The 56,016-nt window shown below is 60.1% G+C and carries 56 protein-coding genes and 3 pseudogenes (2 of these 59 running past the window's edge); 34 read left to right on the top strand and 25 right to left on the bottom strand.

Annotated features, from left to right (window positions below):
- The 5 genes and pseudogenes from fliF to ABQ278_RS15910 form a co-directional block, all read left to right on the top strand.
- On the top strand, positions 1-1,136 hold the 3' portion of the coding sequence (fliF, locus tag ABQ278_RS15930; protein WP_349320462.1) for a flagellar basal-body MS-ring/collar protein FliF. The gene continues 562 nt to the left of window position 1, outside the view; the window shows 1,136 of its 1,698 coding nt (coding positions 563-1,698); the start codon falls outside the window, past its left edge; the stop codon is at positions 1,134-1,136.
- Positions 1,137-2,163, top strand: a pseudogene (fliG, locus tag ABQ278_RS15925) (flagellar motor switch protein FliG).
- Positions 2,164-2,277: 114 nt separating this feature from the next.
- A complete protein-coding gene (locus tag ABQ278_RS15920) occupies positions 2,278-2,928 on the top strand; it encodes a flagellar assembly protein FliH (protein WP_349320461.1) in 651 nt (216 codons plus the stop codon).
- 57 nt (positions 2,929-2,985) lie between these two features.
- Positions 2,986-3,318 carry a flagellar motor switch protein FliN gene (fliN, locus tag ABQ278_RS15915; protein ID WP_349320460.1) on the top strand — a complete coding sequence of 111 codons (333 nt, stop codon included), beginning with the start codon at positions 2,986-2,988 and terminating at the stop codon, positions 3,316-3,318.
- A 4-nt stretch (positions 3,319-3,322) separates the two neighbouring features.
- The gene (locus ABQ278_RS15910) at positions 3,323-4,693 is read left to right on the top strand and encodes a sigma-54 dependent transcriptional regulator (RefSeq protein ID WP_349320459.1); all 1,371 of its coding nucleotides are present in this window, start codon (positions 3,323-3,325) and stop codon (positions 4,691-4,693) included.
- A gap of 43 nt (positions 4,694-4,736) precedes the next feature.
- Here ABQ278_RS15910 and ABQ278_RS15905 read toward each other — a convergent pair whose 3' ends face one another.
- The 3 genes from ABQ278_RS15905 to ABQ278_RS15895 are packed head-to-tail and all read right to left on the bottom strand — an operon-like array spanning position 4,737 to position 7,035.
- A complete protein-coding gene (locus ABQ278_RS15905; RefSeq protein WP_349320458.1) occupies positions 4,737-5,360 on the bottom strand; it encodes a hypothetical protein in 624 nt (207 codons plus the stop codon).
- On the bottom strand, positions 5,357-5,734 hold the full coding sequence (locus ABQ278_RS15900) for a DUF2809 domain-containing protein (RefSeq protein ID WP_349320457.1): 378 nt from the start codon (positions 5,732-5,734) through the stop codon (positions 5,357-5,359). The genes ABQ278_RS15905 and ABQ278_RS15900 overlap by 4 nt, the downstream gene beginning before the upstream one ends.
- The gene (locus ABQ278_RS15895) at positions 5,734-7,035 is read right to left on the bottom strand and encodes an amidohydrolase family protein (protein WP_349320456.1); all 1,302 of its coding nucleotides are present in this window, start codon (positions 7,033-7,035) and stop codon (positions 5,734-5,736) included. The genes ABQ278_RS15900 and ABQ278_RS15895 overlap by 1 nt, the downstream gene beginning before the upstream one ends.
- Before the next feature lie 102 nt (positions 7,036-7,137).
- Here ABQ278_RS15895 and ABQ278_RS15890 point away from each other — a divergent pair, with 102 nt between their 5' ends.
- The gene (locus ABQ278_RS15890; protein ID WP_349322182.1) at positions 7,138-7,473 is read left to right on the top strand and encodes a DUF4031 domain-containing protein; all 336 of its coding nucleotides are present in this window, start codon (positions 7,138-7,140) and stop codon (positions 7,471-7,473) included.
- Position 7,474: 1 nt separating this feature from the next.
- Positions 7,475-7,771 carry a DUF1330 domain-containing protein gene (locus ABQ278_RS15885; protein ID WP_349320455.1) on the top strand — a complete coding sequence of 99 codons (297 nt, stop codon included), beginning with the start codon at positions 7,475-7,477 and terminating at the stop codon, positions 7,769-7,771.
- A 66-nt stretch (positions 7,772-7,837) separates the two neighbouring features.
- Here ABQ278_RS15885 and ABQ278_RS15880 read toward each other — a convergent pair whose 3' ends face one another.
- A complete protein-coding gene (locus tag ABQ278_RS15880; protein ID WP_349320454.1) occupies positions 7,838-8,341 on the bottom strand; it encodes a methylated-DNA--[protein]-cysteine S-methyltransferase in 504 nt (167 codons plus the stop codon).
- A gap of 285 nt (positions 8,342-8,626) precedes the next feature.
- Between ABQ278_RS15880 and flhA the strand changes: the two genes are divergently transcribed.
- Complete coding sequence (gene flhA / locus ABQ278_RS15875; protein WP_349320453.1) at positions 8,627-10,717, top strand: flagellar biosynthesis protein FlhA; 2,091 nt, start codon at positions 8,627-8,629, stop codon at positions 10,715-10,717.
- Positions 10,718-10,835: 118 nt separating this feature from the next.
- A complete protein-coding gene (locus ABQ278_RS15870; RefSeq protein WP_349320452.1) occupies positions 10,836-11,351 on the top strand; it encodes a DUF4282 domain-containing protein in 516 nt (171 codons plus the stop codon).
- Between the two features lie 179 nt (positions 11,352-11,530).
- Here the strand turns inward: ABQ278_RS15870 and ABQ278_RS15865 are convergent, their stop codons facing one another.
- The 3 genes from ABQ278_RS15865 to fliI all read right to left on the bottom strand — a co-directional run bounded on the left by ABQ278_RS15865 (position 11,531) and on the right by fliI (position 14,448).
- Positions 11,531-12,583, bottom strand: a complete 1,053-nt coding sequence (locus ABQ278_RS15865; protein WP_349320451.1) for an endo-1,4-beta-xylanase — start codon at positions 12,581-12,583, stop codon at positions 11,531-11,533.
- 2 nt (positions 12,584-12,585) lie between these two features.
- A complete protein-coding gene (locus ABQ278_RS15860; RefSeq protein WP_026172561.1) occupies positions 12,586-12,999 on the bottom strand; it encodes a flagellar export protein FliJ in 414 nt (137 codons plus the stop codon).
- 117 nt (positions 13,000-13,116) lie between these two features.
- Positions 13,117-14,448 (bottom strand): flagellar protein export ATPase FliI, encoded by a 1,332-nt coding sequence (fliI, locus tag ABQ278_RS15855; protein WP_349320450.1) that lies wholly within the window; start codon positions 14,446-14,448, stop codon positions 13,117-13,119.
- 239 nt (positions 14,449-14,687) lie between these two features.
- Between fliI and ABQ278_RS15850 the strand changes: the two genes are divergently transcribed.
- The 9 genes from ABQ278_RS15850 to ABQ278_RS15810 all read left to right on the top strand — a co-directional run bounded on the left by ABQ278_RS15850 (position 14,688) and on the right by ABQ278_RS15810 (position 21,330).
- Positions 14,688-16,643 carry a DNA/RNA helicase domain-containing protein gene (locus tag ABQ278_RS15850; protein ID WP_349320449.1) on the top strand — a complete coding sequence of 652 codons (1,956 nt, stop codon included), beginning with the start codon at positions 14,688-14,690 and terminating at the stop codon, positions 16,641-16,643.
- A gap of 41 nt (positions 16,644-16,684) precedes the next feature.
- Positions 16,685-16,936, top strand: coding sequence for a type II toxin-antitoxin system ParD family antitoxin (locus ABQ278_RS15845; protein ID WP_349320448.1), 252 nt, complete (start codon positions 16,685-16,687; stop codon positions 16,934-16,936).
- Entirely contained in the window at positions 16,923-17,204 is a 282-nt protein-coding gene (locus ABQ278_RS15840; protein WP_349320447.1) for a type II toxin-antitoxin system RelE/ParE family toxin, read from the top strand. Before ABQ278_RS15845 ends, ABQ278_RS15840 begins: the two co-directional genes overlap by 14 nt.
- Before the next feature lie 101 nt (positions 17,205-17,305).
- Complete coding sequence (locus ABQ278_RS15835) at positions 17,306-17,614, top strand: hypothetical protein (RefSeq protein ID WP_349320446.1); 309 nt, start codon at positions 17,306-17,308, stop codon at positions 17,612-17,614.
- A gap of 344 nt (positions 17,615-17,958) precedes the next feature.
- The gene (gene ctrA / locus ABQ278_RS15830) at positions 17,959-18,660 is read left to right on the top strand and encodes a response regulator transcription factor CtrA (RefSeq protein WP_023447480.1); all 702 of its coding nucleotides are present in this window, start codon (positions 17,959-17,961) and stop codon (positions 18,658-18,660) included.
- Positions 18,661-18,876: 216 nt separating this feature from the next.
- Positions 18,877-19,410 (top strand): arsenate reductase ArsC, encoded by a 534-nt coding sequence (locus tag ABQ278_RS15825; RefSeq protein WP_349320445.1) that lies wholly within the window; start codon positions 18,877-18,879, stop codon positions 19,408-19,410.
- 339 nt (positions 19,411-19,749) lie between these two features.
- The gene (locus ABQ278_RS15820) at positions 19,750-20,094 is read left to right on the top strand and encodes a helix-turn-helix transcriptional regulator (RefSeq protein ID WP_349320444.1); all 345 of its coding nucleotides are present in this window, start codon (positions 19,750-19,752) and stop codon (positions 20,092-20,094) included.
- Between the two features lie 2 nt (positions 20,095-20,096).
- Positions 20,097-20,444, top strand: coding sequence for an arsenate reductase (glutaredoxin) (gene arsC, locus ABQ278_RS15815; RefSeq protein ID WP_349320443.1), 348 nt, complete (start codon positions 20,097-20,099; stop codon positions 20,442-20,444).
- A gap of 226 nt (positions 20,445-20,670) precedes the next feature.
- The gene (locus ABQ278_RS15810; RefSeq protein ID WP_349320442.1) at positions 20,671-21,330 is read left to right on the top strand and encodes a DUF4142 domain-containing protein; all 660 of its coding nucleotides are present in this window, start codon (positions 20,671-20,673) and stop codon (positions 21,328-21,330) included.
- Positions 21,331-21,432: 102 nt separating this feature from the next.
- Here the strand turns inward: ABQ278_RS15810 and ABQ278_RS15805 are convergent, their stop codons facing one another.
- From ABQ278_RS15805 to ABQ278_RS15765, 9 genes are all read right to left on the bottom strand, one after another.
- Positions 21,433-22,419, bottom strand: a complete 987-nt coding sequence (locus ABQ278_RS15805; protein ID WP_349320441.1) for an aldo/keto reductase — start codon at positions 22,417-22,419, stop codon at positions 21,433-21,435.
- A gap of 82 nt (positions 22,420-22,501) precedes the next feature.
- Positions 22,502-22,930 carry a hypothetical protein gene (locus ABQ278_RS15800; RefSeq protein ID WP_349320440.1) on the bottom strand — a complete coding sequence of 143 codons (429 nt, stop codon included), beginning with the start codon at positions 22,928-22,930 and terminating at the stop codon, positions 22,502-22,504.
- Between the two features lie 157 nt (positions 22,931-23,087).
- Positions 23,088-23,930, bottom strand: coding sequence for a protein-glutamate O-methyltransferase CheR (locus tag ABQ278_RS15795; RefSeq protein ID WP_349320439.1), 843 nt, complete (start codon positions 23,928-23,930; stop codon positions 23,088-23,090).
- A complete protein-coding gene (locus ABQ278_RS15790; RefSeq protein ID WP_349320438.1) occupies positions 23,927-25,135 on the bottom strand; it encodes a chemotaxis response regulator protein-glutamate methylesterase in 1,209 nt (402 codons plus the stop codon). Before ABQ278_RS15790 ends, ABQ278_RS15795 begins: the two co-directional genes overlap by 4 nt.
- A gap of 141 nt (positions 25,136-25,276) precedes the next feature.
- Positions 25,277-25,642, bottom strand: a complete 366-nt coding sequence (locus ABQ278_RS15785; RefSeq protein WP_349320437.1) for a response regulator — start codon at positions 25,640-25,642, stop codon at positions 25,277-25,279.
- Between the two features lie 27 nt (positions 25,643-25,669).
- Complete coding sequence (locus tag ABQ278_RS15780) at positions 25,670-26,113, bottom strand: chemotaxis protein CheW (protein ID WP_018082013.1); 444 nt, start codon at positions 26,111-26,113, stop codon at positions 25,670-25,672.
- Complete coding sequence (locus ABQ278_RS15775) at positions 26,110-28,656, bottom strand: chemotaxis protein CheA (protein WP_349320436.1); 2,547 nt, start codon at positions 28,654-28,656, stop codon at positions 26,110-26,112. Before ABQ278_RS15775 ends, ABQ278_RS15780 begins: the two co-directional genes overlap by 4 nt.
- 342 nt (positions 28,657-28,998) lie before the next feature.
- On the bottom strand, positions 28,999-31,014 hold the full coding sequence (locus ABQ278_RS15770; RefSeq protein WP_349320435.1) for an AsmA family protein: 2,016 nt from the start codon (positions 31,012-31,014) through the stop codon (positions 28,999-29,001).
- A 253-nt stretch (positions 31,015-31,267) separates the two neighbouring features.
- Positions 31,268-32,005 (bottom strand): histidine phosphotransferase ChpT, encoded by a 738-nt coding sequence (locus ABQ278_RS15765; RefSeq protein WP_349320434.1) that lies wholly within the window; start codon positions 32,003-32,005, stop codon positions 31,268-31,270.
- A gap of 208 nt (positions 32,006-32,213) precedes the next feature.
- On the opposite strand from ABQ278_RS15765, the pseudogene cysK reads away from it, so the two are divergent.
- The 5 genes and pseudogenes from cysK (at position 32,214) to ABQ278_RS15740 (ending at position 37,023) form a co-directional block, all read left to right on the top strand.
- Positions 32,214-33,186 (top strand): annotated as a pseudogene (gene cysK, locus ABQ278_RS15760) (cysteine synthase A).
- 184 nt (positions 33,187-33,370) lie between these two features.
- Positions 33,371-34,690 carry a DUF2336 domain-containing protein gene (locus ABQ278_RS15755; RefSeq protein ID WP_349320433.1) on the top strand — a complete coding sequence of 440 codons (1,320 nt, stop codon included), beginning with the start codon at positions 33,371-33,373 and terminating at the stop codon, positions 34,688-34,690.
- 257 nt (positions 34,691-34,947) lie between these two features.
- Positions 34,948-35,379 (top strand): MucR family transcriptional regulator, encoded by a 432-nt coding sequence (locus ABQ278_RS15750; protein ID WP_349320432.1) that lies wholly within the window; start codon positions 34,948-34,950, stop codon positions 35,377-35,379.
- A 459-nt stretch (positions 35,380-35,838) separates the two neighbouring features.
- Positions 35,839-36,345 (top strand): PAS domain-containing protein, encoded by a 507-nt coding sequence (locus tag ABQ278_RS15745; protein ID WP_349320431.1) that lies wholly within the window; start codon positions 35,839-35,841, stop codon positions 36,343-36,345.
- A 246-nt stretch (positions 36,346-36,591) separates the two neighbouring features.
- Positions 36,592-37,023: a helix-turn-helix domain-containing protein gene (locus ABQ278_RS15740; RefSeq protein WP_349320430.1), complete on the top strand. Its 432-nt coding sequence runs from the start codon at positions 36,592-36,594 to the stop codon at positions 37,021-37,023.
- Positions 37,024-37,121: 98 nt separating this feature from the next.
- Here the strand turns inward: ABQ278_RS15740 and ABQ278_RS15735 are convergent, their stop codons facing one another.
- The gene (locus ABQ278_RS15735) at positions 37,122-38,939 is read right to left on the bottom strand and encodes a HAMP domain-containing sensor histidine kinase (RefSeq protein WP_349320429.1); all 1,818 of its coding nucleotides are present in this window, start codon (positions 38,937-38,939) and stop codon (positions 37,122-37,124) included.
- Positions 38,940-39,187: 248 nt separating this feature from the next.
- Between ABQ278_RS15735 and ABQ278_RS15730 the strand changes: the two genes are divergently transcribed.
- Together ABQ278_RS15730 and ABQ278_RS15725 are read left to right on the top strand one after the other, a co-directional pair.
- On the top strand, positions 39,188-39,973 hold the full coding sequence (locus ABQ278_RS15730; protein WP_349320428.1) for a HAMP domain-containing sensor histidine kinase: 786 nt from the start codon (positions 39,188-39,190) through the stop codon (positions 39,971-39,973).
- Between the two features lie 88 nt (positions 39,974-40,061).
- A complete protein-coding gene (locus ABQ278_RS15725) occupies positions 40,062-40,532 on the top strand; it encodes a hypothetical protein (RefSeq protein WP_349320427.1) in 471 nt (156 codons plus the stop codon).
- Between the two features lie 269 nt (positions 40,533-40,801).
- Here ABQ278_RS15725 and ABQ278_RS15720 read toward each other — a convergent pair whose 3' ends face one another.
- On the bottom strand, positions 40,802-40,972 hold the full coding sequence (locus ABQ278_RS15720; RefSeq protein WP_349320426.1) for a hypothetical protein: 171 nt from the start codon (positions 40,970-40,972) through the stop codon (positions 40,802-40,804).
- Between the two features lie 184 nt (positions 40,973-41,156).
- Here ABQ278_RS15720 and ABQ278_RS15715 point away from each other — a divergent pair, with 184 nt between their 5' ends.
- Positions 41,157-41,558 carry a GFA family protein gene (locus ABQ278_RS15715; protein ID WP_349320425.1) on the top strand — a complete coding sequence of 134 codons (402 nt, stop codon included), beginning with the start codon at positions 41,157-41,159 and terminating at the stop codon, positions 41,556-41,558.
- A 13-nt stretch (positions 41,559-41,571) separates the two neighbouring features.
- On the opposite strand, the gene ABQ278_RS15710 is transcribed toward ABQ278_RS15715, so the two are convergent.
- Complete coding sequence (locus ABQ278_RS15710) at positions 41,572-41,919, bottom strand: VOC family protein (protein ID WP_349320424.1); 348 nt, start codon at positions 41,917-41,919, stop codon at positions 41,572-41,574.
- A gap of 224 nt (positions 41,920-42,143) precedes the next feature.
- Here ABQ278_RS15710 and ABQ278_RS15705 point away from each other — a divergent pair, with 224 nt between their 5' ends.
- Positions 42,144-42,554 carry a SufE family protein gene (locus ABQ278_RS15705; RefSeq protein WP_349320423.1) on the top strand — a complete coding sequence of 137 codons (411 nt, stop codon included), beginning with the start codon at positions 42,144-42,146 and terminating at the stop codon, positions 42,552-42,554.
- A gap of 6 nt (positions 42,555-42,560) precedes the next feature.
- Here ABQ278_RS15705 and ABQ278_RS15700 read toward each other — a convergent pair whose 3' ends face one another.
- Positions 42,561-43,523, bottom strand: a complete 963-nt coding sequence (locus ABQ278_RS15700) for a hypothetical protein (RefSeq protein ID WP_349320422.1) — start codon at positions 43,521-43,523, stop codon at positions 42,561-42,563.
- A gap of 117 nt (positions 43,524-43,640) precedes the next feature.
- On the opposite strand from ABQ278_RS15700, the gene ABQ278_RS15695 reads away from it, so the two are divergent.
- Positions 43,641-43,967: a DUF1491 family protein gene (locus ABQ278_RS15695; RefSeq protein ID WP_349320421.1), complete on the top strand. Its 327-nt coding sequence runs from the start codon at positions 43,641-43,643 to the stop codon at positions 43,965-43,967.
- Between the two features lie 157 nt (positions 43,968-44,124).
- Here the strand turns inward: ABQ278_RS15695 and ABQ278_RS15690 are convergent, their stop codons facing one another.
- Complete coding sequence (locus tag ABQ278_RS15690) at positions 44,125-45,426, bottom strand: IS701 family transposase (RefSeq protein ID WP_349319961.1); 1,302 nt, start codon at positions 45,424-45,426, stop codon at positions 44,125-44,127.
- 86 nt (positions 45,427-45,512) lie between these two features.
- Positions 45,513-46,593 (bottom strand): annotated as a pseudogene (locus ABQ278_RS15685) (IS630 family transposase).
- Positions 46,594-46,825: 232 nt separating this feature from the next.
- Here ABQ278_RS15685 and ABQ278_RS15680 point away from each other — a divergent pair.
- Complete coding sequence (locus tag ABQ278_RS15680; RefSeq protein WP_349320420.1) at positions 46,826-49,669, top strand: beta-L-arabinofuranosidase domain-containing protein; 2,844 nt, start codon at positions 46,826-46,828, stop codon at positions 49,667-49,669.
- Between the two features lie 28 nt (positions 49,670-49,697).
- Here ABQ278_RS15680 and ABQ278_RS15675 read toward each other — a convergent pair whose 3' ends face one another.
- Entirely contained in the window at positions 49,698-50,657 is a 960-nt protein-coding gene (locus ABQ278_RS15675) for a cation diffusion facilitator family transporter (RefSeq protein WP_349320419.1), read from the bottom strand.
- Between the two features lie 307 nt (positions 50,658-50,964).
- On the opposite strand from ABQ278_RS15675, the gene ABQ278_RS15670 reads away from it, so the two are divergent.
- From ABQ278_RS15670 to ABQ278_RS15650, 5 genes are all read left to right on the top strand, one after another.
- The gene (locus ABQ278_RS15670; protein ID WP_349320418.1) at positions 50,965-51,258 is read left to right on the top strand and encodes a hypothetical protein; all 294 of its coding nucleotides are present in this window, start codon (positions 50,965-50,967) and stop codon (positions 51,256-51,258) included.
- Positions 51,259-51,266: 8 nt separating this feature from the next.
- Entirely contained in the window at positions 51,267-52,097 is an 831-nt protein-coding gene (locus ABQ278_RS15665; RefSeq protein ID WP_349320417.1) for a hypothetical protein, read from the top strand.
- Positions 52,098-52,119: 22 nt separating this feature from the next.
- Entirely contained in the window at positions 52,120-53,415 is a 1,296-nt protein-coding gene (locus ABQ278_RS15660; protein ID WP_349320416.1) for an SGNH/GDSL hydrolase family protein, read from the top strand.
- A 155-nt stretch (positions 53,416-53,570) separates the two neighbouring features.
- Positions 53,571-54,035 carry a response regulator gene (locus tag ABQ278_RS15655; RefSeq protein ID WP_349320415.1) on the top strand — a complete coding sequence of 155 codons (465 nt, stop codon included), beginning with the start codon at positions 53,571-53,573 and terminating at the stop codon, positions 54,033-54,035.
- Positions 54,036-54,095: 60 nt separating this feature from the next.
- Complete coding sequence (locus ABQ278_RS15650) at positions 54,096-54,860, top strand: hypothetical protein (RefSeq protein ID WP_349320414.1); 765 nt, start codon at positions 54,096-54,098, stop codon at positions 54,858-54,860.
- 147 nt (positions 54,861-55,007) lie between these two features.
- Here ABQ278_RS15650 and ABQ278_RS15645 read toward each other — a convergent pair whose 3' ends face one another.
- Both ABQ278_RS15645 and ABQ278_RS15640 read right to left on the bottom strand, forming a co-directional pair.
- Positions 55,008-55,376, bottom strand: coding sequence for a hypothetical protein (locus ABQ278_RS15645; RefSeq protein ID WP_349320413.1), 369 nt, complete (start codon positions 55,374-55,376; stop codon positions 55,008-55,010).
- A gap of 129 nt (positions 55,377-55,505) precedes the next feature.
- Positions 55,506-56,016, bottom strand: partial view of an MFS transporter gene (locus tag ABQ278_RS15640; RefSeq protein WP_349320412.1) — the 3' end only. The gene runs 659 nt beyond the window's last position; the window shows 511 of its 1,170 coding nt (coding positions 660-1,170); the start codon falls outside the window, past its right edge — the gene reads right to left on this strand; it ends in the stop codon at positions 55,506-55,508.

Here is a 56,016-nt window from a genome sequence, read left to right as displayed (position 1 = left end):
GTGCCATCCGTAATCTGGTGGCCAGCGCCGTGCCCAATCTGAAGCCTGACAGCGTTACCCTGGTCGATGACCGCAACCACCTGCTGGCGGCGGGTGGTGAGGGCGAAGACAGCCTGAACGGCATGGGCTCGGCGCGCAAGAGCGAGGTCGAGGATACCCTGCGCAAGCGCATCACCGATATCGTCGAAGGCGTTGTGGGGCAAGGTGCCGCCCGCGTCACCGTCACCGCCGCTCTCGATCAGACCTCGACAACGAAAGAGCAGGTCGAATACAATCCGGACGGCCAGGTCGTGCGCTCCAGCCGCACCGACGAAGGTAATGAGCAAACGTCCGATCCCAATTCGGCCGGCGCCACGACGGCGACCGCCAACATACCCAACGGCACCCAGCAGGCGCCGTCTATCAGCACCGCCGGCAATTCGAGCAAGACGACCTCGGAAATCACCAATTTTGAAATCTCGACGACCAAGACGACCTCGGTCACCGCCCCCGGCGAGGTCAAGAAACTGGCCGTGGCCGTGGTGGTCGATGGCGTGCTGACGCCCTCCAAGGACGGCAAGGCGCCGCCGGCCTATGCGCCGCGTTCGGCCGAGGACATGCAGAAGATCGAGACCCTGGTCAAGGCGGCTATGGGTTACGATGAGCCGCGCGGCGATCAGGTACAGGTGGCCAATATTCGCTTCAATCATGGCACGCTCGATGTCGCCGGCACCGAGGCCAAGGCGTCGATGTTCGATTTTGACAAGAACGACATCATGCGCGCTGCCGAAGTCGGCGTGCTCCTGCTCGTGGCGCTCCTCGTCATCTTCCTCGTGGCGCGTCCACTGGTCAAGTTCATCAACGGCACGCCCAACTATCTGGTGGCGGCCAATGGCGGCATGGTGACCGGTCCGGGCGGCGTGGCCATAGCCGGCGCCGGGGCTATGCCCGGTGTGGCGGGGCCGGATGGTAATTTCCCGCAGATCGCCGGCGGCGGTGGTGGCATGGTGCCATCGGTGGCCGAGACGTCGGGTATCGATATCGCCCGCATCGAGGGCCAGGTGAAGGCGTCCTCGGTCAAAAAGGTGTCTGAATTTGTCGATCGCCACCCCGAAGAGTTGGTGTCGATCCTGCGTAGCTGGTTGCACGATAGCTAAATGGCCAAGGGTAAAAACATCATCGACGATCCGAAGCGCCTCAGCGGGGTAGAAAAAGCCGCTGTGGTGCTGCTGGCCCTGGGCGAGGATCACCTCCAGCTCTGGCAGGCGCTGGATGAGGAAGAGATCAAGGAAATTTCCCAGGCCATGTCGGCGCTCGGCACGGTCTCGTCGAACGTGGTGGAAGACCTGCTGGTTGAGTTTGTGTCCGGTATGAGTAATTCCGGCACCATCATGGGCTCGTTCGAGCAGACCCAGCGCCTGCTCGGCAATTTCCTGCCGGCCGACAAGGTCGAGGCCCTGATGGAAGAAATCCGCGGCCCCGCCGGCCGCACCATGTGGGACAAGCTCGGTAACGTCAACGAGGCGGTGCTGGCCAACTACCTGAAGAATGAATACCCGCAGACCGTCGCCGTCGTCCTGTCCAAGATCAAGGCCGATCACGCCGCGCGTGTGCTGTCGTCCCTGCCGGAAGATTTCGCGCTCGAATGCGTGCAGCGCATGTTGCGTATGGAGCCGGTTCAGCGCGAAATCCTCGACAAGATCGAGCAGACCCTGCGCGTCGAATTCATGTCGAACCTGGCGCGCACCTCCAAGCGCGAACTCGCACGAACTGATGGCCGAAATCTTCAACAATTTCGACCGCCAGACCGAGAGCCGCTTTGTGGCGGCGCTGGAAGAGCGCAACCGCGAATCCGCCGAACGCATCCGCGCCCTGATGTTCGTCTTCGAGGACTTGAACAAGCTCGATCCGGGCGGGGTCCAGACCCTGCTGCGCGCGGTCGAAAAGGATCAACTGGCGCTGGCGCTCAAGGGCTCTTCGGACGCCCTGCGCGATATGTTCATGTCCAATATGTCGGAACGCGCCGCCAAGATCATGCGTGACGATATGGATTCGATGGGGCCGGTGCGCCTCAAGGATGTCGATACGGCGCAGATGGCCATGGTGCAGGTCGCCAAGGATCTGGCCGCCAAGGGCGAAATCATGCTGGCCGGTCAAGGAGGCGATGATGAGCTTATTTATTAAGGGTTTTGGTAAGCAAGATACCCCACCACCAGGCGCTTCGCTCATGGTCCGCACGACGCGCGTCAGCGCTAGATGCGGTGGTGGGGTTTCTTACTTGCTTTCAGGAGCCTGCGCATGACCCAAACCGTTCACAAGCGCTTCGAGTTCGGCACCGTCTTTGGCGACGCTGGCAACATCGTCTCCAGACCCGCGCCGGCAGCCAAAAAGTTCTTCACCCCCGAAGAGGTCGAGGAGGTCCGCAAGGCCGCCCATGCCGCCGGTGAGAACTCAGCCATGGCGCGCGCCCAGATGGCGCAGTCCGCCGCCCTGCAAACCCTGGCCGACGCCGCGCAGCAAGGGCTCGGCGCCCTGACCAACTCGATCCACGCCAACAAGGAAGCCGGGGTCAAACTGGCGCTGGTCTGCGCGCAGAAGATCGCCGCCGAGGCGCTGGAGCTTTTCCCGCAGGCCCCCTTGATGGCCGCGCTCGATGCGCTCGGTCAGGAAATCGAACAGACGACGCGGCTGGTGCTCCACGTCAGCAACCCGAGCGACGAGCTCAAAGCCGCCGCTCAGGAAGCCGCCATGATGGCCGGCTTCACCGGCGCCATTCAGTTCCGCGACAACCCGTCGATGCCCACGGGCGCCTTCGAGGTGGTGTGGAGCGATGGCCGCGCCGACTACAATCCGCAGCACGTTTTTGATGTGCTCGAACAAGCCCTGGCCGAGGCGATGGACGCCGAGGTCTTCCACAATTCCCGCGCCCGTGACCATGACGGGCATTAGACAGACGCTTCGCGCCCCACAATTTTTGCGTCAAGACGCAGGTAAGGAGGCCAACAGATGGCCGAGCATGATTTAGGTTTGGAAGATTTCGGCGAGAATATGCCGGCGCATACGGCCGAGGACGAGGGCGATAAGTCCGCCGCCGATCTCGCCCCCGTATTTGATGTCCCGGTCAATATATCGGCGGTGCTGGGCAAGAGCTACATGTCGGTGTCGCAGTTGCTGAAAATGGGGCAGGGCAGCGTGCTCGAACTCGACCGTAAGGTTGGGGAAGCCATTGATATTTATGTGAACAACCGCCTTGTCGCGCGCGGCGAAGTGGTGGTGGTCGATGATCGTCTGGGTGTGACCATGACGGAAATCATCAAGTCCGAAGACGCAGGGAACTAGTCAGATGAGATTACTCGTTGTTGGAAAATTGAGCGGGCAGCTCTCGGTCGCGGTCAAGATGGCGATGGAAACCGGCGCCAAGGTGGCGCATGTCGAGACCTGCACCGCCGCCACCGCAGCACTTCTGAAAGGCCAGGGCGCCGATCTTTTGATGGTGGATTACGAACTCGATATCAAATCGCTGATCGAGGCCAACGAGCGCGAGCATATCTTCGTCACGGTCGTCGCCTGCGGCGTCAATCCCGATCCACGCAAGGCCGCCTTCGCCATCAATCAGGGTGCCAAGGAATTCATCCCCCTGCCGCCCGATGCCGAGCTGATCGCCGCCGTCCTGGCTGCTGTTTCCGATGACTCGCGCCCGCTCGTCACGGTCGATCCGTCGATGCAGGCGGTGCTGAAACTGGCCGATCAGGTGGCGGCCTCCGATGCCTCCATCCTGATCACCGGTGAGAGCGGCGTCGGTAAGGAAGTGATGGCGCGCTACCTTCACGAAAAATCGAAGCGCGCGCAAAAGCCGTTCATTTCGGTCAACTGCGCCGCCATCCCCGATAACCTGCTCGAATCCGAACTGTTCGGCCATGAGAAGGGCGCTTTCACCGGCGCTATGGCGCGCCGCATCGGCAAGTTTGAAGAGGCCGATGGCGGCACGCTGCTGCTCGATGAAATCTCGGAAATGGACACCCGCCTGCAAGCCAAGCTGCTGCGCGCCCTGCAGGAACGCGTCATCGATCGCGTCGGCGGCGCGCGCCCCGTGCCGGTCAATATCCGCGTGCTGGCCACCTCCAACCGCAATCTGGTTCAGGCTGTCAAGGAAGGCGCCTTCCGCGAGGATCTGCTCTATCGCCTCAACGTCATCAACCTGGCCCTGCCGCCCTTGCGCGAACGCCCGGCTGATATTCTGGCGCTGTCCGAGCACTTCGCCAAGAAATACTCCGAGGCCAACGCCATCGCGCTGAAGCCGATCTCGCTTGAAGCCAAGCGCCGCTTGCAGGCCCATCCGTGGCCGGGCAATGTGCGTGAGCTGGAAAATGCCATGCACCGCGCCGTGCTGCTATCGTCGGGGGCTGAAATCGACGCCGAAGCCATTCGTTTGCCCGATGGCCAGCCGCTCAATCCGGTGGCCCCGATCGGTTCGGACTATGTCGGGCGCATCTCGCTGGCGGCGGAATTGGCCGCGCGCACCTTTGTTGGCTCCACGGTCGCCGAGGTCGAGCAAAAGCTGATCCTCGATACGCTGAGCCATTGCTTTGGCAACCGCACGCACGCCGCCAATATCCTTGGCATCTCGATCCGCACCCTGCGCAACAAGCTAAAAGAATATGGCGACGCCGGCGTGATGGTCCCCGCCCCGCAGAGCGGGGCGTCGGCGGCGTAAGCCAATTGATCCTCCCCTGCGAAACAGGGGAGGGTGGAGGTCCTTATCCTTTAGTCCTGCGACGCCTGATATAAAGAATAGTCGCCAAGACCACACCTGTAATGACAAGCACGATAGCCAGCGCCATAAACATCAGCCATTTTATCGCGTTGGTTTTACTGATGCGCGTGGTGGAATTGATGACAAGCTTCGGGTGTGCACGAGACAGGACCGAGCCATCCTTTAAAGACGTCCACGTCAGACGATAGTGTCTGCCTGGCTGGAGCGACACAGAAGCCACTACGCGCATATAGGTGTCATTACCGCCGTAACTTCCGCCGGCTCCTGTGCCGGCTGGCGTGAGCAAATCCGAGACATCGAGGCGATCGGCTGAAAGTTTGAGGTTAAGGTCAACCGGAAAGACTTCCTCGCACGGGCCTGCTGTAAACCGGCTTGGGTCGGTGGTGCAAGGAAACAGTCGCTTGGCTTGCTTCTGGTCCATTTCCACGGCGACGTCATATTGAGTATCATAGGCGGCCGTGAAATCGACGGTGTGAGTTAGCCCCTGAATCAATTCCACGGGTATCTCGACGGCGACCATGGGCGGTGGATTATAGGCCACAAAAGCCGCAATCGCCGCGGCGGCCCATAAAGCGATTGGTGCTATATAACGCGGAAAGAACGTCACGAGGTTGTCCGTTGTTTGCGCAAGCTTTCAACCAGCAAGGCCGCTACAGCCCCCGCCACATAGGCCGCCAGATCCTTCATATCGAAATAGCCGCCAAGGATAAAACCGGCGATGCGGTTGCCGCGCAGGCCAAGCCGGTCGATCAGATGGAACATCTGGCCGAATTCGATGGCGAAGGCGAACACCAGCGCGCCGGACAGAGCCTGAAACACCGACATCGGCGTCACCGCGCGCAAACTTAAGTAAACCAGAACGACCGCGAGGCTGTCGCCGATATAGGGACGGATCACCGCGTCATGCACATACAGCGCGATGCCGATTTCGGTGACGAAAACGACCAGCGCTGCCAGCGCGTAAGGAAGACGCAAGTGCACTATGGCCCCACCGTCGCCGCGCCGGCCTGACGATAGACCACGCCGCCCTTCATGACGAAATCGACCTGCGCAAACTGCGCCGGATCGGCCAGCGGATCGCCTTTGCTGGCGACGATATCGGCATAGCGCCCGGTTTGGATCGTGCCGATATCGGGGCTGCCGATCAGGTCGGCGGCGTTGCGCGTGGCGGCGAAAAGGGCATCGACCGGCTTCATGCCTTCGCCGATCATCAGGCCGAATTCCATACTGTGATCGCCCTCGCCGAGGTCGGTGCCGTAGGCGATCTTCACGCCCGATTTCAGGGCGCGTGGAAAGTTCTGCTTGGGCAACAGATCGTTGGCCAGTTCCTTTTCCGCCGTGCCCGGCGTCAGCAGTTCCGGATGATCGTGCGCCACGCGGTAGAACACCTCGAACACGGTCAGGGTCGGCACGAGATATGTGCCATGCGCCTTCATCTTGGCAAAGGTCTGGTCGGTGGCGAAGGAGCCGTGCTCGACCGAATCCACCCCGGCATCGACGGCGGCTTCAATGGCGCCGGCCGGATAGATGTGGGCCGCCACCTTCATGCCCAGTGCGTGCGCCGTGGTGACCACGGTGCGCATTTCATCATCGGTCATCAGTTGCTGGCGCGGATCGTCACCGGTCGAGGCGATGCCGCCCGACGGCATGATCTTGATGAGGTCGGCGCCGCGGCGCTTGTGTTCGCGCACGCGGATGCGCGCTTGATCGACCGTATCTACGATGCCATTATCCCAGCCGGGATGGCTGAGCGCCGGATCAAGCCCGCTGCGACCATCGCCATGACCGGCGGTGGGGCCGAGCGGTTCCAGGGCCACCCACAGGCGCGGACCGGAAATCTTGCCGGCGTCGATGGCGTTCCGCACCGCCACCGTGTCATCGCCGCCGCCGACATCGCGCGCACTGGTGAAGCCCTGCTGCAGCATCTGGCGGCTGTAGAGCGCGCCATCAAAGGCGCGGTCAATTTCGGAATGGGTGAAGGCGTATTCGGTTGCGTTGGTGCGGCTAGGCAGGTTAGCGGCGATGTGGACGTGGCAGTCGATAAAGCCGGGCATGACGGTCTGCGTCGTCATGTCTATGACCTCGGCGCCGGCGGGGGTTATGTAGCCTGCCTTGACGCCGGTGATGCGGTCATCGTGGATCAGGATCGACACCTGCTTCTGCGGCGTGGCCGAGACGCCATCGAGCAGGGTGCCGGCGTGGATCACGAGATCCTTCGCGGACGCGCTCCCCGCGAGCGCCATCATCAGAGCAAGCGTCGCCACACCATATTTTATTGTCATATTCATCCCCTTCCACACACAAAGTCAGGTGAGGCTATGCCGCCCTCAGGTTTCTGACAAGGTGTTATGGCAATAAACGCAAAGACACCTATCTTGGCAGGCATGACCGTTTTTATCGATGACATGTACAGGTACGCGATCGGCCAGTTTCGCGGTATGCAGATGTCGCATATGATCGCCGATACCGACGCTGAGTTGCACGCCCTGGCGGCTCGCATCGGCATGAAGCGCGAATGGTATCAGGGCGATCATTACGATGTGCCGTTGACACGGCGTGATCAGGCGCGGGCGTTGGGCGCGGTGGCTGTCACCTGGCGCCAGTGCGGGGCGATGCGCCGCCGCCGGCAGATCGAAGGCCGGTGTGGCGCGCCGGAAGAGGCTGTGCGCTGGTATGCTGGCTGGCGGCGCGCGCAAAAGAGTTCAACAGGAGAGACCTGAAATGACCGCCTATGTCATCTTGATCCGCGACCGGATCACCAACCCCGAAGAAATGGCCATCTATGCCGAGATGGCCAAAAAGGCGCGTGGCGACCATCCGCCGCGTCCGTTGGCTTTTTACGGGGATAAGGTGGCACTGGAAGGCCCCGAGGCCGACGGCATCGTTATCCTGGAATTCGACGATATGGATCATGCCCGCAAATGGCACAACTCTCCGGCCTATCAGGCGGCGATGCAGCACCGCCATCTGGGCGCTGACTATCGCGTCCTGCTGGTCGATGGCGTCAAGCCGGCTTAAGGACTATACTGATCCAGGTTGCGCCGGGCGAGTGCATATGGACAGAATTGCTCTTTTTCCTCCTCCCTACGCAGTGGGGAAGAGGAAGTTGCTGTGGCCTTCCAGTCCCAGCAAATAAGCCTTGGCTTCAAGGCCGCCGGCGAAGCCCGTCAGCTTGCCGTTGCCGCCGATAACGCGGTGGCAGGGCGCGATGATCGAGATCGGGTTCTTGCCGTTGGCGGCCCCGACCGCGCGCGAGGCGGAGGGTCTGCCGAGTTGCGCCGCCAGTTGGCCATAGGTGCGGGTTTCGCCGAACGGGATCGCCAGCAGTGCCAGCCAGACCTGTTTCTGGAAGTCGGTCCCGTTGAAGGCCAGCGGCAGGGAAAAGCTCGTGCGACGGCCGGCGAAATAGTCATCCAGTTGCTGCGCGGTTTCCCGCAGGATCGTGTGGTTGACATCTTCCACAGTCTCTCCGAGACGCACGCGCTTCGGGTCGTCGTTTTCCCATAGAATGGCCATCAGACCGTGTTGGCGGGCCACCAGCTTGAGCCGGCCGACAGGCGAGGGATAATGCAGATGGGCAATGGTCATGATGGGGTTCACGTAAGGGCAGCACTTGTTTACAGGCAGGATGTGGCATTTTGTGGCAGCAGGTGCAAAGTAAGCCCTCCACCACCGCATCTCGCGCTGACGCGCATCGTGCGGTCCCCCTCCCCAACACGTTGGGGAGGTATAAGATTGTTTTATACTCCCCGGCCCTCAACTCTTAACACACCTATTAACCACTTCTTCACCAGACAGAGGGTAATTTTTGCCTAGTTCCGGCGGGCGGAGCTATGCCCAGACGGCAGTGCGTTTTAGTATCCGGAGCCTCTCTTGGCCACTGCAGCGGCAGCGATTCCTATTCCCTTCAAGGCCAGTGAGATCTTTGGCTGGCTGAAGCGCGGTGAAGTGGTGATGGCGCTTGGCGTCATCCTGATCATCGTCTTCCTGATCATCCCGATCCCCAGCATCCTGCTTGATATCCTGCTGTCGCTGTCAATCATGACCGCCATCCTGATCCTGATGACCGCCCTGCTGATCAAGAAGCCGCTCGAATTCTCGGCCTTCCCGACCGTTCTACTCGTTACCACCATGTTCCGCCTGTCGCTGAACGTGGCCTCAACGCGCCTGATCCTCAACCACGGTCACGAAGGCGAGGCCGCCGCCGGCGCCACCATCAAGGCCTTCGGCAATCTGCTGATGCAGGGTAATTTCATCATCGGGCTGGTGCTGTTCGCCATCTTCATCCTGATCAACTTCGTGGTCATCACCAAGGGTTCGGGCCGTATCGCCGAAGTGGCGGCGCGCTTCACCCTCGATTCGATGCCGGGCAAGCAGATGGCCATCGACGCCGACCTGTCGTCCGGCCTGATTGATCAGGACGAAGCCAAAAAGCGCCGCAAGGAGGTCGAACAGGAATCGGGCTTCTTCGGCGCCATGGACGGTGCCTCGAAGTTCGTGCGCGGCGATGCCGTGGCTGGTCTCGTCATCACGGCGATCAATATCGTCGGCGGTATCCTGATCGGCATGTTCAGCCACCAGCTTCCGATTGGTGAAGCCGCCAGCAAATATATCGAACTGACGGTCGGCGACGGTCTGGTGACGCAGATACCCGCCCTGATCATCTCGATGGCCGCCGGTTTTCTGGTGTCGAAGGCCGGCGTCGATGGTTCGGCCGACAAGGCGCTGGTGGCGCAACTGGCCACCAATCCGGTCGCGCTAGGCATGGTCTCGGCCGCCGCCGGTGTGCTCGGTCTGGTGCCCGGCATGCCGATCATCCCCTTCGCCGTCATTTCGCTGGCTGCGGGCGCCCTGGCCTGGAAGATCGGCCGCGCCCCGCCGCCGCCCACGCCCGCGCAGGTCGCCGCCATGACGCCGGTCGAGCCGGTCGATGAGCCAATCTCGGCGGCGCTCGCCATTGATGACGTCAAGATCGAGCTGGGCCTCGGTCTGCTTGGCCTGATCAACGATCTCGACGGCCGCAAGCTGACCGACCAGATCAAGGCGCTGCGTCGCACGCTGGCGCAGGAGTACGGCTTCATCATGCCGTCGGTGCGCATCCTCGACAACATGCGCCTCAATAATCAGGGCTATGCCGTCCGCATCAAGGAAATGGAAGCCGGTGAGGGCGAGGTCCGCATTGGTTCGCTGATGGCCATGGACCCGACCGGCCGTCAGGTTGAGCTGCCGGGCGAGCACATGAAGGAGCCGGCGTTTGGTCTGCCGGCCACCTGGATCGACAACGCCCTGCGCGAAGAGGCCACCTTCCTCGGCTACACCATCGTCGATCCGGCCACGGTCATCACCACCCACCTGACCGAAATCCTCAAGGATAATATGGCCGACCTGCTCAGCTATTCGGAACTATCGAAGCTGCTGCGCGACCTGCCGTCCGATGAGAAGAAGCTGGTCGATGATTTGATCCCGCAGGTGGTCTCGACCGCCACACTGCAACGCGTGCTGCAGGCCCTGCTGAAGGAGCGCGTGTCGATCCGCGATCTGGCGGCGATCCTTGAAGCCCTCGGTGAAGCGGCCGGACACACCAAGTCGATTACCCAGATGGTCGAGCACGTTCGCTCGCGGTTGGCGCGGCAACTGTGCTGGCAAAACCGCTCGGATGATGGAAGCTTGCCGATCGTCACCCTGTCGCATGACTGGGAAAGCGCCTTCTCGTCATCTCTGGTGGGGCAGGGTGAGGATCGCCAACTCACCATGGCGCCATCGGCCTTGCAGGAGTTCATCCGTGGTGTGCGCGATACCTTTGAGCGCGTGTCGATGAACGGCGAGGTGGCGGTGCTTTTGACCTCGCCCAATATCCGCCCGTTCGTGCGCTCGATCATCGAACGCTTCCGCGCCAACACGGTGGTGATGAGCCAGAACGAAATCCACCCGAAGGTGAAGCTCAAGACCGTGGGGCAGGTGTAGCAGCTTGCTCTTAACCACACCTGCCAAGAAGCACTTGACAACACAGACCTAAACGCCTTTTAGCTAGGGCACGGAGCGCGAAATTCGTCCATCGGGCGAGTTTTTTCGGGGAAGTGGCATGAAGCGTATCATCAGACAGGTATTCGGCACCACGCGCCCCAAGGAAATCTGGGGCGACCTGCTCACCTTCGAACGTCTGGTCACCAAGCCCATCGTCCATATCGTCTACTGGGTCGGCCTGGGCCTGCTCATCATCGCCGCCTTCGCCGTGGCCGGTATCACGGTCGGCACGGTGATCAAGGAAGGTCTGCCCTGGGGCGTGCTGCTGGCCCTGCCGTTTTTCATCGTCGGTATGCTCTCGATTCTGGTCGGTGTGCTTTTGTGGCGGGGGTTCTGCGAATTCTATCTGGCGGTCATGAGCATCGCCGACGATCTGCGCCATCTGCGCCAGTATCAGGAAAAGCTCGTCCAGCCCGAGCCGCGCGCCTATGCGGCGCCGGAAACGGCTGAGGCGGCGGCTCCGGAAGCGGCACCACCGGTGGCCGATGCGCCTGCGCCGACCGTCAGCGATCCGGAAAAGAACCTGCTTGAAGACCCGTTCTTCCGTCCGCGTTTTGAAAAGCGTGAGTTTTAAGTCTTTATCCTCCCCTGTAGCGAAGCGTTCGGGGGAGGTATCAGCGCCCATTTCTTCAGGGCGAGGCCCGAAGGGCTGGTGTCGCTGACGGAGGGGGCGACCCCCAAGTCAGCAAAGAAGCCCCCTCCGTCGCCGGCTACGCGGCGACACCTCCCCCGCTTCGCAAGGGAGGATCAGGCTTACTTCACTGCGTTCACAAAAGCCTGCGCCAGCGGTTTCGGGCGTCCTAAGCGATCAAACAGCACCGGTTCGTCCGGGATCAGCGACTTCCCGCCCTGCGGCGTATTCAGCCAGGAATCGGAATCGCGCAAGGCCCATATCGTCAGGCCGTAACGCTGGTTGGCCGGCACATCGTGATAGGCCTCCAGCAGTTCATTCAGCGTCCGCACCTGATCGATGCGCGGTTGCGCCACCGGCGTCGGATGATCTTCGCGCAAGGAGATATCCAGCTCGGAAATATGCACTTTCAAACCGAGTGAAGCGATATCGGCGATCGCGCTCCTGATCAAACCCGGCGTGATTCCGGCGTCGATGTGGGTCTGGGTGCCGACGCCGTGCAGCGGGGCGCCGTTCTTCAGCAGGGTCTCGATCAGCTTCAGGAAGGTGACGCGCTTTTTCGGCGTCAGTTCGAGATTGTAGTCGTTGATAAACAAAAGGGCCTGAGGATCGGCGCGGTGCGCCGCTTCCAACGCCAGACCGATATAATCGTCGCCCAACACCTTTTGCCACAGACACGGACGCAAACCGCGGCCGTCGTTCCAGATGGGCTCATTGACCACATCCCAGCTCGGAATCACGCCCCTGTAGCGCCCCATCACGCCGGCGATATAATCGACATAGGCGTTGAGAAAGGCGTCAGGCTTGGCGCTCAGTTTTTGGAAATATTCGCCGTCCTGTGCATACCAGATCAGGGTGTGGCCATGCACGGTCATGCCGTTGCGGCGGGCAAAACCAACCATTTTATCGGCGCGATCAAGCTTCAGAGAGCCGTCCGCTTGCAGGACGTACTCCATCTTCATTTCCCATTCCGCCGTCAGGCGCGAGAATTGTCGCGCCGCCAGGGCCGACCATGCGGGATCGGAGACCTTGGTGGCGCTGGTGGCGACGCCGAGGGGATAGGGGGTAACGGATTTGAGCGGCGGAATATCGCCATAGGCCGCTTCGGCATCGGCGGGCAGGCTCTGGCTCAGGGCCAGGGCCGCACCACCCGCCAGCAATCCGCGACGATGCATGTTTAAGCCGGACGCTTCATGCGCAGCGCCGCTTCGTCGAGCGCCGCGTCTTCCAGACGCTTGTCATTGGCGACGCGCTTGAGGTGGGTCACCTCGGCGACGTGTTCGAATTTCTTGAGGTCTTCAAAGGCCATGCCGAGTGAATCGCGCACGCCTTCTTCTTCCTGCACGATCAGGTCGAGATCGCTCACCACGGCCTCGCGGCGCATCTGGAACCCGCGCTTATAGGCGGTCAGGCTCTGCGACATCATCGGATCTTGCGAGGCGCGCACACATTCCAGCTCGTATTCAGCATCGAGCGTGGCCAGCTTCATTTCGGCGTGGGTGCGGCGGGTGACCACTTCGGCCAGGCGCTTTTGCAGGGTTTCGACCTCGAAGGTGGACAGACGGATTAGTGATTTTGCCCATTTGGTCATGATTTATCCTTTGCGCTCAAACGCCGCGCGAGCTTCCTCGCATCAGCTCGGGCGGGCACTTGCCCTTGCCGAAAGCCTTGGCTTTCGGAGCCCATTTTATACTGTGGCCTATAGATTTTAAGCCCCACCGAGAATCTCTGCCAAAAGGGTAAAGGACTCGTCAAGAGGGGTGTATTCATCCTTATTCTGACGCAAAAATTGTTCGATATCAGGGCTGAGGATAATGGCGCGGTCGACATCGGGATCGGCGCCGGAACGATAGGCGCCAATGCGAATCAATTCTTCCATGTTCGAGTAGCTGGCCATCACCTTGCGCGCCTGTCTGACGACCTCGCGTTCGGGTATCGACTGGCATTCGGGCATGGTCCGGCTGATCGATTTCAGCACGTCAATGGCGGGGAAGCGACCGCGTTCGGCGATGCTCCGGCTCATGACGATATGGCCGTCCAGAATGCCGCGCACGGCATCGGCGATCGGTTCGTTATGATCGTCGCCATCGACCAGCACAGTGAAGAGGCCGGTGATCGGCCCGCCTTGCGTGCCGTCTTCGCGCACCGGGCCGGGGCCGGCGCGTTCGAGCAGTTTCGGCAATTCAGCGAAGCAGGTCGGGGTATAGCCCTTGGTCGTCGGCGGCTCGCCCGTGGCCAGGCCGATCTCGCGCTGGGCCATGGCGAAGCGCGTCACCGAATCCATCAGGCACAGCACTTCCAGCCCCTGATCGCGCAGGAATTCCGATAAGGCCAGCGTCATATAGGCGGCCTGACGGCGTTTCAGCGCCGGCTCATCCGAGGTGGCGACCACGACGATGGCGCGTTTCAGGCCTTCAGGTCCGAGTGTTTCTTCAATAAATTCGCGCACTTCGCGGCCGCGTTCGCCGATCAGCCCGACCACGACGGCATCGCAGGTGGCCTCTCTAGCCAGCATCGACAGCAGCACCGACTTGCCGACGCCGGAGCCGGCGAAGACGCCGAGACGCTGGCCGCGGCAACAGGTGGTGAAAACGTCCATGGCGCGGACACCGAGATTAAGCCGCTCACCGACACGCGCGCGCTTGTGCGCCGACGGTGGGGCGGCCTTGAGCAGATAGCCTTCCTTGCCTTGTGGCAGGGGGCCGAATTCATCAATGGCCTGACCGAAACTATCAACAATGCGGCCGAGCCAGGCGGTGGTGGGGTAGACCTTGGCGCCTTCGGCGGAAATGCGGATTTCCGCGCCGGGGGTGACGCCTTCGACCGGCCCGAACGGCATCATTAGCGCGCGGTCTTCGCGGAACCCAACGACTTCGACGGGCAGGGGGGTATCGTGGCGGCGTATGATCTCGCAGCGCGCCCCGACCTGCATGTAGCTTAGGCCACCCTTGGCCTCGATCAACAGGCCGTTGACCACCGCCACGCGCCCGTAAACGCGCAAGGGTTCGATATTTTTCACCATGTCGACGAGATCTTGCATGGCGGCGAGTATGGTAAATGAGAGCTTAAGAAAGGTTAACGGGCACGCTAAGAAAGCAAGAAACCCCAGCACCATTTTGCGAACGCTTCGCTTTTTGGGAGGTATAATGATCTTGTACCTACCCGGCTTTGCCGGGGAGGGGGACCGAAGCGCGTCAGCGCGTTGGTGGTGGGGTATCTTGCTTTCTACACGACTTGACCGCCTGCATTGCACCTGGTCTAAATGCGCAGGGGGATGGAATGCGCGCCTATTATACCGCTGAGCGGCCGAAATTTTTCAGTGACACGGATGCGCATATCATCGGTGAACTGACCTTGCGCCATCGCCATGATCTTGAAGAGAACCAAAAAGGCGCGTGGTTGCAGCAGATCAATATCCTGCGCGGGGCCCTGAAAGACGCACCGGATTTTACCCTCTATTTCGAGTTTTCCATTCCGCGCATGGGCAAGCGCGCCGATGCCGTGGTGGTGATTGGCGACTGTATTTTCGTTATCGAGTTCAAGGTCGGCAGCGCCACCTTCGATCGTCATGCTATCGAGCAGGTGGAAGATTACACGCTCGATCTCAAGAACTTCCATCAGGGCAGTCATGACCTGTCGATCGTGCCGATTCTGGTGGCGACGAAGGCGGCGGCCTCGCGCGATATCCAACTGGAACTGGCGCTCGATCAGGTGGCAGCCCCCCTCTGTCTGGCGGTGACCGATCTTGGCGCGGTGATCCGCATGATCGCGGCTCATCACAAGACACCGTTCGATGCCGGCGCGTGGGCGGCCAGCGGTTATCGGCCAACGCCAACGATCATCGAAGCTTCGTGTGCTCTTTTTGCTCGGCATGAAGTTGAAGATATTGCACGCAATGATGCTGGCGCAATCAACATGGGGCGGACACAGACTAAACTTAGCCAAGTTATTGCGACGGCAAAGCTGGAACATAGAAAAGCAGTTTGTTTTGTCACAGGTGTGCCGGGTGCGGGAAAAACACTGGCGGGACTTCATGTTGCGACATTGAGAAGCGACAAAACTAAAGATGAACATGCCACGTTTCTATCGGGGAACGGCCCGCTTGTGGCCGTTTTGAGAGAGGCGCTTACTCGTGATCAGCACGACCCTAAAAAGGGAACAAAATCAAATGTAAGCCGAAAGGTGAATGCTTTCGTTCAAAACATTCATACATTCAGAGATGATTATGCTCGCAATAATGATGTTCCGTCTGATCATGTGGTGGTGTTTGACGAGGCCCAGCGCGCCTGGACGAAACATCAGGCGTCGAAGTTCATGCAGTCGAAACGCGGTGTCGCCGATTTCGACATGTCCGAGCCGGAATTCCTGCTCAGCGTCATGGATCGTCACGCCGACTGGTGCACGGTGGTGTGCCTGATCGGCGGTGGCCAGGAAATCAATACCGGCGAGGCGGGCTTGTCCGAATGGATGGCGGCGATCCGTGATCGTTTCCCGCACTGGCAGGTCTATGCCTCGGCGCAGATCGTCCAGCCAGATTACGACCTGAACCGCGAGGCGAAGCGTTTTATCGCCACCGAGCAGGTCCGTCTGCACGAGGATCTGCATCTCGGTGTTTCGATGCGCTCCTTCCGCGCCGAAACCCTGTCGGACTTTATCTCTCACCTGCTCAACGGCGATGCGACCGCGGCGTGTCAGGCGCACGAAAAGCTCGAAAGCTACCCCATCTTTCTGACGCGGGATCTGGCGGTCGCTAAGGCCTGGCTGCGCCATCAGGCGCGCGGGTCTGAGCGTTATGGTCTGGTGGCGTCATCGGGTGCACAGCGCTTGCGGCCGGAGGGTATCTATATCAAGGCGGCGATCGATCCGCCCAACTGGTTTCTGAATGATCGCAGTGATGTGCGCTCGTCCTTCTATATGGAAGAGGTCGCCAGCGAATTCGACGTGCAGGGTCTGGAACTGGATTTCACCGGTATCTGTTGGGACGCCGACTGGCGCTTTATCGATGGTGAATGGCAGGCGTGGAATTTCAAGGGCACGAAGTGGCAGAAGGTGAGTGCCGATATGCGCCGGCTCTATCTGAAAAACGCCTATCGCGTCCTGCTGACCCGCGCACGGCAGGGCATGGTGATCTTCGTGCCCCCGGGCGATGACGCCGATCCGACCCGCCCCAAAAGCTTCTATGATGAGACGTGGGCGTTCCTGCAAAACTGCGGCTTGCGGGCTTTGAGTATGTGATCTAATATTATTTGATCATAAAATAAACGTGTGAGGTTGCCATGCCGTCGATGAGTGTATCCCTGTCCGACAAGATGCGCGGCTTTATCAAATCGCGTGTTGAAGGCGGCGATTATCATAATGAGAGCGAATATATCCGAGATCTGGTGCGCCGCGATCAGGAGCGTTTGATGAACGAGGATCAATTGCTGGCAGAGTTGCGAGCGGCCAGTGCCAGTGGGGTGAGTGACAGAACGCTTCCGGACATCATGCGCGAGGTTAAAGAGCGTCTGAAAGCCGATGGCCGTCTATAAGCTTTCTGAGCAGGCTCAGGCCAAATTGATCGACATATACGAATATTCGCTTCTTAATTTCGGAGAGCGGCAAGCGGATGCCTATTATATGTCCCTCCACGAAACATTCGAACGGCTGGTTCAGTCACCATCAATCGGCCGGCAATTTCATGAATTTCGCCGTCACCAGCATAATCAGCATATTATTTTCTACGAACCGATAGATGAGGGCATCAAAATCACGCTGATCTTCCATCATAGTGAAAACATAGACGCCAAATTCAGGTGATGGCCCTATCTCTTCTGTGTTCCCAAAATATTGATCAGGCGGTTAGTGGCCTCTCATGCTATAATCCCTGTCCGAGGCGGGGTTTTTGAGGAGTCCTGACCATGTTCTTTATGAAAGATGCGGCGTCACAGGTATTGGATATCAATATTGGCCGCGTGCTGGAGATGTTTCGCAGCGGCATTCTGGATCGTGAGCAGGCACGCGAAGGCCTTACACGCTACTTTGAAGGCGCCGCCCGCCACGATTCATCCGATCTTTCGGTCTATCTGACGCGCATCATCGAACGGGTCGAAACCGGCGCGCTGGAACCCAAGGAAGCGCGGATGCGACTGGTCAAGGCGGCCCTGGCGTCGGAAAAGAACGATCTGCGCTATGCCGATATCCTCCACAGCATGGCCGAGACCGTTTAATCCCGTGTGAGTCCGCGCAATGTGCGATGCGGGCGTGAGCTTCACAGCCGCCTCAATACCGCATTTTTATTTTCCGGACTCTTTCGTGCCCGGATTTCCTCTCAGTGTGTGATTCAAATGACTCACTCACCAAAAAGGACGGTGAAAATCCTGTGCATAAAGAGAATTGTTGACTCGCGAACTCTTGTGCCCGATTCGCAAATCACCCTAGTCCTTTAGACTTAGTTTTAAACTGAGTTGTTAAGCTTAACGAATCTTAAGGGATTTCCTGTTTAGCATGAAGGTTAACGGTGTCCGCATATCGCGGCCGCTCTTTCGTTACCCACAAGCCGGGAGGGGCTTATATGCGCGTACTATTGATTGAAGATGACAGCGCGACAGCGCAAAGCATCGAGCTGATGCTGAAGTCGGAAGGCTTTAACGTCTATACGACCGATCTCGGCGAAGAGGGTATCGATCTCGGCAAGATCTACGATTACGACCTGATCCTGCTCGACCTGAGCCTGCCGGACATGTCCGGTCTGGAAGTGCTGCGCCAGTTGCGCGTCGGCAAGATCAACACCCCGATCATGATCCTGTCGGGTACGTCGGAAATCGACACCAAGGTCAAGACGCTCGGCTCCGGCGCCGACGACTACATGACCAAGCCTTTCCACAAGGACGAACTGATCGCGCGCATTCACGCCGTTGTCCGTCGTTCCAAGGGCCACGCCCAATCGGTTATCCGCACCGGCGACATCGTCGTCAACCTGGATGCCAAGACCGTTGAAGTTTCCGGCAACCGCGTCCACCTGACCGGCAAGGAATACGAAATGCTTGAGCTTCTGAGCCTGCGCAAGGGCACGACGCTCACCAAGGAAATGTTCCTCAACCACCTCTACGGCGGTATGGACGAGCCCGAACTGAAGATCATCGACGTGTTCATCTGCAAGCTGCGCAAGAAGCTGGCCGTGGCCGCCGATGGCAACCACTACATCGAAACCGTCTGGGGCCGTGGCTATGTGCTGCGCGATCCGCACGAACAAGGTTCGACGGTCGCCGCCTAATCCGCGCGCCGCGTCTTTACGAGTATCGAAAAAGCCTGCCGACCTCTCTCGGCAGGCTTTTTTGTGCGCTTTTCATGCGCCCGCCAGACGGGGTCAGTTTTTATTATCAATTCATTCACCCATTTCGTAAATTCAAGAATAAACAATAGGTGGTAGCCTGATCTCGTATCGAAGCCGCCAGCATGTCGCTGGCCGTTTCCTGCGCAGGGGCTGGCTATGACGACAGGTTTTCGCACATTCAACGTTCTCTTCCTTAGCGCGCATAATGCCGCGCGTTCCATCCTCGCCGAGGCGCTGCTCAACCGACTGGGCGCCGGCCGTTTTGAAGCGCGCTCGGCCGGTTTCGATCCGGCGCCGGACATCAGTCCTTATGCGCTGGCGCTGCTGAACAAGATCAACTATCAGGCCGATCGCCTGTCCGCCAAGGCGATGCCGGCCGTGATCGGCGCAGAGGATCCCGGCTATGATTTCATTATCCGCCTGTCGCCCGATCGCCGCACCCGTCAGGAGGGACAGCGTCGTATGCCGCAGTTTCTCGGTCAGCCGGTCATGATCGATTGGCACATGCCCGATCCGTCCGACATGATGGGCTCGTCCGGCGCCATTGCTGCCGCCTATTCCGATATTTTCAATCACTTGGCGGCGCGCCTCGACGCCATGGCCAATTTGCCGATCGAGATGCTGGAAAGCGCCGGTATCACGCAGCGCCTCGAACGCATGGGCGGAGAGACCTTACGCTTCGCCGCTTGATTTAGCTCAAGCGCTGGACTGGGCGTCCCCCATGGCTCACGCGCACCATTTTTCCTGAAAGAATGGGCGCAGCGGGCTCTTGCCCTTGCCGAGATGCGTTGAAGCCATCGCATCTCGGAATGAAACCCGTCCTCCCTGAACCTACGGCGCGCTGCCAGCCCCACGGCGGCGCGCCATTTTTTTAAATCGCCTTAAAATGTTGCGATCACGGGGAATTTTGTGGGCAAGGCCGGAGCCTGCCTTTATGTTTCCTTAGTTCCGTAATAGGAAAGCCCCTCCCCAGTCAGTTGCGCTCTTTATATAGTTCTACGGGCGTTGGCGTTTCCAAAAGGCCGAATTATGATCAGCGAAGATGCGGTGGTTAATCTGTTTGCCCTGGCCCATCCCGGCCGTCTGAATGTTTTCCGCACGATCGTCCAGGCCGGGCCCGATGGTATGGCGGCGGGCAAGATCGCGGCCAGCAATGGCATACCGGCCAACACAGCCTCGACCCACCTCAGCATCCTGACCGGCGCCGGCCTGCTCACCGCCTATCGTGACGGTCGTTCGATCATCTATCGCGCCAATTTCGCCCACTATGCCGACCTGATGGGCTTCCTGCTCGAAGACGTCACCGAGAGCAATGCCGAGGCCGCCACATCGCTGCACGCCTATTTCAAGAACCGTCCGGTGGCGAAGGTCTGAGCTTGACCGTCACCCTCTATCATCGTCCGCAGTGCGCCACGTCGCGCAAGGTGCTGGCCCTTATTCGCGCTCACGGCATCGAGCCGGTGGTGATCGATTACGTTCAGGCCGGCTGGACGAAGGATCAGCTCGTGGCACTTTTTAACGCCATGAAACTGAAGCCGCGCGACCTCCTGCGCATCAAAGGCACGCCGGCGGAAGCGCTGGGCCTGACCGATCCTGCCGTCAGCGAGGCGCACCTCCTGACCGCCATGGTCAAGCATCCGCTTCTTGTCGAACGTCCCATCGTTGTCAGCGACAAGGGCACGCTGCTGGCGCGTCCGCCAGAACGGGTTCTCGAAATTCTATAGATGTGGAAGTGTTTCGGGTCGCCAAAAGGCCGGTCCTTTGCCACTATCAAGACAAGATTTGAGACCTGTCACTCTATTCTGATGATATTCTTATTTTTTGAGCAACGCCCTCATACCTGATCCTGCTTAAACAGCCGTATTTCTGGCCAACCGTGTCATTATTGTCATTCACCTCAGACCGCACCCACTCAATCGGGGGCTTATATTCAGAAAGAGGATGGACGTTATGAAAACTAAACTTTCCTATAAGATCACCGGCGCTGTTGTCGCCATCATGGCCGCCACCGCCCTGAGCGCTTCGGCCCAGGACGCAACCGCGCCCGCCAACCCTACCGTGCCGCCGGTAACCGCCACGACCACGGCGCCTGACGCCGTGCCGGCCACCCCGCCGATCGATCAGGCAACAACCGCGATGGCCCCGGCTGCCGCGCCGGCCATGGCCACCGATAGCGGTGCCGCCAAGGACTTCATCCGCGAAGCCTACATGGCCAATGAATTCAGCATCGCCGCGGCACAGCTCGCCGCCACGCAAGGCGAAAGCGCCGAAGTGAAGGCGACCGCCAAGACTGTGCTCGACAACGGCCTCAAGACCCGTGACGGCATGGTCGCCGCCATTCAGGGTGCCACGACCGACATGCACTTCGACCAGAACTACACCCCTGAGTACCAGACCAAGCTGGGTGAGCTGAAGGCCGCCAAGGGTGCCGACTTCGACGCCAAGTATGTCGCGGCCCAGGGCGAAGTGAACGACAAGGCCGAGAGCGTTTTCAAGTCCTATGCCGCCAGCGGTACGGATGAAACCGTGAAGACCTTCGCCGCCAACACCCTGCCGGTGCTCAACGCCAATGGCGATGCACTCGATGCCGTGGCTCAGGGCGGCAACTAACCCAATATCCATGGATCGGGATGTGCCCTCGTCCTGATCGCGGGCGAAAAAATCCCCCGGACTCGCGTCCGGGGGATTTTTTGTGGCGGATAGCTTTTGAGCCTATCGGTTCAGCATGGCCATGCCGGCCTCGGTGTAGCGTGCGCCGGCAAAGCCGGTTTCGCCGATCACCGCTTCGATCTCTGACAGGTCGGTTGCGCTTAAGGTCACGTTCGCCGAGGCGATATTTTCCATGAGGCGATCCAGATGACGCGTGCCGGGAATTGGCACGATCCAGGGTTTTTGCGCCAGCAGCCAGGCCAGGGCCAGTTGCGCCGGCGTGACGCCCTTCGCCTTCGCCAGATCGGTGAGGGCATCGACGGTGCGGGTGTTCTGCGCCTTGGCGTCGCCTGTAAAGCGCGGGCTGGTGTTGCGGTAATCGCCGGGATCAAGGGCGGCATCTTTCAGCGCGCCCGTCAGGAAGCCGCGGCCGAGCGGCGAGTAGGGCACGAAACCGATGCCAAGCTCTTCGAGTGTCGGCAGGATCTGCGTTTCCGGATCGCGCGTCCATAGCGAATATTCGCTCTGCACGGCGGCGACCGGCTGCACGGCGTGGGCCTTGCGGATGGTGGCGGCCGAGGCTTCCGACAGGCCGAAATGCCTGACCTTGCCGGCCTGGATCAGGTCGCCGACCGTGCCGGCCACGTCTTCGATCGGTACGTTAGGATCGACGCGGTGTTGGTAAAGCAGGTCGATATGATCGGTGCGCAGGCGTTTCAGCGAGGCATCGACGACCTCGCGGATATGGTCCGGGCGCGAATTGACGCCGGTCAGGCTGCCGGGTTGCTGGCCCATGGCGAAGCCGAATTTGGTGGCGATCACCACCTGATTGCGCACCGGCTTGAGCGCTTCGCCAACCAGTTCTTCATTGACGTAGGGGCCATAGACCTCGGCCGTATCGAAGAAGGTGACGCCAAGATCGACGGCGTCGCGCAGCAGTTTCAGGCAGGCGTCGCGGTCGGAAGGGCCGTAGGCCCAGCTCATGCCCATGCAGCCGAGGCCGATAGCGGAAACGTCAAGGCCGGACTGGCCCAGGGTGCGTATTTTCATTTGGGGAGGTTCCTCTCACAGAAAGCCCGGCATATGTGGGGTGGCTGCCCGCGCGTGGAAAGGCTTCACGCAGAATGTTACCCTATCGGGCGGCGCGCGTCACCTTGGCCTCTGCCTTGGCCTGGGCCTTGGCGGCATCGATATGGCGCCCCATCGCTTTTACGAAGGGCAGGCGGCGCAAAAACAGACGAAAGGCGATGGCGACCACCGCGAAGCCCATCCAAATCTCCGGCTTGTTGTATTCCGGATGCAGGTCGTAGACGAAGACTTTAAAGCCGATGGAGAGCGCCAGATAGGGCACAAGGATCGCGCCCCAACGGACAAACTCATCCTTGATGAAGCCGCTGGCACCGTCGGGGTGATAGCGCCAGGCCGACTGGCTGACCAGCCAGCGGATCAGCACGATCAGGGTGACCACGATCAGGGTGATGGCCGTGGAGATAAGCACCATCAGCAAGGGATGGGCATGTTGCCAGGCCAGCGAAGCGGCCTGCTGTTGCGCGGGAGACATGAGGCGACGCCTTTTTAAGAGTGAACCTTGGCCTTAATGTCCACTGTTACCGCTTTTGGATGACCTGGAAACGAAAAAAGCGTGAGGGTTGATCCGTAAACGAAAACCCCGCCGGTCAGGGACCGACGGGGTTAAAGTCATAAGGGCCAAGTCTGCCTTAAGCGGTTCGGCGCGCACCGGTCTGGGCGGAGGCGGCGTTCTTGATATAGAGGCCGCGCATACCGGGCATGGGCTTGAAGGCATCGGTGATGCCCAGCACGGTCTCGGCGGCACCCAGAAACAGGCAGCCGTCATCGGCCAGCAGGGTGGCCATCTGTTCGAGCACGCGCTTCTTGGTCTCGATATCGAAATAGATCAGGACGTTGCGGCAATAGATGACATCCTGACGGCCGACGCTGCGCAGGTCTTCGAGCAGGTTCAGTTTCTTGAAACGGATGCTCGAGCGCAGCTTTGGCGAGATGCGCCACATCTCGTCGACCTTCTCAAAATGCTTGACCATCATGGTGATCGGCAGGCCGCGCTGGACCTCGAACTGGGTGTAGAGGCCGGCCTGGGCCTTTTCCAGACAACGGTCGGAAATGTCAGTCGCCAGAATATCGAGATTGATGCGCGGGAACTGGGGCTTGGCCTCGTCCATAAGCATGGCCAGAGAATAGGGCTCCTGGCCGGTGGAACAGGCGGCGCACCAGACCTTGAGATCGCCCGACAGGCGGGCCTTGGCCAGTGCCGGCAGGATATCGCTCTTGAACTGATCAAACGGCGCCTTGTCGCGGAAGAAGAAGGTCTCGTTGGTGGTCATGGCGTCGGTGACGCTGGCCATCAGCTTCTCATCGCGCTTGGTGCGCAGGGCGCTGAGCAGGGCCGAGACATTGGCGAAGCCTTCGCGTCGCGCCACGGGCGACAGACGGCTTTCGATCAGGTAGGTCTTGTCCGAGCCGAGAATGAGGCCCGAGCGGGCTTTCAGCGTGGCGGCGAGGTGTTCGATGTCTTCGGGGTTCATTGGGGCCGTTCTCCACGGGCAAATACTTTACAGGCCGCAGACAGGCCATCGATAGGTTTAATGATTTCAGCGAGGCCGGCTTCGGCTACGGCGCCGGGCATGCCCCAGACGACGCTGGACGCTTCGTCCTGCACCAACACAGAGGCATTGGCGGCCACCAGGGCGCTGGCGCCGTCACGGCCATCATGGCCCATGCCGGTCAGGACGACGGCGAGCGCGTGATTGCCATAGAGGGCGGCGGCGGACTGGAACAGGGGATCGACCGCCGGGCGGCACCAGTTGACCTGAGGGCCCTGATCGAGCTTGATCGTGGGCAGGCCGAGCGGGCCTTTGACGGTCATGTGGAAGTCGCCGGGGGCGATATAGACGTGGCGCGAGGTGACCGGCATGCCGTCCTTGGCTTCCAGCACCGTCATCGGCAGCGCCTTATCGAGGTGCTCGGCCAGGATGGCGGTAAAGGTGGCGGGCATGTGCTGCACGATGAAGATCGGCAGCTTCCAGTCGGGCCCCAGGCCCAGCAGGAAGGTGCGCAGAGCGGGCGGGCCGCCGGTCGAGGCGCCGACAAAAAGGGCGTCGATGCGCTTGGGGCCTGTGCTGCGCGGACGCAGGATGGGCGCGGCGGGGGGCGGTGGTGCGGATCGTGCGGGCGATAAAGGCGTGCGCGCCAGAGCACCCGGGCCGGCTGTCGAGGAACCTGCACCGGGAGCACCCTGCGTCGGACTGGCTGGTGCCGGGTTTGCTGGCGCGGCACCTGGCATAGGCCAGGAGCGTGTGCGGCCGCACAGGGCGCGGATCTTGGTGAGCAGTTCGGTACGGAAGCCGTCAGCGCCGCCGATCCGGCTTGAATCCGGCTTGGGTACATAGTCGGCGGCCCCCAGTTCGAGGGCGCGGATGGTGACATTGGCGCCGCGCGTCGTCAGCGTCGAGGCCATCAGAACCTTGAGGCCGGGCTTGGCGGCGAGCAGTTTCGGCAGGGCTTCAAGCCCGCCCATGTTCGGCATTTCGATGTCGAGGATCAGCACGTCCGGCTGGACTTCCTTGACCTTTTCGACGCCCTTGGCGCCGTCAATAGCGAGGCCCGCGAGCACCATGTCGGGCTCGTGCTCAAGCCAGCGCGAGATCAGCCCCCGCACGACCGCGGAATTGTCGACGATCATGATTTTCAGGGGCCGCAGGGATGCGGCGGTGTTGGAGGTCAGGGACATCTTTTAAGCTCAAATGCCGCGGGGCTTACACGCATCATTCCCTGAACAGGAAAGAGCGCGGCGGCCTTTGGCCTTGCCGAAAGCCCCGATGGCTTCCGGAGGTATGATCGTGCACGGCCATAGCCGTCGTTTGGCTTGCGATTACAGCAGGCCAACTTCGGAGAACTTGGCTTCGAGGATTTCGCCGTCGAAGGGCTTCATGATGTATTCCGAGGCGCCTTCGGTCAGGGCTTCGGTGATGTGGGCCAGATCGTTTTCGGTGGTGCAGAACACCACGATCGGGGCCTTGCCACCGTCTTCCTTGCGCAGGGCGCGCAGGAAGGTGATGCCGTCCATGACCGGCATGTTCCAGTCGAGCAAGATGGCGGCCGGCATGTTTTCCTTGCAGGATTTCAACGCTTCGGCGCCGTCATTGGCCTCGGCCACCTCAAACTGGAGGTTTTCCAGAATGCGTCTGGCGACTTTACGGATAACGCGGCTATCATCGACGACGAGACAGGTTTTCATCCTGATTTCCCTTATACTTCTGAAAGTTTAGGCCGCTTTAAGATGGGCGGCGTCCAAGAGTGTGTGTGGATCCAACACTATCAGAAGTTCCTTTTCTAATTGATAAACGCCGACGATTATTTCTGCCCAGCGTGGCGGAAGATTTCCGGGAGGGGCGTGGAACTTCTCATCGTCGAGTTTCAGCACCTCATCGACCGAGTCGATGACGAGGCCGTAACTGTCGCCATGCACTTCGAGTCCGATGGCCAGAGGTTCAGGCGCACCTTCTTCACGCGGCGGCAGACCGAGGCGGCGGCGGGCACAGACGGCGGTGACGATGCGGCCGCGCAAGTTCAGCACGCCGGCGATTTCGGAGCGCGACAAAGGCACGGGCGTCAGGCCGCGCGGATGAAAGACATCGTGGACGCGGGCGGCGTCAACACCGAAGAGCTGGCCGCCGACGCGGAGCGTTACGTAATCTTTCAGGCTCATGCGACAGCCCTTTCACTGGAAACATGGGAAACGGGGTGGCGCTGGTGTTCGGCCAGGCCACGCAGGTGGTAATAGTCGACATCGAGGATTTCGCAGGCCCGGCCCGAGATAATGGCGGTGCCGCGAACGCCCGGACGATCGGCCGACAGTTCGATGGTCATGTGGTCTTCGACGACATCGACGATTTCATCGACCGCCAGCCCCATGGCGTAACCTTCGCCAGTAAAGACGAGCAGGGGCTGGACATGGGCTTCTTCCCGCGAAGACGACAGCAGGCCTGTATAGTCGCTGCTGACGGTGAGGATCGGCATGAGTTTGCCGCGATATTGCAGGGCCGCGCGGCCTTCCATCATCTCGATCTTGTCAGATTCGACGTGTTCGAGGCGTGTGATGTGGGCCAGCTCGACCGCCTTCGGCGCGCCGGAGCCCGCCCTGAAGAGCAGCATGGCGACCTTTTCGCTGCCGGCGAAGGCGGTGGCATCTTCGGCGTCTTCCGAGGCTTTTTCTTCCAGCATATTGCCGGCGCGCTCACTCATGGCGTTCGGATCGAGGATCAGCACGACCGAGCCATCGCCCAGGATGGTGGCGCCTGAGAAGACATTGACATCGCGCAGGATGCTGGCCAGCGGCTTGACGACGATTTCCTCAGTATCGAGCACATCGTTGACAACGAGGCCGTAACGGCGCTCACCGACCTGGATGACCATGACGAAGGTGGCGTCTTCATCCTTGGCGGCTTCGAGTTGGAGCGTTGGCCCAAGCTGAACCAGCGGCAGAAGCTTGTTGCGCAGACGCAGGACGAGGGCGTCGTTGATCTTTTCAATCTTGTGCTCGGCGTTCTGGCCGGTGCGAACCAGTTCCATCACCGAGGTTTGCGGCACGGCGAATTTCTGGCCGCCGGCGCCGACGATGAGGGCCGAGACGATGGCCAGGGTCAGCGGGATCTTGATGGTGAAGGTGGTGCCGGAGCCCGGCACCGACAAAAGGTCGATCTGGCCGCCGATCTGTTCGATATTGGTGCGCACCACGTCCATGCCGACGCCGCGGCCGGACAGGTTGGTGACCGCCGCCGCCGTCGAGAAGCCCGGCGCGAAGATATAGCGCTGAACCTGCTGGTCGCTCAGGGTGTCCAACTCGTTGCGGGTCACCAGACCCTTTTCGAGCAGCTTTTCGCGGATGCGCGGCGTATTGAGGCCGCGACCGTTGTCGGAAATGCGGATGACGATATAGCCGCCTTCGTGGAAGGCCGACAGCTTGACGGTTCCGGTGGCGGGCTTGCCGAGGTCGATGCGCTCCTGGGTGCCTTCGAGGCCGTGGTCGGCCGAGTTGCGCACCATGTGGGTCAGCGGATCGCGGATCAGTTCGAGCACTTGACGGTCGAGTTCGGTGCCTTCGCCTTCCATGACGAGGTCGATCTTCTTGCCCAGTTCGTAAGAGAGGTCGCGCACCAGGCGGGGCAACTTCTTCCATGCGGCGCCGATCGGCTGCATGCGGGTCTTCATCACGCTGTCCTGCAGTTCGCCGGTCAGGGTGGACAGGCGTTGCAGCGGGGTGGCGAAGGCGGAATCTTCACGGGTGCGGCTGATCTGCAGGAGTTGGTTGCGGGTCAGCACCATTTCCGAGACGAGCGTCATCAGGCCTTCGAGCACATCGACGGACACGCGGATGGACTGGGTGGTGGCGATGCCTTGGGCATCTTCGCCGCCGAGGCCGGCCATCGGCTCCGGTGCTTTGGCAGGGGGCGTGGGGACGACGGGTTTCGCGGCGGTAACGGGCGGTGCGCTCGGGGCCACCGGCTTGCTGACGTCCACGTCGGGCGTCGCCTCATTCATCCAGTCCGGCGATTCGGCGGCGGCGAAGGCGGCTTCGAGATCGGCTTCGGAGACCTCACCGGGGCGCAGGGCGCGACCGGTGGCGGGGTCGATATCGCCGGCTTGCAAGGTTGTCGGGGCGTCATCGGGGCCATCGGCGGCGGCGAAGGCGGCTTCCAGATCGGCTTCGGCGACTTCGCCGGGGCGCAGGGCGCGGCCGGTGGCGGGGTCGATATCGCCAACGCCCAAAGCGCCAGCACCGAGTGCGGGGCCATTAAAGACAGCGGGTTCGATTTCGCCATTGATCGGGCGATCGGGCACTTCGACGGCTTTCACGGTCGACAGATCGACGGCCTGGCCCTCGGCCATGGCTTCCAGTTGGGCAATCAGGTCGTGATCATCGCCATCGGGTTCGTTACCGGTGGCTTCCAGACCAGCCAGGATGACCTTGATGCGGTCGATCGAATGCAGGACGAGGGTCACGGCGACGGGGGTCACGTCGAGCTTACCATCGCGGAAACGACCGAGCAGGGTTTCGCCGGCGTGGGCCACAGCTTCAAGGCGCGACAGCCCTAAGAAGCCGCAGGTGCCTTTTACAGTGTGGACGAGGCGGAAAATATTATCGAGCGTCTTCCGTTCATTCGGATTGGCTTCAAACTTGACCAGTTCGCTATCGACGACCTCAAGGCTTTCGGCGGTTTCGGTCAGGAATTCGGAAATTAAGTCGTCCACAATATACCCCGTTGTACTAAGGGTCCGCAGCAGAATTGGGATTCCGGGCAGGACCTGTCCAGAGGCATACTGAACGGCTTTGGTTAAGGGGCCGTTGCTAAAACCTTACCAAAGTCTGAATTTTGCAATTAATGCGGGAGGTGGATGAGGGGGCAGTTGTCAGAAAGGAAAGAGGGAATACGGATAAGGCACGGATCCACCTCGCAAGCGATGCGGCAGGGATGAAAACGGATCTATGTGTTTTCCGGCTGGATATGCGCCACGCAGGGGCAAGAACTGATTTGCGGCAAAAGCCAACCCTCTACGCTTCGCGCTTTCCTTACTTGATCTGGCAATTCAAGATTACTGACGGCCCACCGGCAGCGGATTGGTTTTTTTCGCCGCCGGTTTCAGCGTCGTCGGTGCGCCCTGTTCGCGGGCATCCGACATCACATCGGCGCAGTTGGCGTTCTTGGCGTAATCGAGATTGACGAACGGCAAGATCGTATTGAGCGCCACGGCCAGCCCGCCCTGCACCACGGCCGCGCCGGGATCGACGCCAATTTTCGGCGCCGACAGATGGCCACCCACCACGATCGGTACATTGACACGGATCAGGCGGAACTTTTTCGGCTTGCCCTTGAAGGCCAGTTTCAGGCTCTCATCCTGCAGATTGATGCGGCCTGAGCCCTTCACCCGCACGACGCCGGTATCAAACACGATGTTTTGGCCCTGCATGACGCCATTCTGCACACGGAAATCGGCAATGGCGCAGCGCACGTCGGTCTCGTCTCTGTCTTTCGACAGCAGCATGAACGCGCCCTTGGTGGCATTGACGCCCATCAGTTCGGCGAAGGTCTGGCGGATCGTGCCGCCGGGCATGACCAGCGTCATCTGGCCGTCGGCGGTTGAGGCCGCCTTGTGGACCGAGTTGCCGGTGCCGGTGGCGCGCACCCGCGCATTGAGAATGCCTTCGAGTGGCTTAGATCCGCCGACCGTTGGCAGGAAGTCCTGCACCGCCAGACCCGTCAGGCGCATATCGATGGTGTTGACCTGGACGTCCTTGCGGGCATCGATCCGCGCCGTGCCCTGCAGGCGGCCACGCGGGAAGCTGAAATCGATCGGGTCGAGGATCAGCAGGCCATGGTCGAGAGTAACCCCCAGGCTGACCTCACGCAACGGCATGTCGCCATGGGTCTTAACCGACATAGCGCGATAACGCACCTTGGCGTCCATATTGCGCACGCGCTCGATATCGAGCGTGGCGTCGGGCAGCAGGCGGCGCGCCACAGTGGCCGCGGTCGGAGCGGCGGAAAGCTCGGCCTTTTGCGGCGTATTAGCAGCGGTGGCACCGAACAGCGAGCCGAGATCCTTGAAATCGAGCCGGCGCGAACGCAGATCGCCAGTCAGATAGGGGCGGCCTTCGGTGCGGGTATCGACCTTCATCGTGCCTTCGAGATCGCTGCCGCCGACGTAGCCCTTGATAGCCTTGACGTCGTAGATCAGCGCATTGCGCGTCACCTGGGCGGCGATCTTGTAGGCCGGAGTATTGGGCAGGGTCAGGCCGGTCAGGTCGTAGAGGTCCGCCAGATTGCGGCCGCTGACCGTCATGGCGCCGTCAATCTGACCGAGATTGAAGGGATGCAGCACGCGGCCTTTCGCCGTGACGCGGGTATCGCCGGCGCGCACGATCATGTCGAACGGGTAGGGCACGTGGGTGCGCACATTGAGCAGCGGGCCGCCGGTGGCGCTCAGATCAAAGGCGCGGCCGTTCAGCTTACCGTCGCCGGTCAGATCGAAGGCCTGGCGTCCGCCTGACGCCTTTTCATGGGCATTGATCGTGCCCGCGAAGTTGAACCGGCTCTTCGCGTGGGTGACGGTCAGCTTGCCGTCATTGATGATGAAATCCTTGATCGGCGGCAGCCTGGCCGGCTGGCTTTTGGCCTTGCCGTCGCTGAAGTTCCAGTTGGCGCGGCCGGTCTTGTCCGAATAGAGGATGAGGTTGGGCCGGTCGATCTGCAGTCGCGGCAGCACGATGCGGCCGATAAAGACCGGCATCAGTTCAGCGGTCACCGCCACCGTGTCGATTTCAGCGAGATTGCCTTTCAGACCGGCGCTGGCGCCCCACTCCGGCTGGCCGATACGGAGGCCGCCGACCGTGGCGCTGGGGGTGAAGCTGAACAGATGAACGCGCAGATTGCCATCGATATGCACCGGGCGGTGCAGGCGCCCTGACGCGATGGACGAAACCATGGGCCGCGCCCAGTTCCAGTTTGGCTGCGCCAGGAATAGGGTGATGACCCCCAGAACCAGCACGACGGCGGCGAGCACGCCCTGAAATCCAGCCGGGAAGGTGACGCAGACGTCTCCATAGGGCATCACTGAGGCGTTTGGTACCCGCTATAAAAGTCAGCCAACAGGCCGTGATCGCCGTCTTCGCGCGCTGCCAAAGGGATGCTGGCGAAGCGTCAGCCGCCGGTTGCGGCGCCTGTGCTTCCGGCTCATCTGGCTGTTTTGGCGCGTTTCGCAAATGCAGGTTCCGTCAGAAGCATCATGATGCTCCCCCGAGCCTGGCTGTTACAGCGTAGGATGGTGGTCGTTAGAAATCGATGTGAATCGCGCCCTGGCCTGATCAGGCCGGCAGGAAGATCTTGAACGACAGCGAATCGACATCGGCCGTGTAGTCGAGCGTGCCGCCGGCTTCGTGGACCACGCTATAGAGCCAGTGCGGCTGAATCCACTGGCCATTAAGACCGTCGCCCAGCGGCAGGCCGGTCAGGCCCTCGATGGCTTCGGCCTTGAGGCGCGCGCGCGGGCCGCGCAACTCGGCGGTGATGGTCATTCCGTCGTCGGACTTGACCGCTTCCAGCTTCGCCTTGCCGCCCGTCGGCAGCGAATTGCCCGCCAGCAGCCCCAGATTGAGCAGGGCGCGCGAGGCCGGCTTGTCGAACAGCATCTGCGGGTCGATGGCGAAGTCGAGTTCGGCGCGCATGGTCGAATACATGTCGCCGAGGATTTTCTCCAGTTGGCTGCCGCTGAAGGCTTCCGAGCTGGTGGCGGCGCCGAAAGCGACGCGGGCGAAATGGACCAGAGTGACCATCTTCTTGGCCGAGGCGGCGATCAGGTTAAGCGCCTCCTGCTTCATGTCCTGGGCGGAGGGGTCTTCGAGCAGATCGAGGCCCGACATGATGGCGCCGGCCGGCGAGATGAAATCGTGACAGAGCTTGGCGACCAGTTGCGTGGCCAGATCGTGCGAACTGATGTTGGCCGCCGCGGGTGCGGTATCCACATCTGTCTCGACGGGTGCGCTGGTTTGCGCTGTCGCTTCGCTGTCAGAACGCGTAAGGTTCGGTGTTGACAGATCATCCATGCTCATCATCTTATCCCGTCTCGTCGGTATCGGCTTCAGTTTAGCGTGTCTCACCCGAACTGTGAGGTGATTTGCCTTAACGGGGAAGCCAGGAAGCGCTAAGATGTTTTTATAAGTCTTAACGAGAGGTTAACCAGAGCGCACGCGCGCAGGTTCGACCCCTTAGAAACCGTCATTTATAACAAAAAGCCTAATCGGAGACTCCCCCATGGCTGATGCAACCAACCCGCTTGCCCGCAAAGGTCGCGGCAAGATCTTTGATTCGATTCTCGACACCATGGGCGATACGCCCCTGATCCGCCTGCCGCGCCTGTCGGCTGAATATGGCGCGAAAGCCACCGTGCTGGCCAAGCTCGAATTCTTCAACCCCATGGCCTCGGTGAAAGATCGCATCGGCATCTCCATGATCGAGGCGCTGGAAAAGTCTGGCAAGCTGAAGCCGGGCGGCACGATTATCGAGCCGACCTCGGGCAATACCGGCATCGCCCTGGCCTTCGTGGCCGCCGCCAAGGGCTACAAGATCACCCTCGTCATGCCGGAATCGATGTCGATCGAGCGGCGCAAGATGCTGCTGCTTTTGGGCGCCAAGCTCGAACTCACGCCCGCTGAAAAGGGTATGCGCGGCGCGGTCAACCGCGCGCAGGAGCTGCTGGCGGAAACGCCGGAAGCGGTCATCCCGCAGCAGTTCGAGAACGAAGCCAACCCCTATATCCATGAAATCTCGACCGCCGAGGAAATCTGGAACGATACCGATGGCGCGGTCGACGTGGTCGTGTCGGGCGTCGGCACCGGCGGTTCGATCAGCGGCATCGGCCATACGCTGAAAAAGAAGAACCCTGCGGTGAAGATGATCGCCATCGAGCCGGAAGCCTCGCCGATTTCTGTCGGGTGGTGAGCCCGGCCCGCACAAGATTCAGGGTATCGGCGCCGGCTTCATTCCCGGGATTCTCGACCGCGGCATCATCGATGGCATCGAAACCGTGTCGAACGACGCGGCGTTTGCCATGGCGCGCAAGTCGGCCCGTGTCGAAGGGCTGCCGGTGGGTATCTCCTCCGGCGCGGCGCTCGAAGTGGCCTTCCGCCTGGCCAATCAACCGGAATACGCCGGCAAGACGATCGTGGCGATCATTCCGTCGTTCGCGGAACGCTATTTAAGTACGGCTTTGTTTGACGGGCTTTAAGTAAGTTAGATAGCCCATCACCCCAGTAAATTGGGGTGGGTAAGATATGAACCCCTTATACCTCCCCATCTCTGATGGGGAGGGGGACCGCAAGCTCTTGCGCAGCGGTGGTGGGGTTTCTTACTTTTCATCGCACGGCCGGTTGTTATACAAAAGATTAACGGATGGCGGCCATGATGCCGTCATGTCGAACGCCTTGCTCTCACCCCGCATCCATCAAGACGCCTTTGCCGAGGCGGAAGCCGGTGTGGCGGGCGAAGGCGTTGGAGGCTCCGGATCCGCTGAGCTGGACAGGATTTTCGACGGTATCATCGCCGAAACACCCCAGCCGGATTTCAAGGCGCGCCATGTGCTGCTGCGCCGTCTCGCCGACGTGGTTTGCCTGCCGGAAAGCCGAATCAATGCCTTTGAACGCGCCGTCACGGCGGATTTGCTGGTCGAGATGCTGCGCGAATCAGCGTTGGCCGATCGTATCCGCGTGGCGAAGCGCGTCAGCATCCTGGCGGAAATTCCCAATTCGCTGATTCGCATGCTGATCACTGACGATGCCGAGGTGGCCCGCCCGCTGATCGAGGAATGCGAATCCCTGACCACGGCCGACCTGCATTACTGCGCCCGCTTCGGCAATCGCCAACACCATCTGATCCTGGCTACGCGCAAGGAACTGGACAGCATCCTGTGCGAATGTCTCGTCGATACCGAGGACGTGTCGATCATAGAAGCCCTGCTGAAGAACCTGCGCGCCAGGTTATCGCAGCCGGCGCTGGAAGCCGCCGTGGCCATGAGCCAGAACCATCCGCAGCTTATACCGCTGATCATGCGTCGGCCCGAATTGCGCCCGTCATCGGCCTATGTGCTGTTCTGGTGGGCCGAAACCGATGTGCGTCGCCTGATCCTGACCCGGTTCGGCGTCAACCGCGAAATCATGCAGGATATGGCGGGCGACGTCTTCGCCATGATGGCCACCGAAAAATGGCAGGACCCGCTGGCGCGCAAGGCTCTGCAGTTTATCGAGCGCCGCCAGCGTAACCGCGAGGCGCTTGAGAAAAGCCCGTACAGCTCATTGGAAGCCGCTATCGCCGAGGCTGCGAAACTGGGCATGACGCGCCATATGGCCGAGGAAATCTCCTACATGGCGGGCATCAAGCCCTCGACCGGCGCCAAGCTGATGCGCGATCGCGGCGGCGAAGGTCTGGCTGTCCTGTGCAAGGCCACCGGCCTGTCGAAAAAGGCGCTGCGGGCGCTGTGGAAGGCCCTGCGCCGGCCGTTACGTAATGCCGAAGGCCAGATGCACCCGCATCTTGCCGAGGTTCTGATCACCTATGATATCCTGGCAGTTGATCGCGCCCAGACGGTGCTGCGTTACTGGAACTGGGCGCTGTCATCGGCCCTGACCCACGTCATGCTGCGCGCGATCTCCAGTGGCGAAGACGTTGATCTGGAAACGCTCAGCGTGCCCCAGCGCGCGGCCATGCTGGCTTTCGCACAGGATCTAAAGACTTAAGCCAGCATGGCCACATTTTTTTGCGCTATCGCTGTCGCTGCTTGAGCGCAGGCCCCAAGAGTTCGGCCAAAGCAAGAGCTGATTCGTTTATTGGGCGAGCTGTATTGCCCTCTATAACATTCAAAAGGCCTTTTTCAGGTTTCCGGCAAGTAATTATGCGGCCTTAACTGCACAGCTTCGCTTTTTTTTGGAATGGAGGCTTGAATATTGCAAAGCAGTGGCTTAGGTAAAGCGCACATATTTCAAAGGATGAATGAATGGAAAGCAAGACTGATACCTTGGACATGACGGCGGACATCGTTTCCGCCTTTGTCGGTAATAATTCGGTGCCGGCCAGCGAATTGCCTTCGCTGATTCAGAGCGTCTATGCTGCATTGAACTCCATTTCGTCCGGTGAAGAAACCAAGATCGAAGCACCGAAGGAGCCGGCTGTTTCGGTCAAGAAGTCGATTTCTTCCGACTATATTGTCTGCCTTGAAGACGGCCGCAAGTTCAAGTCGCTGAAGCGCCACCTTCGCACCAAGTACGGCATGAGCCCGGAAGATTACCGTGCCAAGTGGAACCTGCCGAAGGATTACCCGATGGTCGCCCCGAACTACGCCAAGGCCCGTTCGGATTTGGCCAAGCAGATGGGCCTGGGCCAGGGTGGCCGTCAGGTGACCCGCAAGCCGCGCGCCGTCAAGGTTTAAGCCTTTTCCGGTTACGTTTTATAAAAAGCCTCGGTCGCAAGACCGGGGCTTTTTGTTTGCCTGATGCGGTCCCTCTGCCGACAAGTGGGGAGGGGCACTTTATTCCCGTACCTCCCCGCTTGTCGGGGAGGGGGACCATTGCGTAGCAATGGTGGTGGGGTTCTTTTACTTTTCCACGCTCCAATTTTTTGATTCAACTCGTTTTTTTATGACGTGACCGGTATTATTTACTGTGGCCAATTTGACTCTGTAAGGTAGCGTTAACCCTTTTTTGCTTGCCAAGGAATCACCAGTTAAGAGAAGGTGAATTTGGGTGATTCGCGGGCCGGGACTGTTTTTTACAGACTTGATTTAAGTGTTCGCGTCTTGTTCCATTTTTGAGTTGTAAACGCGAAATGTTGTTTTCTTGGCTTCCCAAGTGAAACCTGATTTGGCGAAGGGGCAGACGAACTTATACTGATGGCTGGATTAGCTTCCGAAATGTTAGCGGCCTTACGCTCCCATGAGGACATCTTTCGTTATTGGAAGAGTTTGCGCCGTTGCGGCAAGTTGCCATCGCGCCAGGATCTCGATCCCGTGGCGATCAAGCGCCGCCTTCCCACCATCAGCCTGATCGACGTGCTTGAGCCCCATCCGCACAATCGCCCCGAACTGTTCCGTCAGCGTCTGGCCGGCACTGAGCTGTTCAGCGCCTATGGCGAAGAGATCACCGGCAAGATGCTCGATAACATCTATACCGAACCCGAGGCGCAATACTGGGCCGAACACCTGACCTTCGTGGTCGAAACCGGCAAGCCCAATGTCGGCCTGCATTCGATGGCGTGGCGTGGCGCGCGTGGTCTCAGTCTGTTCTGGCTGCGCCTGCCGCTGGCGTCCGATGGCGTCAATGTCGATATGATCCTGGGCCATGACGCCCTGATCGGCAAGATCGATCTCCTGCAATCGGGCATACGCTCCGCCTCCTGATCCAGGCTGTTGCCTGCTTTTCCTCCCTCTTTATCAGATCACCAGCTCTTTTATCCCCGTCGTGCCACTATCTCAATGCGGGCGCAACCTTTCAGGTTTTTGTGAGTGTGCGGTGCCTTATACGTGTTAAAAAAAGGAAATAAAGCCTATTTGTGTTTTTGAATAGGAAAGTTATCCTCTCATTTTAGAACCCGCCGATCCTGTGTCCGTGGCCTGACCACAGACAGATGAGGAAGGGAAAATGCGATGATAAAAGCTCAAGCAACGACCATGATGACCGCCGTGGCGGCGGGAAACGGCAGCAGCGTACAGCCACTCTGTGCCGCCGGGATGGACCAGACGCGGGCGCATTTCATCATGGATCTGGTGGCGCTGGCCGCCGGCGTGCCGGCGGCGCAGATCCGCTCGGAAACCCGCAACAATGCCCGTGCGGCGCGGGCGCGCCAGATCGCCATGTATCTGGCCTATGTCAGTTTTCAGTGGCCGCTGGCACGTATCGGCGCCGCCTTTGGCCGTGACCGTACCGCGGCCGGTTACGCCTGTCGCCTGGTCGAGGATCTGCGCGATGACCGCGGCTTTGACAGCCGTCTCGATCGTCTTGAAACCTGTCTTAAAAACGCCCCTGACCCGTTCGACGTCAAGCTGCTCGGCACCAACCTTATGGAGATGGTGGCCTAGAGCGCTTTCCGAAAAGTGTGACGCACTTTTTGGATAAAAAAGCGCGTCCAAACAAAAAATTAGAGCGCCGATCTGATCCAATCAGATCGGACCACACTCTAGCTTTTCGGCGGGCGGATAACGAAATCGCTGAAGCTCGACAGGCCTTCGGGCGTGTGGTGGATATCTTCCAGCGGATTGTGGCTGAGCGTGGCATTCTGCGCCGCGCGCACAAAGGCTTCCAGCGATTGCACCACGCCCGCCGGCTCCGGCTGAACCGGCACCGGCATCGGCAACTCAGGCTGTTCCTCAGGTTTTACGACCGGCAGGCTGACCCGTACGGTAGTCCCTTCGCCAAGCTGGCTGCTGAGCGTCATGGTGCCGCCCAACAGGTGGGCCATCGACTTGACGATGGAGAGCCCAAGCCCGGTGCCCATGGCGCGCTGCTCAGGCGTGCCCGATTGCTCATAGGGCTGGCCGATACGGCTGAGATCGTCGGGTGCGATGCCGATGCCGGTATCGGCGATGAGGATATCGACACCCGCTTCGGTCGGGCTCAGGGTCAGCGTCACATGGCCGCCCTGGGGGGTGAATTTCACGGCGTTCGACAGCAGGTTAAGACAGATCTGCTTGATGGCGCGCTTGTCGGCTGTCACCATCACCGGCATCTGCGGCATATGGCTGATGATGTCGATGGCCTTTTCATGCGCCTGTCCGCGGATCAGCCGCAGCGCTGCCGACACCGGCTCGCGCATGTCGAACCCTTCCAGAGTCAGCTCGTATTTCTGCGCCTCGATCTTCGACATATCGAGCACGTCGTTGATCATATCGAGCACATGCTGGCCGGATTCCCAGATAAGCTGGGCGTATTCGGCATATTTCGGCGGCATCTCGCCGAAAAGCTGCATGCGCATGATATCCGAAAAGCCAATCACCGCGTTGAGCGGCGTGCGCAGTTCGTGGCTCATGCTGGCGAGAAATTGCGTCTTGCCCTGGTTGAGGCTCTCGGCCTCGACGCGCGCCGCCTCCAGCGAAGCCTCATGGGCGTGCGACAGCGAGCCATCGTTCATCACACCATAGAGACGGTTGTCCTGGCCCCGGCGCAAACTCAGCAGCACGTAGTGGTCCATGGCGGCGTAAGGGGTGAAGCCGATATCGGCGCGGCCTTCCATAATGGCCTGTTCGATGGCCGCCTTGACGACGATACGATCGGGCACATGGGCCGAGGCCGACAGGCCCAGTTGCAGTAATGCCTTCAGATCGAGACCCGCCGGCGCCTCGCCATAGGCGGAGACGACGCGGCCATCGCCATCGACGCAGATGAGGAGGCCCGGTTGCTCGGTCAGCATGTTGAGCAGGCGGGCGCGGGCGTCTTCGGCGTCAATGGCGCGTTCCGAACGCATGCGCAGGGCGGGCAGCACGGCCAGACCGAGGCCCGCCACCATCGAGACATTGGCGATGACCGACAACCAGAAGCCTTCCTGATCATCGGGCAGGCGGATGCCGTGCCACATGCTGATCATGATGGCGAACAGCGTGACGCCAAAGGCCAGTGAAGCGCCCAGCGTAATCAGGGTGCGCTGGTTGAGCACCACGGCCGCCAGCAGGGGCAGGGCGCACCACGCCGCCAGAGGCCCGGCAATGCCACCCGTCAGGGCCACGGCGATAAAGGCGCAGCCGGCCCACAGCCACATCAGCCCCTGGCGCATCACCTGGCTGTCGCGGCTGAGCAGCATGACGCAGGCCGCGCCCGGCACGGTGATGGCCACCATGGCGCCGATGACGAACAGCGAGGCCGGCAGGAATAAAAGCCCCAGAAGGCCGAGCAGCGTATAGCCCGACCAGCACAGGTGCCAGACCATGACGCTCAGGCGCAGGGATTGCAGGCCGCCCTGGGCGGGCGGGGCTTCGTCCTGAAAATAGGCGTTGAGCGACACGCGGGAAGTTGTCCTTTGAACTGTGAGACGCCCCCACAAGAGTGATGAGCGGTAAACCTTTGGATTTTAGCCATAAATGCTGAAATGCCCAAACCTATCTCTTGATACGGGAAGAATTGTTTCCAAGATGCTGCCAGCCGGGTCTTTTTCACAGCTATCGGCGTCCGTGTAACCTATACTTAAGACCGCGCGGCTAGACTGCAAGCTTAAGTTCGCGTCATGAGCCGTGCGAAGTTCAGGGTACTTTTATGTCTTTCCAGACGTCCATATCAGGGGCGTCCGCTCAAGGCCAGACCGCGGAAACGCCGAACTGGAACCTTGAGGCGGCGCAGCAGGCCGACAAGGATGTCGCCAAGCGCGCCTTCCTGCGCATGGTCAGCCACGAACTGCGTACCCCGCTCAACAGCATCATCGGCTTTTCGGATATCCTCAATCAGGAACTCTATGGTCCGCTCGGCTCGCCGCAATATGTCGAATACGCCGGCATTATCCGCGACAGCGGCACCAAGCTTTTAAATCTGTTCAATAATTTCATCGACATCGTGCGGCTGGAAGGCGGCGGCGATCTCAAGCCGGCGCCCGAACGGGTGCTGCCTGCCCTGCAGGACGCCATCGCCAAGGTGCGCAATCTGGCCACGGCGCGCGGCGTCACCCTCTATAACCGGATGCTTGACGAAGACCTGATGGCCGTTTCCGATCCGCGCGGCCTGGCCTCGTGCCTCGATCACCTGCTGCGCAACGCCATCGATTTCACCGCCGAGGGCGATACGGTCGAGGTCAATGCCCGCCCGGCGACGGAAGGCCATGTCGATATCACCATTTTCAACCGCGGCAATGCGCCGGATCAGGCCGATATCGAACGCCTGATGCGCCCCTTCGAGCAGGGTGATAACGCGGTCAACCGTGTTCACGAAGGCGCCGGTCTGGGCTGGGCCATCGTCAAGCTCAATGCCGAGGCCATGGGCGGCGCGTTCGGCGTCGTGTCGCGTCAGGGCGAGGCGCTAAAAGCGATCCTGCGCCTGAAGGCGGTATAGACGGCTGGACAATTAGATTTCTTGCTTATGCAGCTTGGGCTTGCTTTTTGCCTCCGTTCGCCCAAAATGCGCATCAGGGGGAAGAACTATGGACTATGATGCTTTAATCAAATCTATCCGCAAAAGCATTTTCTACAGGCTGGTCGGATCTTTGGGTAATGCTGTCTTTCTGACCGGCAGCGCGTTGCAACTGGATATAGTCAATACACTGTGGCCCCTATCTACTTTGTTACGCTTTTGGCTTGTAGGCATCGTGATGTTGACGGGTGCTCTTGTTCAGATAATTGGCTGGCATATTGCCGATAAGGCGCAAAGATTTCCTGGCATTTCAGTCTGGCTGAAAAGCTATAGTGAAATAAAAAGGCAGTTGGTCTTTAGCCAGATTATTATTGTCATCGCACTTTTTTGGATACTTGGACTGATGTATCTAGGTAGCAGCGAAAGGTATCGAATTGACTATTCGGTATTATTGGCTGTGTTCTTATGCAGCCTGACCTGGGTGATGTTTTTTGCAGACCTGCTATTACCCAGAAAACTGCCAAAGCGCGAAGAAGTATAGCAAGGCAGACCCGTCTCCTAAAATTCTGCACACGCCAAAAAACGCTTTCTCGCAGATGCGAAGCGTGATATGACAGCGCTGTCATTAGTTGTGTAAACGGGCAGCCTATAAGGTGTGGCCGCAGGATTAGAGTTATGAACGTGTTTAAAAATATGGTTGTGCGTCTGGTTGTGAGCTGGGCAAAAGCCCACAGACTGCCCGTTTCTGAATAACGGCACATCGGCCAGATATATACTGCGCTCATCCGTAAAGGGCTGCGCAGATAAGGCTTAGTGCAGCTTCCCGCCCGACATCCTGACCTTCGACGCCAGATCGATCAACTGGCCGGTACTCATGGGCCCACGCCCATCGACCTGCCAGAGCGGCGACGCCTTCAGGGGTGTTATGCTGAACCCTGCATCCCGCAGTCCATCGACGATTCTGGCAACAGCATCCGTCATAGTTCAAGCCTCCTTACAATTACGCTTTACAAACTCTGCTTAGCATGAGTCGCGCTAATGACGTAAAAAGGTTAATGGCGGTTAATCGCTACCACTCACGCTCCGAAGCACAGCTTTGAGGTTGCAAGCCTCAAAAGATTGATTCAGGATGCCGTTATTAAGCGGCATCGTAGTGAGGGCGTAAATGCTGACAGGCTCGTGTCATTGCGGAAAAGCAGGCTGGACACTTCATGGTGATCCGGGCTCCATAACGGCTTGTAATTGCACGCTATGCCGCCGTTACGGTACGCTCTGGGCCTACGATTACGAAGGGGAGCGCATAGCGATCAAGGGGCAAACGGCCTCATATACGCGCGTCGAAAAAGACACGCCGACCCTTGAAATACTGTTCTGCCCTGTCTGCGCCTGTGTCGTAAGCTGGCGGGGGCTAGAACTCGAAGCCGATGGCCGCAGACGCATCGCCGTCAATATACGTCTGACGCTACCCGATCCCGTGCAGGATCTTCCGATTGATCATTTCGACGGGTTGGACAGTTTTGAAGACCTGCCATCCAGGGGGCGCTGCGTGCGCGATCTCTGGTTTTAGAACAAGCCCCGCGCTACTCTGCTGGCGGTTCCCACAGCTCGATCGGATTGCCTTCGGGATCGTGGATGCGGGCGAAGCGGCCGGTTTCCGGTGTGTCCCACTCAGGATTTCTCACAATCCCAATACCGGCGTCTGACAACTGAGCCAGCAAGGCGTCAAGACCCGTGACCCGCAGGTTCAGCATATAGGCCTTCGAAGCGGGGAAATAATCCGTGGCCCTGGCGAAGGGCGCCACGATGGTCGGGCCCGCCGACTGCTGCCAGTCATAGCCACCGACGCCGAGATGCTTTTGATACCAAGCCGAAAGCGCCTTGGGATCGTCTGAGCGGAAGAAAAAACCGCCGATACCTGTTACGGGCATAGTCGTGTTCCTTATCGTGCGTGTTTGGCAAAATGCCGGTTCCACAAACCTACATCATTTGAGCAAATTTCAAAGAGAGGCTGTGACGAGGGTGCGATCATGAAATCTGTGCTGATCTGGCTTATCTGTGGATACCGCTGTCTTCACATCGCCGCTTGAACCCCGCGACGTAAATCGACATATAGGCGCCAGTCTCCCCAAGCCTGTCTGATCGAGAGCGCTCCATGTCCGAATTTCAAGCCCGCCTGAACGATCTGCTCGATGAATTCGAGCTGTTCGACGACTGGGAGGACCGCTACCGCTACATCATCGATCTCGGCAAGGATCTGGCGCTGCTTGAAGACACGGAAAAGACCGATGTCACCAAGGTGCTCGGCTGCGCCTCGCAGGTCTGGCTGATGATCGATCCGGCGCCCGAAGGGATACTGCGTTTTCGCGGCGAGTCCGACGCGTTTATCGTCAAGGGGCTGATCGCGGTGCTGGTGCGGTTGCTCGATGGTTTGACGTATAGCGAGATTCAGGACTTCTCGATCCGCGACACCCTGACGAAGCTCGGCCTTAACGAAGCGCTGTCATCACAACGCACCAACGGCCTGATGTCGATGGTCGAGCGCCTGAAACGCGCGACGGCCTAAAGCGCTCTAAAGCGCCGTATTGGGATGATTGTTGGTATAGCTCGACGGCAGGGCGACATAGCTTAGGCCGGTCAGGAAATCGCCGACCTCGAAGCGGGCATAGATCGGTCCATCGGCGGTGTTGAATTCCACCACCATATCCTCACGCGGATCGAGCTTGGCGATCGCCATCCAGGCGCGGGCGGGAAAATCAAAGCGCAGGGCATTCTCCGGCACCTGCTTGCCGACGAAATCACCCGTCAGCGAGAATCCGGCCAGGTTGGTCTTGACCTCCGGGCGCAGGGCCGCGGTCGTCTCGGCGATGTTGCGCGCCATGAAGCTCAGCGAACTGAAGTCGTTGAAGCCGAGCGGCATCTCCGTCGTCAGGCCATAGGGCGCGCGCTCGATGCGGCCGACGGCGACGATATCGGTGTTGCGCACCAGAAGGCGGGCGCTGTAGGGGCGCACACCGTCATGGAATCCGGCCATCAGGGTGAAGCTGTTCTGCTGCAGGGTGCCGTAGAGCCCGAAGGCCAGATCGGCCTTATCGGTGTTCTGATACTGTACCAGCCGCCAGGCGGTGTCGTCGGTAAAGGCGCGGTTGGCGGTCCATTCGGTGCGCCCACTGTTCCACGCGACATGCGGCAGGGCCATGAAACGGCGGTAGCCGCCGCGCGCGATCTCGGCCTCCGAGGCCAGTTGCGGACTGGCGCAATCGGTCTGACCGGCGGCGGTGCGGGCCTTGTCCAGCCACGGCGCCAGATAGGCCATGCTGAGGCCGGCGCGCAGGGCGTCGTTGCGGGCTTGCAGGTAGCCGGCCTTCAGCGCCTGCGACGTGGCGGCATCTAACAGGCGGCAGCGGGCATCGGCCTGCATCATGTAATAGCGCTTCACCAACGGCAGGGTATAGTCGTCCGCCGTCCGGGCCAGCAGGGGCGCGGTGAAACCGGCCAGCATGACCGTGGACGCTAGGACGAGCTTTTTTAACATTGGGCGGAGGGTCATAAACGGCTTTACAGGGGCGCTAAGGCATGGCTTTACGGAGGATATCGGGCGCCAATATAGCCGATCTGGCTTTAAACGGCGTTTCCAAGCAAGGTTAGCCAAATGTTACTTTCAGCCGATCTGTGGGTCAGCGCCTTGTTGCGGCGGGTGTCGCAGGCGGGCAGTTTCGCCTATATCGCGCGCCGCGGTGACAAGTCGTATGGCTCGGTGCTGGTCAAGGTGCTGAATCTGCGCACCCGCGATCTTTACGTGCTGCGTGAGGCGCAAAAGGGCGAGGAAACCGTGTGGATGCGGCCGGTCGAGACGCTGAACGAGGCCGATCTTGATGCCTGGATCGCGCGTCAGGCCAAGTATGATCCGGATATCTGGGTGGTCGAGATTGAGGACTCCGAAGGCCGGCATTTCCTGACCGAGACGGTGGAGGTATAAACGGGGAAGGGGAAGGTACAGTCTTTTCCTCCCCTGTAGCGCAGCGTGCGGGGGAGGTGGCAGCGCGAAGCCCGAAGGGCTGGTGTCGCTGACGGAGGGGGCAACACCCTAGCACTACTTTGGCATATTATTCTTGGCGGGCTCGGCGAGGCGTTTGTCACAGTGGGGACAGCGCCTTGGTGGCGGTCGCATGAAGAGGTCGAGAATGGCCTGGCGGATGGCGGGCATTGTCGGCTGAGGCGGTGGCCCCCCGACTCTTTTTTTTTCGTCCCGCTGCTTTGAGGCGGCGGGATTGGAGAAATGCAAAAGCGATCATCGCCATTAGACAATGTCGGTGCAAACCGGTCCATGACCTGCCTTCGAAGTGATCAAGCCCAAGCTCTTCCTTGAGTTGCTGATGTGCCTGTTCGCAGATCCACCTTGCCTTGATAGCCGCGGCTAGCATCTTGAGGGGGGCGTCGGCAGGCAGGTTTGACAGGTAGTATTTCTGTTCTCCGGTTGAACGCCTTTCCCCGACCAGCCAGACCTCCTCCTCGCCAGGCATGGCTTGGACACGACCGTCGCTCATACGATGCCTGTGGCCATCTGCGACCCGAACGCGGCAAGCGGCAAACTGGCAGTTCAGCTTGCCTTTGGTTCCGCGCCGCCAACTTACTTTCTTCCATTTCCCATCAGCCAACATCTTTTCGGCAGAGACAGCAACATCGTCAGGGACATGGTATTTGCGCCGCCTTCCGGTTGCCGCTTCCGGGAAGATTAGGCCGACGTCTGCCTGATACACATTCTGACGCCGTGATATGCCGACGGCCCACAACAGGTCGCGCTTGCTCAGGGCCTCGCGGAACGGCCCGCTTGACCCATAGCCAGCATCGGCCAGCACGCACCCGAACCGGGCCCCAGAGGCTATAACACGATCAATTTCCTCAATGGCGATCTCCGGCTTTGTCAGGGCAACCTGGCATTCTTGCGGGACCCGAGCCCGGTTCATCCGCGCGACATCATTCGTCCAACTCTCGGGCAAGAACAGGCGCAGGCCCACCATCACAGGCACTTCGCGCGATGCCAGCGTCACCGAAACAAGCGACTGGCAGTTGGACGTCTTGCCAAGCGAGGAAGCATATTGCGCCGCCACGCCAACCGAATGGCTGCCCTTTTTCGGCAGCGCCGTGTCATCGATGACAAGATAACCGGCATCATCCCCCACCAGACGGTCGGCCTCCTTCAGGAGAACGGCTTCAAGCGGTCCACTTTCCCAAACGCCGTCAGAGACAAAATGATGGAGTTGGTCATAGCCAAACTCGCCATCGCGGGCGGCCATCGGCTGGACACTCTTGCGGTCACCCGGGCCAATCAGGCCTGCAATATAGGCAGGGCACAGCCGCATCCGGGTCTTATGCCGCAAGGCCACCAGGAAGGGCGTCAACCAATCTTCCAAATCTACGCGCCAATGTTCCGACATCGCCAGTCTCCTTAAAGCTGGCTCTCTATGAATCACGCAATGTCAGCCGGGGGAATCCTCAAAATTCATTTTCTGCCAAAGTAGTGCTAGTGTTGTGACTTTAACGCCTGTCGCCCCCTGGCGACCTTTTCAAGAATGTCTGTAGCGGATTTGGTCCAAACGAAGGGCTTTGGATCGGCGTTGTGATGATCGAGATAGTCTTGAATTGCGCCTTCGAGTTCGGCGACACTCTTGAACACGCCGCAGCGGATGCGATCGCCTGTTATCAAGCCGAAAAAGCGTTCGACCTGATTGAGCCAGGACGCCGAAGTGGGGGTGAAATGCATGTGGAAGCGAGGATGTTTGGCCAGCCATGCTTTGACCGCCGGATGCTTATGGGTGGCATAGTTGTCGGCGATCAGGTGCAGGTCGAAGCCCTTGGGCGTGCTGCGGTCGATGAGTTCGAAGGAATTTGAGCCATTCCTGGTGCCGATGACGTTTCATGCATTCGCCGATCACCCTGCCGGTGGCGACATCGAGGGCGGCGAACAGTGTCGTCGTGCCATGCCGCTTATAGTCGTGGGTCATCGTTCCCGCCCGCCCCTTCTTCATTGGCAGGCCCGGTTGGGTGCGGTCCAGCGCCTGGATCTGTGACTTCTCATCGACCGAGAACACCAGTGCCCGGTCCGGCGGATCAAGATAGAGACCGACGACGTCCGTCACCTTCTCGACGAACTGCTTGTCGTTCGACAGTTTGAACGTCTTGGTCAAATGGGGCTTGAGCCCATGCGCGCTCCAAATGCGCTGTACGCTGGTGTGGCTCAGACCCACCGCCTTGGCAAGCGTGCGCGCGCTCCATTGCGTGGCAGCCGGTGGCTTCTGTCGCAGCGTCATCTCGACCACACGCGCAATGACTTCGGCGCTCAACGGCGTCTTACGGCCAGGCCGGGTCGCGTCGCGCCCAAGCCCATCGACACCCTGCTCAAGATAACGATCGCGCCAGCGGTAGGCCGTCTTCTTGGTCTTGCCCAGCGTCCGCACAATCGACGCCAAACTCGCCGCGTCCGCCCACATCAGCACGATCCGCGCACGCCAAACAAGCTTCTGCGGCGTGTTCCGGTCCGCCACCCAACCTTCCAACCGCACCCGAGCCTCAGGCGACAGCAACAGCCTTTTGTCCATGTCCATCGACACAGACTCGCATATTTGCAAGATCAAGGGAATCCATCCGTTGATTCCGCAACACTAGTCAGCAAAGAGGCCCCCTCCGTCGCGGACTTCGCCGCGACACCTCCCCCGCTTCGCAGGGGAGGATGATGAAAAGGCTTCCCAGATCAAAGTGCGGCGTATGGCTTGCCAAAGGCAATTGTCTGAGTTAATTGTATACGATATAATTTGTTCCAGAAAAGAAATATGCCACATGTCCAGGAAGTTCTTCGCAGAAACCCGCCCGCATCAGTGTGAAACCGGCTGTCCTTGCGCCACCGATGTCAGCCGCCGCACCTTTTTTGCCGGCGTGACGGGCGCAGCCCTTTTCACTTCGATCGCCCCCTTCGCCACCGCCACGCGCGCCGAGGATAGCGCTGTTAATCTGGCAAAGGTGGCCAAGCCCTCCACCTCCTATAATTCCGGCGACACAAAGGTTTCCGCGCTCAATGACGGCAACAGCCCCGCCAGTTCCGCCGACGCGGAAGCCGGCATGTACGGCAACTGGCCCAAGACCGGCACCGAGTGGGTGCAGTACGACTGGAGCCAGCCGGTCACCACCAACAAGATCGAGGTCTACTGGTGGGTCGATGGTCAGGGCGTCGGCGCGCCGAAGGCCTGCCGCATCCTCTACTGGAACGGCACGGCCTATGTGCCGGTAAAGAACCCAAAAGGTTTGGGCACCGCGAAAGACACTTTCAACGTCACCACCTTCGACGAAGTTAAAACCGACCGCTTGCGCCTCGAAATTATCTCCGACGGTAAGCTCTCGACCGGCATCCTCGAATGGCGCGTCATGAGCTCCGGCGCCATCCCGCTGTTTGCTCCGGCTGTGGCGGCGGGTATCGACCGCACGGTGGTCATGGGCGGCAAGACCTATCTGCGTGGCAAGGCCGAATGGCTGACCTCGACGGCCGACGCCGGCACTCTGTGGCGCAAGGTCTCAGGTCCCGGTGACGTCACCTTCGCCGATCCGAAGGCGCCGGTCACCAGCGCGCAGTTCTCGGCGCTGGGTGATTATGTGCTGGAGCTTGAGGCCCACACCGGCGGGAAGGTCAGCCGCTCGACGCTGGCCGTCCATGCGCAGGCCGCACCGCCGGCCGAGCGCCTCGATGTCGTCTACACCAAGCGCTATAGCATCGACAGCCCGCTGTGGAACACCCGCGCCAAGACCCTGATCGTCAACTGGATTCCGCACGTCATCGACTATTGCGAACGCACCGATCTCAAGATCGGCAATGGCGGCATCGACAATTTCATCGAGGCGGCCAAGGCCAATCGCGGCGAGCCGCACGCCCCGCACAAAGGCTATGTCTTCTCCAACGCCTGGGTGCTGGAAACGGTCGAGGCCATCTGTATCGCCCTGATGGTCGATCCGCAGGGCGACAAGGACATGATCAAGGCGCAGGCCCATATGCAGGCCACGCTGGAGCGCTGGATTCCGATTATCCTGGCCGCGCAGGAGCCGGACGGTTACCTGCAAACCGCCAAGACGCTGGCGACCAAGGAAGACTGGCCCGAGCGCTGGTCACCCGACCACCGCGCCGACCACGAAGGCTATATCGCCGGCTATTTCATCGAATCCGCCATCAACCACCACACCCTGACCAACGGTCAGGATCTGCGCCTCTATAACGCCGCCAAGAAGCTGGCCGATTGCTGGGTCGCCAATATCGGCCCCGGCAAGAAGGAATGGTTCGACGGCCACCAGGAAATGGAACAGGCGCTCATCCGCTTCGGCCGCTTCGTCAACGATGAAGAGGGGAACGGCAAGGGCGATGCCTATATCGCGCTGGCGAAGTTCCTGCTGGAATCGCGCCGCGGCGGTCAGGAATATGACCAGAGCCATCTGCCGCCCGAGCAACAATATGAGGCCGTCGGCCACGCCGTCCGCGCCGTCTATTTCTACTCGGCCATGGCCGATATCGCCGCCGAAACCGGCGACCGCGATTACCAGAGCGCCGTGGCGTCCCTGTGGGACAACATGGTCAACCGCAAATACTATGTCACCGGCGGCGTCGGTTCGGGCGAGACCTCGGAAGGCTTCGGACCGGACTACAGTTTGCGCAATGGCGCCTACTGCGAATCCTGCTCAAGCTGTGGCCTGATCTTCTTCCAGTACAAGATGAACCTCAGCTACCACGACGCCAAGTACGCCGATCTCTACGAGCAGACGATGTATAACGCGCTTCTGGGCTCGACCGATCTGGAAGGGCGCAGCTTCTGCTACACCAATCCGCTGGTCAATACCGAGCGCACCCTGTGGCACGTCTGCCCGTGCTGCGTGGCCAACATCCCGCGCACGCTTTTGATGATGCCGACCTGGACCTACGTCAAGGACAAGGCTGGCCTCTACGTCAACATGTTCGTCGGCTCAAAGATCACGGTCGAGAAGGTGGTCGGCACCGATGTCGAGATGGTGCAGAAGACCGACTATCCGTGGAACGGCGCGGTGGCGATCACCGTCAATCCCAAGGAAAGCAAGACCTTCACCCTGCATGTCCGCGTGCCGAACCGCCACACCAGCGCGCTCTATACGGCCGTGCCGGCGATCAGCGGCCTCAAGGGCTTCACGGTCAATGGCCAGGTTTACACGCCGCAGATCGTCAACGGCTATGCCTTGGTCACGCGCGAATGGAAGGCCGGCGATACGGTCGCCTTCGAGATTCCGATGGAGCCGCAGCGGATCTATGCCGATGAGAAGATCGAGGCCGATCGTGGTCTGGTGGCGCTGGGCTACGGTCCGCTGGTTTATAATGTCGAACTGGCTGACCAGAAGAGCATCACCGGTCCCTTGAGCAACGTGCCGATCAAGGCCGAATGGCGTCCCGATCTGTTGGGCGGCGTGGTGGCCCTGACCGGCAAGTGGGCCGATGGTTCGCCCATGCTGGCCATCCCCAACTATGCCCGCATGAACCGCATAGGCGGTAAGGCAAGTGAAATGGGCGCCGGCGATATCGACTACGCGCCGGGCACCAAGACCGCCGCGGCCGAGGTCGGGCCGCGCCAGCGCTTCACCGGCCTGCAATCACAGGTCTGGATCAAGAGCCAGGGATAAAGCGCCGGCAAAGCCGGGGAGGTGGTGTTTAGACCATCGCGTCCGGTGCCAGGGCGCAACTGTGCGCGCTGGCGCTCATCTCGATCTGCACCGTGGCGTGGATAATGCCGTGATGGTGCTCCAGTTCCTCGGCCAGGTCATGCAGGAAGGCGTCGCCCGGATGACCGCCGGGCATGGTCAGGTGCGCGGTCAGCGCCACCTCGGTGGTGCTCATGCCCCAGATATGCAGGTCGTGGACATCGGTGACGCCCGGCAGGCCGCAAAGAAACGCCTTCACCTTGTTGAAGTCGATATGCGGCGGCACGCCCTGCAAGCTTAGCCGCACCGAATCGCGCAGCAGGCCCCACGTTCCCCAGACGATGACCAGCGACACCACGATGCTGAGCGTCGGGTCGAGCCACGCCCAGCCGGTCAGCAGCATGGCGAGACCGGCGATCACTACGGCCGCCGAAACCACCGCATCGGCCGCCAGATGGGCAAAGGCCGCCTTGATGTTGAGATCGGATTGTCCTTGGGCGAACAGCCAGGCGGTGAAGCCATTGACCAGAATGCCGGCGCCGGCCACCCACATGACGATGTCGCCCTGAACGGTTTCATGGCCGGAAAAGCGCTGCACGGCCTCCCAGATGATACCGCCGACCGCCACCATCAGCAGGACGGCGTTGAAAAGCGCCGCCATGATCGAGGCGCCGCGGAAGCCATAGGTGAAACCGGCCACTGGCTTCTTTTTCGCCAGCCACCACGCCGCCCAACTGAGGATCAGCGAGATGACATCGCTGAAATTATGCCCCGCATCGGCCAGGAGGGCCAGCGAGTTGGCCTTCAGACCATAGACGATCTCGGCGATGATGAAGGCGGCGTTGAGCGCGGCGGCCCACAGAAAGCGCGTGCCGAAATCGGTCGGGGCGTGAGAATGGCCATGCCCGCCGTGGGAATGGCCGTGGCCATGGTCATGAGAAGGGTCGTGAGCGTGATGATCGTGCGCCATGGCGGTTTCCGGCAGGGTAAAAACATGACGCTAATCGTTTTTTATGATCGCCGCCAGAGATGATTTAAAAATGCGATAAAAATACAATGACTTAATGTTATAACCTACAGGCCATAGGCAGGGCATTTTTTTGCACTAAGGTTGTAAAAAACGCTGAAACGCGGTCTTAAGCTGCGGCCTACTTTTTGCTGACCGCAAGCCATAAGGTGTTATTGGCATATAATGTGACGATAGACGCCTGATAATACGATAAATCTGGATAGACATGACCTCCACAACGCCTTCGAGACCCCCAAAGATGGCCTTTATGCCGCGTGTTTCGCTCGACGATAAGTTCCGCGACGCGCAGTATCACCCGTCAGGGTTCGACTATCAGCGCATCCTGTTGTCTATGGCCATCGTCGCCGTGCACAGCATAGATGTGTGTTACGGCGAGGCCTTTGCCATCAAGGTGTGGGATACGCCGTTCGTCGGTTTTCTCAAGCTGGCCATGCCGATGTTCTTCATCCTCAGCGGCTTTCTGATCACCGGCAGCCTTGAGCGCTGCCGCACGCTTGTGAGCTTTCTGGGCTGCGGGCTCTGCGCATCTATCCGGCCCTGATCGTCGAGGTGGTGCTGTCGGCCCTGCTGATCGGCCCGCTGGTGACGAACGTGCCACTGACCCAGTATTTTACCGATCCGGCCTTCTTCCAATACCTCGTCAACATCACCGGCTATATCAGCTATACCTTGCCGGGCGTCTTCACCACCAATCCGATTCCGGAGATCGTCAACCTGCAGCTCTGGGCGATACCTTGGGAACTGATCGGCTATGGCACCGGCGTCGCCCTGATCTTCATGGGTATCAAGAAGCACCGCTGGGTGGTTCTGATCGCCATCGCCATCTGGCTGGTGATCGATGTGATCGTGCTCAAGCGCGAAGGACGGTTGGCGGCCACGCTCGGCGTCTTTCATGACGTCCATTCCGGCGGCAAACTGATCGTACTGTTCCTGTTCGGCACGCTGGCCTTCTATTACCGCGCCTTTATTCCCTATAACGCCATGCTGTTCTGGGCTTCGCTCGCCTTCTCGGTCTTTGCCTCCTACGCCTTGCCGGCCGCCGATTACCTGACCATGCTGCCTTTGGTCTATCTCACCCTCTATCTCGGCGTTACCGATTTCAAGCGCGTGAAATTCATCGGCCTGGCTGATTTCTCCTATGGCATCTATCTCTATGGCTGGATTTTCCAGCAGTTCCTGGTCGATGTCTTCCCCTGGTCGCGCCACTGGTACATCAATATCGCCCTGGCGATGCCGCTGGCCATTCTGGCCGGCATGATCTCGTGGTACGGCGTCGAGAAGCCGGCCAAGTCGCTCAAGCCCTATCTGTGGGTGATCGAGGAAAAGTGGATCAGCCTGAAGGCGCGTCTTTTCAAGACTTCCGCCGCCGCCGATTCGTGATAGCTGTAGCGGGCATCCGATCATGTCCGAGGCCCGCGCCATGCGTTTAAAGTCCTTACTTGCCACCATCACCGTTGCCGCCGCGCTGATCGCTGCGCCGGCTCTGGCAAAAGCCCCGCACGTGGCCTGGGTTCCCACCTGGTACGCCGCGCCCGAACCTTCCGGCAGCGCGGCGGTGATCAGCGACATGACCCTGCGCCAGATCGTGCGGGTCAGCGCAGGTGGCAGCTCGGTACGTCTTCGTCTCTCCAATGCCTATGGATCAGCGCCGCTACGCATCGATGATATCCGTATCGCCCGCCGCGACAGCGGCAGCCGCATCGATCCGGCCACCGACAAGGCCGTCACCTTTTCCAGCCATGCCGGCATCACCATTGCCCCCGGCGCCTATGCCCTGAGCGATCCCCTGCCGCTGGAGATCTCAGCCCACGCAGCGCTGGCTGTCAGCCTCTATGTCAGCGCCCCGACGCCGCTGCTCACCGTCCACGACATCCAGCGCGGGGCACTCTATACCGCTCCCGGCAACCAGACATCCGCCGCTGATCTGCCCGATACCAAGACCGATATCGGCATCGGCAGCGCTTTTCCGTGGCTGGCCGAGATCGAGGTCTCCGGCACCAAGGCAGACACCGCCCTGATCACCTTTGGCAACTCGATCACCGACGGTTACGGTATCACGCCTGACAGCGGCGCGACTTGGCCGGAGCTTTTGAGCCGCCGCCTGCACGACGCCGGCATCCCTTTGAGCGTCGTCAATGCGGGCCTGAGCGGCAATCGCCTGCTGCACCACGGCACCTGGGCGCGTTTTGGCGATGGCGGTCTGGCGCGCTTCGATCGCGATGTGCTGGCGCAACCCAACGCCGCCGCCGTCATCGTGCTGATCGGCATCAACGATCTTGGCCATGCGCAAGGGCCGGGCTCGGCGGGTTATGTCTCGGCCGAGGACATGATTGCTGGCCTGAAGCAGATGGCCGAACGCGCCCACGAACGCGGTTTGCGCATCTATGCCGGCACGCTTTTACCCTTCGAGGGCACGGTGTTCGAGGGCTATTATTCGCCCGAAAAAGAAACGCGAAGGCAGGCGATCAATACGTGGATTCGCGGACAGAGCCTGTTCGACGGCGTGTTTGATTTCGACACCGCCACGCGGATGAGCGAGGCGCCTTTGCGCCTGCGGCCGGAATTCGATGTTGGCGACCATTTGCACCCGAACGACACCGGGACAGCCGCCATGGCCGGCAGTATTCCTTTGAGCGCCTTTGACTGGGCGAAGAAGTCATCACTGGTCCGGGATCGCATAGTCTCTGACGGCAAATGAAGCGGTCACACCGCCATCCATCAGGACATCGCTGCCAGGTGATAAGGCCGCCTTCCGGTCCCTTTCCGCTGTGCGTTCAGCATGGAATAAAGATTATATAGGCGTCATAGACTATCCGTAATGCGAAAAACATTTCGCGCATCACGGGAACGATCATGTCAACCATCGCCGAACGCACAGACTTACCGAGGGTGCTTCTGATCGAGGACTCGTCCGGTGACGCCACCCTGATGAAACTGGCTTTCAAGCGCTCTGCCATGCCGACGCACGTCACCGTCGCCAACTCGGCCGAGATGGGCATGGCCATGCTGAGGCAGGAAGGCGATTATAAGGCCACGGCTTTACCCGACATTATTCTCATGGATCTGAACCTGCCGAAGATGCGCGGTCTGGAGTTTTTGAGCCGCGTCAAAGCCGACCCCGTCCTGCGCAGTCTTCCTATCGTGGTTCTGAGCAGTTCGGAGACCGCTAGTGATCTGGCGGCGGCCTATAACGATTATGCTAACGGCTTCGTCGTCAAGCCCATCAGCCTGGACGATTACGATAATGTTGTTCAGATCATCGAGGACTACTGGTTCAATCTGGTGCAAACCCTGCCCCATACCGAAGCCGGATTATAGGACTTGGCAAGCGCCCTTTGACGTCATAACCTTACCCCAGACATAGCCGGGGGGATTAATATGGATTTTACATTCGGTGGCGTTTTCAGCCGCTTCTTCAAACTCATCGGTGAAAATCTGAGCAGCCTGCTCGTGGTTGGCCTATTGTTCACCATTGCGCCCGCCGTGGCCAGCTACTACGGCCTGTTCATATGGGCGAGCACGAACGGCACCGACTGGCAGACGACATTCATGACGATGAGACCTGAAGTCTACGCCCTGCTGGGCGGCGGTGGTCTGGTCTTCATCATTCTGAACCTGATCGGTACATGCGCAATCACAGAAATCGCCATCCTTGGCGGGGGCGGGAGCAAGGTGAACCTGGCAAGCGTGTTATCGCACGCCGTGCGCAATGCTTTTCCTGTCCTGATCTTAGGCTTTATCGTAGGCCTGTTAACGGCGCTACTGAGCTTGTTGCTGATCATTCCGGGCATCATGTTTCTACTGGCCGCCTACGTCGCCATTCCGGCCTATGTCGGGCAACCCGGCCTTGGCCTTTGGGGCGCGGTGAAGCGTTCCTTCGAACTGACCCGCAACCATCGCTGGGGCATTCTGGGGCTGCTTATCGTGATGGGCATTATATCCGGCATCATCAGCGCTGCACTCAGCGGCATAGCCAGTGTAACGCCGATGGCGGACGTCCCGCTCTCTCTGAGCATCACTCAAGGCCTTATCAACGGCGCTTCCACCCTCATAGACCAGATCTTTGTCGCCGCTATCTATGTATCTCTTCGCAAGTCGAAGGACAGGACGATGCCCGAACAGGCCGCCGCGGTTTTTGAATGACGTTTACGATTGCCGCGACGGCACGCCGGTCAGAGATTTAACAATCTAGAAAACTTCAAAACCCCATGCCTTTTTAAGGGTTTTGGCAAGGGCGACGGCCCGTTTGCACGCAATCTCTTACGAAAAAGCTTAAACGCCTTTAGGCGTTTAAGCCGCCATGCGGTGCCAGACTTGGGTGTCGATCTTGCCGGCGTCGAGTTGACCGATCTTCTGCTGCTCATACAGCATGCCCAGCGCCAATTCGTTGATCGACTTGAAGCTGGCGTCGATGCTGTCGGGCGTGCCGCTATTGGAGGTCGGGAAAAACTGGGCGGCGTTGACGCGCGGCATCTTCATATGGATGAGATAGGCCAGGCGGCGGGCGCGTTCGGGATTCTTGCGGTGCGTCGCCGGGTCTTCCGCGAACATTTCCTTACCCAGAAGCGCGATGTAATCGATGCTGAGCGCGTCGAAGCGATCGGCATCGAGCGGGTTCATAATATGCGCCGAGTCGATATCCAGGATAAGGTCATTCAACAGAAAATACAAAACGCTACCTTTGGCCGTGACCGGCTCTTGAGTTGTGGTCGAGGTACAGACTAACTCAAAGGTTTTGTATTTCTGTTGAAATATAAGGTGAACCGATGATTCACCTTAATCAGGCGGTCACGCCCGCTTGTAGGTCATCAAAAACACCGCCAGCGCCAGCAGCGGCACCATGCCGCCGGCCATCGCCACATATTCCCAGCCGCCGCTTTCATAGAGCGGACTGGAGATGGCCGAGCCAATCGCCCCGCCAGTGAAGATGCCGGCCATGTAGATGCCGTTGACGCGGCCACGGCTTAAGGGATCGAGCGCGTAGATGGCGCGCTGGCCCTGTACCATGTTCATCTGGACGCAGAAATCGAGCACCACGCCTAGAAGGGCCAGCACGATGATGCCGCGCATCGACGGCAGGAGCGTGATCAGCATGGCCGCGGCCCCGACCGCCAGCGCGCCGAAGGTGGCCTTGACGGTATGGCCGGCATCGGCCAGACGCCCGCTTAAAGGCGCGGCCAGGGCGCCGGTGGCCCCCACCAGGGCGAACAGGGCGATCTGCGTTTGAGTGAGGCCGAAACGCCCGGCCAGTTCGAGCGGCGCCACGGTCCAGAACAGCGAGAAGGCGCAGAACATGCAG

The organism is Asticcacaulis sp. MM231 (assembly GCF_964186625.1).
In the GTDB taxonomy this organism is placed as follows: Bacteria; Pseudomonadota; Alphaproteobacteria; order Caulobacterales; family Caulobacteraceae; genus Asticcacaulis.
Note: the sequence above shows the minus strand (reverse complement) of the source record. Positions and strands in the feature narration are given on the sequence as shown.

Excerpts from the sequence above, each read along its gene's own strand:
- ABQ278_RS15920 (WP_349320461.1), top strand. The coding sequence starts at position 2,278 with ATGACCCAAACCGTTCACAAGCGCTTCGAGTTCGGCACCGTCTTTGGC.
- fliN (WP_349320460.1), top strand. The coding sequence starts at position 2,986 with ATGGCCGAGCATGATTTAGGTTTGGAAGATTTCGGCGAGAATATGCCG.
- ABQ278_RS15910 (WP_349320459.1), top strand. The coding sequence starts at position 3,323 with ATGAGATTACTCGTTGTTGGAAAATTGAGCGGGCAGCTCTCGGTCGCG.
- ABQ278_RS15895 (WP_349320456.1), bottom strand. The coding sequence starts at position 7,035 with ATGACAATAAAATATGGTGTGGCGACGCTTGCTCTGATGATGGCGCTC.
- ABQ278_RS15890 (WP_349322182.1), top strand. The coding sequence starts at position 7,138 with ATGACCGTTTTTATCGATGACATGTACAGGTACGCGATCGGCCAGTTT.
- ABQ278_RS15885 (WP_349320455.1), top strand. The coding sequence starts at position 7,475 with ATGACCGCCTATGTCATCTTGATCCGCGACCGGATCACCAACCCCGAA.
- ABQ278_RS15880 (WP_349320454.1), bottom strand. The coding sequence starts at position 8,341 with ATGACCATTGCCCATCTGCATTATCCCTCGCCTGTCGGCCGGCTCAAG.
- ABQ278_RS15870 (WP_349320452.1), top strand. The coding sequence starts at position 10,836 with ATGAAGCGTATCATCAGACAGGTATTCGGCACCACGCGCCCCAAGGAA.
- ABQ278_RS15865 (WP_349320451.1), bottom strand. The coding sequence starts at position 12,583 with ATGCATCGTCGCGGATTGCTGGCGGGTGGTGCGGCCCTGGCCCTGAGC.
- ABQ278_RS15860 (WP_026172561.1), bottom strand. The coding sequence starts at position 12,999 with ATGACCAAATGGGCAAAATCACTAATCCGTCTGTCCACCTTCGAGGTC.
- fliI (WP_349320450.1), bottom strand. The coding sequence starts at position 14,448 with ATGCAAGATCTCGTCGACATGGTGAAAAATATCGAACCCTTGCGCGTT.
- ABQ278_RS15850 (WP_349320449.1), top strand. The coding sequence starts at position 14,688 with ATGCGCGCCTATTATACCGCTGAGCGGCCGAAATTTTTCAGTGACACG.
- ABQ278_RS15845 (WP_349320448.1), top strand. The coding sequence starts at position 16,685 with ATGCCGTCGATGAGTGTATCCCTGTCCGACAAGATGCGCGGCTTTATC.
- ABQ278_RS15840 (WP_349320447.1), top strand. The coding sequence starts at position 16,923 with ATGGCCGTCTATAAGCTTTCTGAGCAGGCTCAGGCCAAATTGATCGAC.
- ABQ278_RS15835 (WP_349320446.1), top strand. The coding sequence starts at position 17,306 with ATGTTCTTTATGAAAGATGCGGCGTCACAGGTATTGGATATCAATATT.
- ctrA (WP_023447480.1), top strand. The coding sequence starts at position 17,959 with ATGCGCGTACTATTGATTGAAGATGACAGCGCGACAGCGCAAAGCATC.
- ABQ278_RS15825 (WP_349320445.1), top strand. The coding sequence starts at position 18,877 with ATGACGACAGGTTTTCGCACATTCAACGTTCTCTTCCTTAGCGCGCAT.
- ABQ278_RS15820 (WP_349320444.1), top strand. The coding sequence starts at position 19,750 with ATGATCAGCGAAGATGCGGTGGTTAATCTGTTTGCCCTGGCCCATCCC.
- ABQ278_RS15810 (WP_349320442.1), top strand. The coding sequence starts at position 20,671 with ATGAAAACTAAACTTTCCTATAAGATCACCGGCGCTGTTGTCGCCATC.
- ABQ278_RS15805 (WP_349320441.1), bottom strand. The coding sequence starts at position 22,419 with ATGAAAATACGCACCCTGGGCCAGTCCGGCCTTGACGTTTCCGCTATC.
- ABQ278_RS15800 (WP_349320440.1), bottom strand. The coding sequence starts at position 22,930 with ATGTCTCCCGCGCAACAGCAGGCCGCTTCGCTGGCCTGGCAACATGCC.
- ABQ278_RS15795 (WP_349320439.1), bottom strand. The coding sequence starts at position 23,930 with ATGAACCCCGAAGACATCGAACACCTCGCCGCCACGCTGAAAGCCCGC.
- ABQ278_RS15790 (WP_349320438.1), bottom strand. The coding sequence starts at position 25,135 with ATGTCCCTGACCTCCAACACCGCCGCATCCCTGCGGCCCCTGAAAATC.
- ABQ278_RS15785 (WP_349320437.1), bottom strand. The coding sequence starts at position 25,642 with ATGAAAACCTGTCTCGTCGTCGATGATAGCCGCGTTATCCGTAAAGTC.
- ABQ278_RS15780 (WP_018082013.1), bottom strand. The coding sequence starts at position 26,113 with ATGAGCCTGAAAGATTACGTAACGCTCCGCGTCGGCGGCCAGCTCTTC.
- ABQ278_RS15770 (WP_349320435.1), bottom strand. The coding sequence starts at position 31,014 with ATGCCCTATGGAGACGTCTGCGTCACCTTCCCGGCTGGATTTCAGGGC.
- ABQ278_RS15765 (WP_349320434.1), bottom strand. The coding sequence starts at position 32,005 with ATGGATGATCTGTCAACACCGAACCTTACGCGTTCTGACAGCGAAGCG.
- ABQ278_RS15755 (WP_349320433.1), top strand. The coding sequence starts at position 33,371 with ATGTCGAACGCCTTGCTCTCACCCCGCATCCATCAAGACGCCTTTGCC.
- ABQ278_RS15750 (WP_349320432.1), top strand. The coding sequence starts at position 34,948 with ATGGAAAGCAAGACTGATACCTTGGACATGACGGCGGACATCGTTTCC.
- ABQ278_RS15745 (WP_349320431.1), top strand. The coding sequence starts at position 35,839 with ATGGCTGGATTAGCTTCCGAAATGTTAGCGGCCTTACGCTCCCATGAG.
- ABQ278_RS15740 (WP_349320430.1), top strand. The coding sequence starts at position 36,592 with ATGATAAAAGCTCAAGCAACGACCATGATGACCGCCGTGGCGGCGGGA.
- ABQ278_RS15730 (WP_349320428.1), top strand. The coding sequence starts at position 39,188 with ATGTCTTTCCAGACGTCCATATCAGGGGCGTCCGCTCAAGGCCAGACC.
- ABQ278_RS15725 (WP_349320427.1), top strand. The coding sequence starts at position 40,062 with ATGGACTATGATGCTTTAATCAAATCTATCCGCAAAAGCATTTTCTAC.
- ABQ278_RS15720 (WP_349320426.1), bottom strand. The coding sequence starts at position 40,972 with ATGACGGATGCTGTTGCCAGAATCGTCGATGGACTGCGGGATGCAGGG.
- ABQ278_RS15715 (WP_349320425.1), top strand. The coding sequence starts at position 41,157 with ATGCTGACAGGCTCGTGTCATTGCGGAAAAGCAGGCTGGACACTTCAT.
- ABQ278_RS15710 (WP_349320424.1), bottom strand. The coding sequence starts at position 41,919 with ATGCCCGTAACAGGTATCGGCGGTTTTTTCTTCCGCTCAGACGATCCC.
- ABQ278_RS15705 (WP_349320423.1), top strand. The coding sequence starts at position 42,144 with ATGTCCGAATTTCAAGCCCGCCTGAACGATCTGCTCGATGAATTCGAG.
- ABQ278_RS15700 (WP_349320422.1), bottom strand. The coding sequence starts at position 43,523 with ATGTTAAAAAAGCTCGTCCTAGCGTCCACGGTCATGCTGGCCGGTTTC.
- ABQ278_RS15695 (WP_349320421.1), top strand. The coding sequence starts at position 43,641 with ATGTTACTTTCAGCCGATCTGTGGGTCAGCGCCTTGTTGCGGCGGGTG.
- ABQ278_RS15690 (WP_349319961.1), bottom strand. The coding sequence starts at position 45,426 with ATGTCGGAACATTGGCGCGTAGATTTGGAAGATTGGTTGACGCCCTTC.
- ABQ278_RS15680 (WP_349320420.1), top strand. The coding sequence starts at position 46,826 with ATGTCCAGGAAGTTCTTCGCAGAAACCCGCCCGCATCAGTGTGAAACC.
- ABQ278_RS15675 (WP_349320419.1), bottom strand. The coding sequence starts at position 50,657 with ATGGCGCACGATCATCACGCTCACGACCCTTCTCATGACCATGGCCAC.
- ABQ278_RS15670 (WP_349320418.1), top strand. The coding sequence starts at position 50,965 with ATGCCGCGTGTTTCGCTCGACGATAAGTTCCGCGACGCGCAGTATCAC.
- ABQ278_RS15660 (WP_349320416.1), top strand. The coding sequence starts at position 52,120 with ATGTCCGAGGCCCGCGCCATGCGTTTAAAGTCCTTACTTGCCACCATC.
- ABQ278_RS15655 (WP_349320415.1), top strand. The coding sequence starts at position 53,571 with ATGTCAACCATCGCCGAACGCACAGACTTACCGAGGGTGCTTCTGATC.
- ABQ278_RS15650 (WP_349320414.1), top strand. The coding sequence starts at position 54,096 with ATGGATTTTACATTCGGTGGCGTTTTCAGCCGCTTCTTCAAACTCATC.